Genomic DNA, 55,327 nt, shown 5'->3' with positions numbered 1-55,327 from the left:
GTCGCTGCCGAAGACGTGGCCCCATTGGGAAAACGCGAGGTTGGTGGTGATGATGAGGCTGCGTTGTTCGTAGGCATCGGCGATGGCTTGGAATAAAAGCCTCGCCCCGTCGGTGTCGATTGGGATGTAGCCGAGTTCATCGATGACGAGCAGTTCGTTTTTGCCGAGGGCTGCTAGTTCTTTGTCGAGTTTGCCGGCGAGTTTTGCGTTGCGCAGATGGTCGACCAGGCTGGCGGCGGTGAAAAACCTTGCAGGAGTGCCTCTGAGACATGCTGCGGTGACCAGGGCGATGGCGAGGTGTGTTTTGCCGGTGCCGACATCACCGTAGAAGACGAGGTCTTCACATCCGTTGAGGAAGTCGAGGGTGGTGAGGTGTTCGCGGGTGATGTCGGCGGGCAGAGTTACCGGGGACCAGTCGTAGCTGTCGAGAGTTTTTCGTACCGGGATTCGTGCTCGGTGTATCAGGCGGCGCGCTCTAGATGCGGATCTGGATTCAAGTTCAGCTTCGAAAAGCTCAATGAGTATGTCGCACTGGCGTGGGGTGGCATGGTCTGCGCATTCGCGTAGCACTGCGGTGGTGAGGTAGAGCTGGCGACCGAGTGCTACCACGCGGTCTTTGTTGTTGGTGGTGTCGGTGCTCATTTTAGGTCGCCTCCACATGATCAGGTGTGGTGGTGCTGGTGGCGAGCAGCTGATCGTAGGTGGTGAGATTCGCTCGCGCGTGCTGTGTTGGTGGTGGGGCGCTGTAGCGTGCGGCGATGCCGAGGTGTGGCCCGGTCGGTGTCGCGTTGGTTTCCAGCAGTGCCGCGGCAGCGGTGACGGTGGTGTCGAATCCGCATTCTGTGGCGGTGGTTTCGGCGTGGGTGAAAAACTCTCTGCGGGTTGTCGCATCTGCTGCGTCGAGATAGCCCACGACAGCGTCCGGCATGTGGCGGCGAAGTGGTGAGTTCGCCCACGCCCCGGGCTTTTTCGCCAGCGAAGGCAAAACACTCAGCGGGTTGATCACCGTTTCTTCTGTGGTGCCGAAGACTCGTGGCAGTGCGACGATGCGTCGGGTGTTGTCGTCTAAGACGGTGATGGTGTCATGCGATAGCTCCACCGTGACTTGCCGTCCCGCCCAGGCAGGGCCCACAAGGTAGCGATTGCCGCCGACTGTGACGACCCCGGTCTTATCGGTGCGGCGCACTTCGAAGCGCACCGGGTTAAACCTCACCGACGGGCACGCCTTGAGCGCTTGCTGATCCTGTTGTAATAGCTCCGCGATCGTGGCCGACTTTTTGTAGTGGATCTGGTCGGCAAACGCGGCGCACCCGGAGCTGAGATAGTCGTTTAGCTCCGCCAGGCTGGCTACTTCAGGCACAGGCACACACAGGTTGCGCCGGATGAAACCGACCGCGTTTTCCACGTTGCCTTTCTCATGGCCCGAGTACGGGTTGCAGTAGCGAGCCTTCGTCCGATAGTGCGCCTTAAACGCGGCGAAGAGTTCGGATTCCACCACGGTGGGACCCAAGCGGCGCCCAATGGCGGTGGCGTTGTCGAAGACCATCTCAGTCGGCACCCCGCCGGCGGTGTCGATGACGTCCAAAAGGCCGGTGATAACGCACTCAGCGGTCTCTCCGGCGAACGCCCTGCAAAACCGCATATTCGAATACGGAAACGTCACCACCAAAAGGTGCACCACCTTAGCAGTTCCCGCCATAACGACCTCGGCTTGGCCGAAATCGACCTGGATGACCCCAGGTGACCATTCCAACTCCATGAACCCATCCCCTGGGGATGTGTGGTCCTGTTTCCACTGCTTGACGTAGCGCTGAACCGGGGAATACGAGCCGGTATATCCGTGCTCGTCGACGAGCCGGTCGCAAATGCGTCGCGCGGTGTGGCGCTGCTTTCGCGGCATGCGCTGATCATTTTCAAGCCAACCATCAATCACGGCGCACAGCGTCTCACCCAGCACGATCGAGCCGGGTTTACGCACCGTCACCGGCGGGGTGGGGCTGAAATCTTCCTGATTGACGTACTTATCGACCGTGGCCCGCGCCACGTTTACCGCTTTGGCAATCGCTCGTCTGGACATTCCCTCGTCATCGAGCTGCCTGATAGTTTCGATCGTGGTCATGCTGATCGTCATCTACTTTCTGGTCCTTTCCTGAAAAATCCACGTCCCGGACCTCGCGAATAAACGAAGGCGGGACATTTCTCAGGAACAGAAACCTACTGGGGGATGGTTATCGGCATGGCCCTTTCTCTATCTAAAAAAGGGGCCACACCAGTCACAGCCACATGGGGAAGTGGCCTAATTTTGCGCGCTGAAACGGACCAAAACAGGCCGCCAACACGGCCTACTTCCCAAACCGAACCGGACCAACTACATCAGATCAGACACAGAGTTGGTGGGTGGCCACACGCTGCCCGGCGTCGAAGACGGCGAGACTGTCACCGGTGATACGCACATCCACGGTGCGGCCCACCAGCTGGTGCGGCACCGAGTAATGCACGTTGTGCACTCTGATGTGGAAATTGGGCGCGACTTTGGCGCGTTTCCATTCGGTACGCTGCCACGGTGTTTCAGGCAGCGCGGTGAGCACGTCGCATTCGAACTGATCAAACAATGCGCGCCTGCTCGTCGCATTGCCGCGAAACGGTTCGGCAGCGTTGATCCCATCGACCAGAACGATAATTTTTGCGTTGAGCTCGTCTATCCCGACGCACTGATGACCATCAAGTGCGTGGATAACGTTCTGGGTGACAATCTTGACTGCAGCTTCAACGCTGGCCTTATCCTTGGGACGTTTCGCCCGAGCCGACAACGCGGCGGTGTTGTAGTGCTCCAAAAACTCCTCGTAGGTGGAGTTGACCCGGCGATTCCTGTCCGCGACACTAATCGCATTCGAAGCCGTCGAGGCATTATCCGGCACGATGACCTCGGCAACCCCGCCGAAGTACTCGAACGCGCGGATATGGGCTGCAAGCCACGCGTCCTGGCGCTCATCCGCGCACGCGCAGGCGAACACCATGCCCGAATACGGCAGCGAGGCGACAAAGACACTGACCTTCGAGCCTTGTCCGCCGGTGGGGTCAAACAACCGCATCTTCGTGCCTGCCCAGTCCACCTGCATCGTATGGCCCGGGGCATGGGTGATCCTGGCGCTCAGCCCGGCTGCATCAACGTGTTGAGCCACAAGTTGCCGAAACCGCTCGTAGCTGTAGTACCGCTGGCCTGTGCCCCCAGGCTGTGCGGTGTAGCGGCCCCACAGCACCTGCAGGGTCACCTTGTTGCGCCCGGTGCGCGCTTTGGCGACAGCGTCGAAATCGATCGGGACGAAATCCCCCTGAGCATGGCTGCGCCCGTCGACGAACCAGCCCGCCAGCTCATGATCCGCAACCCCACGAAGTTGCTCACGGGTTGTGATGTTGTGTTCCACCAGCGAATCGCGAGCCTTTTGCACGGTGGTGTGCGAGCACCGCGAACTCGAACAGATTTGGCGGACAGACCAGCCTTTCAGCACTTGATCCATTACCGCCCGGTAGTCAGTCACAATCAGACTCCTCTGGTAACGCCGCGTGCCCTGAAGTCACGCGGTCACCAGAATCCTCCCCCGAACTGTTACTGGATACTCACCAATGCGTTACTCGATACTCACCACGGTGTTACTAGATACGACCGCGCAACAGAGTACCGCCCCGACCAGACGCACGACCGCGTCGCGCTTGAACTCCTCAGAATAGGACGTACGAGGCATGGACTGAGACTACCTTCCTCCGGCTATCAACCGGGGCTAGCCTATATCCACCAACAAGGGTCAGGTCCAAATATCTAAAGGCGGAAATGACCTGCTGGGTTACCGGGAAGTTCTTGGCGAACCTCGTACTCGAGCAAATTTCCGGGTGCGTATGAATAAAGGCCAGGTTCGAAGTATCCCGTTTTGAAACCTGAGTAAATAAACTGATCAGCACTGAAAGCGTTATCTCTAACCGGCAAGCTTGATTTCATTTTCGCAGTCGGTCCACGCCGCAATCCGGAGAACTACCCCCAGCTGTCCTTGAACTCCACGAACTGCCAGATTCCGCGGGAAACGCCGTCGAGGCCGTAGAGGACTTCGTCGCGGAATTGGGCGTCGGAAAGCTCGAGCCCGTCGAGGATGCGGTACTCGCAGTGCAGGATCACGCGCATCGCATCCTCGTAGGTTTGTTCCGTGATGAATGCGACCGGGCCGTTGTTGCCGTTGTTGTGCTCGATGACCCAATCGGACGTGGAGTGGTAGACGGGCGCGTAGTTCTCGCCCTCCCCCGCCAGGAAGAACGTCCCGAGCGCCAGGTAATTGTGCGCCTGGGCCATCACGATCTGCAGCCCGTTGATCTCGACTAGATGGTCGCCGGTGGTCATCGGGTCCACCCGCAGACCGGCCTGACGGCAGACCTCGATGGCCCGCTCCAACGTCACGGGGGCAACTGCAGGCGCCGGCTGCTCAGTGCGCTTCTTTCCGAACAATCCCATCGTCACACCTGCTCATTCTGCGCGATCCCGCGCTGCTCGAACTCGTCCAAGACCATGAACGCCGTCTGGAAGTAGGCGTCCAGCAGCACACACAGCTGGTATTCACTGAGGCCGTGCGCCGCGAAGAAGTGCTCGCGCACGTCGATCGTCGGCGTCTCCTCCACCACAATCGGGGTGACCTTCCCGGTCGGGATCTGGCGGTTGAACGTGTTGATCAACTCGAGCACGTCGTCCTGCCGCTCGGGCGCGACCGCCCCCGTCCAGACCGTGTGCACGGTGAGAAAGTTCTCGTCCAGGAAGAACTGGGCCACAGCGTTGGGAAACGCCGCCCCCAGCACCCCGTCCTCGTCGGGCCCCGCCGCAACGCCCAGCCTGGCCAGCGCCTTCAACAAATGCTCTTCGGTGAGCCGCGGAAACTCCATCGATGCCCTTCCCTGAGTTCTCGGCGTTCAGCTTCCTCGCGCACTGTTTTTGCAGCGCGCGCTAACCAGAAAGCGTAGCCGGATCGGCGGCCCCTTGCGGCCCCATCCGGGGAACACGTACGTTTCGGGGTGAAAGCATCTCACCCCGTGACCACCCAAGGAGTTTCCCATGGAAAACCTGCTGAGCCGTTGTGCCGCCGCCGTGGCGGCCGTCGCCGCCCTCGGGGGCGTTGCTGCGGTGCCGCACGCTCACGCCGAGGCCCCCGTCCTGTCCTCCGCCCCCACTGAGCAGTGGCAGCGCGACGCGCTGGCCGCGCTGCTCATTCTCACGATGCCCAGCTCGCTCGCCTCGAGCTTCCTCGCCCCGCAGTGCTCACTGCTGGACACACGGGGCTGCTGACACTTTAGCGGCTAGCTGAGCCCCGGCCCACGGCCGAGCACCAGCGCCACCGGGCCTTGCTGGATCGAACACGCCCCGTTGGAGGAGCAGCTGCCGCAGCCCCCGGCGGCGCAGGAGGAGTTCAGACCCTCGCGGCGCAGCTGGCCCATCGCCTCAAGGCGCTCGATGACAGCGTCGACGGTGGAGCGGGTCAGGCCGGTGCGCTGCGCAATGTCGGCGCGGCCCGTGGCGCCGGCGCGGATCTCAGCCATCACGGCGGACACGGGGCCCATCTACAGCACCACCTTCAGGATCTGGAACGTGGCCACCGCCAACACCCAGGCGGTGCTGAGCTGCACCGCCACGCCGAACAGGGTCCACTTCATGCCGATCTCGCGGCGCTGCGCGCCGAGGGTGGCCACGCACGGGGTGTAGGCGAGCAGGAAAACCATAAACGCCCACACCGCGGCGATGGCGTTGCCGCCGGAGGCCTCGTCGAAGTCCTCGCGGATTCTCTGCGCCAGCGCCGAGGAGCCCTGCTCCTGCGCCGACAGCGCCGACGGGTCCTCCAACGAATAGGTCTGCGCCCAGCTGGCGATCACCGCCTCCTTGGCCACAAACCCGGTCACGAGCGGGCCGGTGAGCGACCACGAGCCGAAGCCGGCGGGCTCGAACACGGGCGCCATCGCGCCGGAGACCGTGCCGTAGACAGAGTCCTCGGGGGCGACCTCCCCGAAGCTCTCGCCCGGATGCGCCGGGGTGGACTGCAGAGCCCACACCACGACCACGGTGGCCACGATGATCTTGCCTGCCGTTTCCAGGAAACCGCGCAGACGCGTCCACATCACCGTCAGCGCGATGCGCGGCACCGGCCACTGATAGCTCGGCAGGTCGATGACGAGCGGGTCCGAGCCCATCGTGCGCCACAGCAACCCGCGCATGAGAAGCCCCGCAGCGACCACCAGGAGGATGGAGATGACGTACATGGCAAAGACCACAGTGCCGGCGTGCTCCGGGAAGAACGTGGCGGCCAGCATGACGTACACCGTCAGGCGCGCTGAGCAGGAGGTAAAGGGCACGAGTAGGGCGGTCAGTCGGCGCTGGCGCGGGTCGCCCAGCACGCGCGTGGCGGAAATCGCCGGGACGTTGCAGCCAAAACCCACGATGAGCGGGATGAACGCCTTGCCCGGCAGGCCGATCGCGCGCATGAGCCTGTCCGCCACCACGGCGGCGCGGGCCATGTAGCCGGAGTCCTCCAGCACCGCCAGGCACAAGAACATCAGGCCCATCAGCGGCACGAAGGTGAGCACCATGCCCACGCCGGCGATGAGTCCGTCGACGACCAGGCCGCGCAGCCAGTCGACGTCGGGAAGCAGCGCCTCCGCGGCGGCGGCCACGGGCCCGGCGAAGAACGTGTCCAGGGCTGACTGCAGCGGCGCGGCGGCGGTGATGGTGACCTGGAAGACGCACCACATGGCAAAGAGGAACAGCGCCGGCCCGGCGACGGGGTGGAGGACGACTCGGTCGACCTTCTCCGTCAGCGTCGCGCGCGGTTCGTTGCGCACCGTCGCCGCGGCGACGGCGTTGTCCACCCAGGTGAAGCGCGCGTCGGCACGCTCGAGCTCGTCGGCGCCGCTGACCGAGCGGACCGTGCGGGCGGGCAGCACCAGCTGCTCCTCCACAACCTCCCGCAGGCCCGCGAGCGTCCGCTTGCGCGGATCTACCGCGACCACCGGCAGGCCGAGCTCGCGTGCCAACGCGGCCGCGTCAATCTCGAGACCCTGGGATGCCGCGACGTCGGTCTTCGTCAGCACCACCACAACCCGGTAGGGGTGCTCGGCCACCTGCGCGGCAAGGTAGAGCCCGCGCGCGATGTTCGCTGCGTCCACCGCCACGAGCACCAGGTCGGGGCGCTCCTCGACGGGACGCTCGAGCAGCAGCTCGCGGGTCAGTTCCTCGTCCGGGCTCACCGGGTCAAGCGAGTAGGCGCCGGGGAAATCGATCACCGCGTACTCGCGGCCGGCGCGCCACAGGCCGCGCGCCACCTCGACGGAGGTGCCGGGCCAGTTACCCATCTTCACGTGCGCGCCTGTCAGCGCGTTGAACAACGTGGACTTACCGGCGTTTGGCGCGCCGATGAGCGCGATGATCGGGGCGCTCGGCGGGGCCTCCACGACGCCCGCGTCCTCGCAGCGGCAGGACGGGGCCGCAGCGAAATCACTCGTGCCCATGATCAGGCGGCGACGGAGATGGAGCGCAGGGCGGAGCCGCCGAGCGCGTAGCGGGTGTTGCCCACACGGACGACGCGCCCGCCGCCAGCAGTCTTCTGCACGACGGTCACCTGCGCGCCGGGGCGCAGACCCAGCTCGCGCAGGCGGCGCGACGCCGACGCGGGTGCGGTGTGCGCGCCGATGACGGCCTGGGCGCCGACGGGGACGTCGATAAGCGATGTGCCTGCGCGAGACGGCGCGCGGAAGGTACTGATCAAGCTCATAGGTGAAGAATAGACCTCGCGACCTGAGGTGAGCAATACCTAACGTGGATTTTCTCCACGCATCTGTTGCGAAATTGGCGACACGTAGGATCGGCCGCATGACCTACAGCACCCAGCAACCCTTCGATCCCGCGCAGGGACCAACGGCGGGCAACATAACGCTACGGGTCCTTTCAGAGATTCCGTCGACGTCAGCACAGTTGAAATAACCCGCGACATCGTGAAGGCCCCCCGCGCACGCGCCGCCGTAACAATTGATTACTGCACGGCATCCTCAGCCCATTTATAGAGACGCCCGCTGCCTGCAACGAATGCGTAGAGAAGAATCGGATAGAGCAAGGAAGTCGCAGAAAGTCCCCCCTGCCAAGACCCGATGACACCGGGGATGTACGCCGCAAACAGTGGAGCAAAGGAACTGGGCAGAAGTCGCCTGGGCTTCGTGCGGGAATACCTGGGAGCAGAATAGAGGAGGGCTCCAAACACAATTACGGCTGCGAAGATGCCCCAACAATATCCAGCTGCAGACCGTGCATTGGCAATGCACGAATAAGCCAAGCCCAACGCGGGCACCGTCAGCGCGGCCAGCCACGAGAGATTGAGGCCCTTTTCCCGCCGAGTGAGCCCGGCAGAGTGAAGATGCGCTCCAGAGATCGGCATCAGCTAAGCACATCCCTCCGTGTAGTGTTCCGGAGTCACTCCCAGCGATGGAGGAGTAACGCTGCCCGTAGCGCCAACTTTGAGCGCGAGACATTTATCCTGCGCCACCGCCGCTGTTGCCCAGACGGTCACGTTAACACTATTGTCTGCCCACCACGCCCCTAACACCTCGCCGAACGGGGGCGGAACCAGAACCCAGAAAGGTGAAATTGCTGCCCCCGCTGCCGATGCGGCAGCCATTCGCCGAGTTTCTTCCTTGCTGAAGTAAATATGACCGCTGACAATCCCCCAATTTACGCGGGGATCGGCTTCAATCGGATAGGCCACATCAGGTTGATTCACCTCGACAACTTGGGTGAACGTATCGCCAGCGACTTCATAGTGGGTGGGGAGCACCTTTCCGGCAGCGTCGCGCGCCCAAGGAGCATCAATGAGCGCCACATCAGATCCGTCAACTCGGACCAATAGAGCTCCACTATTCCGGTCGACATGCAGGTCAACCTGGCCATCCGCCTCTACCCTGAACGACTTTTGATGTTCCTCTGCGGGCGACGCATTACTCCACTCGAGTTGCACCCCCGAAGGAGTATCAGTCTTCTCGCCAATCCCCCCTCCCGAGGCATTCCAAATTGTAATGCTCTTTACGGATGGAGCAACGCTATGCGCAGCGTCACTGTTGTTGTTCACAGTTACAAATTGATCAGAGCCGGTGACGCTTTCAGCATTCGCCTTTTCCGTCACAACTCCGCCGGAAAGGATCACCGAAACACTGAGACTTGCGAGCAATTTCTTCATGGACCACTCCCCTGTCGACGCGAGACCAATAGTCACGCATTGAATGAGGACTGTCCCCAAACTGGGACTGCGGGCTCCCTCACCGAAGAATCGACCACTCGGCTTAGGTTCTCCCGCCAAGAGTCTAGAACCCGCACCTCGCGGGCGAAACCCAAATTTAAAAGTCGGTACTAAAGTAGAAAAGAAATGCGTGAGTTTACGCACGGGTGAGAATGATGGAAGCTATCGCCCGCACCCCCTACACACCGACGGGGACGCCGCTAAGCGAGCCACTGGCCGTGCGGGAGGATCGGAGAAAACTCATGGAACACACGATAATCCCCCCGCGCATGAGGTGAGCAATACCTAACGTGGATTTTCTCCACGCATCTGTTGGGAAATTGGAGGCACGTAGGATCGGCCGCATGACCTACAGCACCGAGCACCCCTTCGACCCCACGCAGTGGGACGAGGTCGACGGCTTCGACTTCACCGACATCACCTACCACCGCCACAACGGCGGCGGCCGCGCCAACGGCATCGCGCGCATTGCCTTCGACCGCCCCGAGGTGCGCAACGCGTTTCGCCCCCACACGGTCGACGAGCTCTACCGCGCGCTTGACGACGCCCGCCGCGACCCCACCGTCGGAACGGTCCTGCTCACCGGCAACGGGCCGAGCCCGAAGGACGGCGGCTGGGCCTTTTGCTCCGGCGGCGACCAGCGCATCCGCGGCCGCTCCGGCTACCAGTACGCCACCGACACCGGCGAGGTCGACGAGGCCCGTGCCACGGCGGAGGGCGGCCGCCTGCACATCCTCGAGGTGCAGCGCCTCATCCGCACCATGCCCAAGGTGGTCATCGCCGTGGTGAACGGCTGGGCCGCCGGCGGCGGGCACTCCCTGCACGTGGTGTGCGACCTGACCATCGCCTCGCGCCAGGAGGCCCGCTTCAAGCAGACCGACGCCGACGTCGGCTCCTTCGACGCCGGCTACGGCTCCGCCTACCTGGCCAAGATGGTGGGCCAGAAGTTCGCCCGCGAGATCTTCTTCCTCGGCCGCACCTACACCGCCGAGGAGATGCAGCGCATGGGCGCGGTGAACATCGTCGCCGACCACGGTTGCCTGGAGGAGGAGGCGATTGCCGCCGCGCGCGAGATCAACGGCAAGTCCCCCACCGCGCAGCGCATGCTCAAGTTCGCATTCAACCTGCTTGACGACGGCCTGATGGGCCAACAGGTCTTCGCCGGCGAGGCCACGCGCCTGGCGTACATGACCGACGAGGCCGTCGAGGGCCGCGATTCCTTCCTGGAAAAGCGCGCCCCGCGCTGGGAGGAATTCCCCTACTACTACTAGGCGTGCGGGGGCGTGCCGGAAGATACACAAGCCCGGCGCCGTGAGGCTGTTTGCCCGCTACACGGTCTGCGGCTTCTTCTCTTCGGCAGGTTCGGTAGTCGCAGCGCGCCCCGTGGCCGCGCCGCGGCGTCGGGCCAGCAGCCTGTCCGCGAGCAGCATGGCGCCGAAGCTCAGGCCCAGAAGCGGCAGAAACGCCCCCACCGGGATGGCCACGGCGGCGATAATCACCCAGTCGGTGCGGCTCAGATCCGCCTGCCCGGGCACGCCGGCGACACCGGTCTTGGTCGGGCGGCGGCGCCACCACATCATGTAGCCCACTACCACCATCGCGCAGATGCCCGGCGCCACCGCGGCAAGCGCGATCTGCAGCGGCAGGCCGAACATGATGCCCATGTGCAGGTAAATCCCCCACGCGGTGAGCTTGGAAAACAGCGGCAGCTCGGAGAAGGGCAGCCGGTCCACCACGGCGCCGGTTTCGCCGTTGACACTCACCGCGTCCGAGGTCAGGCGCCACGGCACCCACCGCTCGCTGGCCTGCCAGGCGTGGCCGGTGTCCTCGGGCACGAACAGGCGCAGCTGCCGGGTCAGCCCCTCGGCGCGGGCGGTATCCAATACCAGCGCGGCCTGGTCGGCGACCTCGTCGGCGGTGAGCGGGTCGGCCCCGCCTGCCGTCAGGGAGGTTTCGATCGGCTCGGCCTTGGCGCCGAGCCACTCGACGGTGCGGTCGACGTTTCCGCCGCCGTAGGTCGACCACGTAATGCCCGTCACCGACAGGCCGAGCATGCCCACCAACAGCCACGTGCCTGCCACGCCGTGGAGGTTGAGAAGCTTGCTTCGCCGCCCGCGGGCATTCGGCAGGCCGGTGAGTACGCGGGAGCGCGACGCCCGCCACCACAGGTAGAGCCCGCCGAGGGCGACGACCCACAGCCAGCTGGCCGCCAGCTCCGAGTACAGCTCGCCCGCGGTGCCCAGGTGCATGCTCTCGTGCAGCGAGGAGATCCAGCGCCGCAGCGGCAGCTCCCCCAGGCCGGAGTAGCTCGGCTCGTCGCCGATCACGCGGCCGGTGTGCGGGTCGACGAAGACGCTGCGTAGCTGGCTGCTGTCGGCGAGGCTGTCGTCGATAAGCAAAATGCGCGTCGGCTCGGTCGGCTCCGCCGAGGGCCACACCTGAGCCACGTCCATCTCCGGGTGCGTGTTCTGCGCCGCCCTGATCTGACTGGCCAGCGGCACGTCCGCGCCCTGGCCGTCGGCGGGCGCCGCGACGGTGAGCACATCCCGGTACACCACGTTTTCCAGCGTGGGCGCGAGGGCGTAGAGCGCGCCGCTGAGCGCGGCGACGAAGATGAACGGGGCGATGAACAACCCGGCGTAGAAGTGGATCCTTCGGGTCAGGGCGCTGAGCCCGCTGCGCCGGGGCGCGGTACGTGCCATGGTGGGGCCTTCGGTCGGGGGATACGGAATGCGTACTAGTCGCGCGGGGCGCGGCCGCGGTTCCCGCGGGGGTGGCTAGTGTTAACCCCCGTGGCCCACGTCCTAGAGATCCTCCCCGTCGACCCCGCCGACCCGCTGGCGATCCTGCCCGACCTCGAGCAGGCGCTCGCCGGGCAGCGCAGCCTCCTGCCCGTGCCCACCAACGACGCGACGCGCGCGAACCTGCTGCGCACCACCCAAAGCGTCGGCACCGAGATCGACCCGGACGTCGCGCTGGTGGTGGCCACGTCCGGCTCGACGGGCACCCCGAAGGGCGCACAGCTGACCACGGCAAACCTCGTGGCCAGCGCCGATGCCACCCACCAGCACCTCGGGGGCGAGGGGCAGTGGCTGCTGTCCATGCCGGCGGCGTTCATCGCGGGCATCCAGGTGCTGGTGCGCAGCATGGTCGCAGGCGTCGAGCCGGAGTTCCTCGACCTGTCCGGCGGCTTCAACGTCGCCGAGTTCGCCGCCAAATCGCGCACGCTGGCGGCAACCGGCGAGCGCTGCTACACCGCGCTGACCCCCCTGCAGCTGGCCAAGGCTACCTCGACGTTGGACGGCATCGAGGCGCTGCGCCGCTTCAGCGCCGTGCTCGTCGGCGGCGCGGCAATCAACCCGCGGCTGCTCGATTCCGCCCGCAAGCTGCGCGTCCGGGTGGTCACCACCTACGGTTCCTCGGAAACCGCGGGCGGCTGCGTCTACGACGGCCGCCCCATCGCCGGGGCGAAGGTGAAAATCCGGGGCGGGCGCATCCACCTCGGCGGGCCGATGGTCGCCCACGGCTACCGCAACCTGCCCGGCCACGAGGCCTTCGCCGAACCGGGCTGGTTCGCCACTTCGGACGCGGGCTCGCTTCACGACGCCACCTTGAGCGTCCACGGCCGACTCGACAACGTCATCGACTCCGGCGGCCTGAAACTGCACCCCGAGGTGCTGGAGAACGTCTTGCTCGGCGTCGCGGGCGTCACCTCCGCCTGCGTAGTGGGCGTTCCCGACGAGCGCTTCGGCCAGCGCATCTGCGCCGCCTACACCGGCTCGGCGTCGGTGGCGCAGGTCATGGAGGCCCTCGACGAGCTGCCCCGCTGGCAGGTGCCGAAGGAGCTCACCCCCGTCCCGGCGCTTCCCCTGCTCGGCCCCGGGAAAGTCGACCGGGCCGCCGTGCGCGAACTATTTCTCTAGCCGCCCACACCCCGGCCGCGCCGTGGACGCCCGCCCCGGGGGCGTTCGCGCCGCTGGCCAGCCACGCGTTGGGCCCGACCCGGCGCGGGTGGCGCAAAACCAGCTGGCGCAGGTTCATCTCGCCCGCGGCGATGTCGGGGATGTAGCCGGTCACGTGGGCGTCAACCACCGCGTCGCCGAAGCCCGGCGCGAAGCGCTCGATCTGACGGGCGATGTGGCCGGTGGCGTCCCCGGACCAGCCGCGGGGCACGTGCGCGTAGGTCCACAGCACCGGCCCGCGCGACGGGTCCGCGGCGTACTGCTGGCACACCATGACGAAGGGCCGGTTCGGCATGTTCCCGCGCGCGACCTGGCGCTCCGCGTGCGCGATCTCCTCGGCGCTGCCGCCGACGTGGACGGTGCCGGCCTGGCCCACGCGCGGGTCGCGCCACGGCACCGGCCCGCGCAGCAGCCAGTCCACCTTGAACACCCCTGGCCCCTGCCGCCACGGGCGCACCTTCGCCCCGAGGCGCGCGGCCTCCCACGGAGCCATGTTGAGCACGACGGCGTCGGCGCGCGGCATCTCGCGCACCTCCACGCCCGTCTCAACGACCGCGCCCGCGGCTATGGCGCGCCGCGCCAGCTTATCGACGACCCCCTGCGCGCCCCCGGCCGAGACCGGCCAGCCCCGCGACATCGCCAGCGCCCCGAAGAGCACCCCGAACGCCGCCGTGAACACCCCGTCCGGCGGGCGCAGCGAGTGCACCGCGTTGCCGACCAGAAGCGCCCGCGCCTCGGGGGTGCGAAACAGGGCCCGGCCGAGCGCCGTCGCGGGCGCGGCGGCGCGCAGCCCGAAGCGGGCCATTGCCACAGGGTGCGGGGGCACGCGCCACAGCGTGGGTCCGAGGATGTTGTCTACATGGTCGTCGATGCGGCGCGCGATCGGCGCGTGGAGGCGGTCCCAGGCGGCCTGGTCGGCCCCGAGGGCGTCGATAAGCCCCGTGCCCTTCTCAAGGGGGTGGGCGACCGGGCGCGCAGCGTGGAGCCATTCCCCCTCGAGGGTCGCCGCGCCGAAGGGGAAGGCGGCGGCGCCGAGGTCGCTGACCGTGCCCGGGAAAAACGACGCCGAGCGGCAGTTCCCGCCGATCGTGGCGTTGCGCTCCAGCACGCGCACCGACCACCCCGCCTCCGCGAGCTCTACCGCGGCGGCGAGCCCGTTGGGCCCCGCCCCGACCACCACCGCCTCAGGCATGGCTCAGCCTGTCCACGTCGGCGGCGGTATAGGTGCGCGCGATCTGCTCGTCGTTGCCCCCGCGCAGGTTGGCGCGCACCAGCGCGACCGATTGTGAGCCGGGCACCAGCGCAAATTCCCGCGGGCGGGGGAAAACCTGACGCACGCGGTGCCCGGAGCGTAGCGCGCACGCATTGAGCCAGACGTCGTCGGCGAGCGGGGCGCAGCGCAGAAAACGGGTGCCCTGGCGCGCCACGTAGTCCACCATCGCCGGCGGGTAGGCCACGCCGGAGACGCCGGTGGAAAAGTGCCGCGCCGCGGGATCGGTTCCCGCCACGGCGCGCCACCTGCGGTAGGGGCCGATCGCTCCGCTTTCCACCACGATCTCGTGCGCACGGTAGGCCACCACGCACTCCGGGTCCGCGGCAGCCGCATCAAGCAGGGTGGCCAGAAACCACCGGGGGTAGATCACGTCGTCGTCGACGGTAACCACCCGCGTCGCCGTGCCCGCGAAGAGGCGGAAGGCCCCGTAGTACTTGGTGTGCGGGCCGTAGGCGCCCTCGGAGCGGTGCACGATCAGCCCGCGTTCGACCAGGGCGTGCAGCTCGCCCGGCCAGGGGGCGGCGAAATCCGCCGCGTCCAGCCACAGGTGCACGGGCGCGCGACGGGTGCCCACGAGCAGAGAGGCGATGGCCACCACCGCCGAGCGCAACCGCCTGCCGTGCGTGCTCAGCGACACCACCGCCGGGCCCTGAAGCGGAAACTCGCGGGTGCTGCGCCGGGCCACTCGCCGCAGGCGGCGGGCGCGGGCGAGCGCGCCCGCGTAACTCGCCGCCTGCCGCGCCGCGTAGTCCAGCCACATGCCCGCCCACTCTAGCTGGGCTCCCGCCCCCCGAGGCGGGAGGGCAGAGCCACGGGCGGCATGATGGGACGCATGACCGACGCTTTGACCGCCTCCCCCCGCGACTGGTGGGAGGCCGCCCGCCCACACACCTGGCCCAACGCCTTCGCCCCCGTCATCGCCGGGACGGGCGCCGCGGCCTTCGCGGGCGGCGCCCACATCGGGCGCGGCGTGCTCGCGCTCGCCGTCGCGTGGGCGCTCATCGTCGGCGTGAACTACGCCAACGACTACTCCGACGGCGTGCGCGGCACGGACGACGAACGCACCGGACCCACCCGGCTCACCGCCTCCCGCCTCGCCCGGCCCGAGCAGGTCAAGGCCGCGGCACTCGGCGCCTTCGGCGTCGCGGCGGTGTTCGGGGTGATTTTAAGCTACGAGGCGGGGGCGCTGTGGCTCGTCGCCGTCGGCGCCGCCTGCATCGCCGCCGCCTGGTTCTACACCGGGGGCACGAAGCCCTACGGCTACTCCGGTTTCGGGGAGGCCGCCGTGTTCGTCTTCTTCGGCCTCGTCGCCGTGCTGGGCACCGAGTACACCCAGTCCGGCAGCGTCAGCGGAGTCGGCGCACTGTGCGCCGTCGCGGTCGGCGCGATTTCCGCCTCGGTGAACCTGGCGAACAACATCCGCGACATCCCCACCGACGCTGCCGCGGGCAAGCGCACCCTCGCCGTCCGGCTCGGCAACGCCCGCGCGCGGCGCCTGTTTACCGTGCTCACGCTCGTTCCCTTCGCCGCATCGGTGCTGCTGGCCTTCGGTTTTTTGCCCGCGCTGTTCGGGTTTGCGGCGCTACCCCTGGCGGTCGCGTCGATCCTGCGGGTGCAGCGCGGCGCCGAGGGCGCGGCTCTCATTCCGGTGCTCGGGCTCAACGGCAGGGCGATGCTCATCTGGGCGCTGATTACCGCGCTCGCCCTGGCGTGGGGCTCGCTGGCGATGGGGGCCGCAATCCAGTTCTAGCTGTACGTCCCCGTGACGTTGTGAACGCGGTTTAGCGGTCGGCGAGCTCCCCCCGGATCCACTCCTTGCGGGCCTTGCGCTGCTGCTGCCAGTGCGCGATGGCGTAGTTCGCCTCGAGGCGCTGCCGGGTGAAAATCAGCATCGACAGCGGGAAGGCCACGATGAGGGCGAGCAGGGCCGACATGATGAGTGGAACGGGAGCGCCAATGAGCAGCGCCACGGCCTGGATGACCACGGTGAGCGCAAGGAAAAGCCCCAGCCTGCACAGGCCGTAGACGGCGGCAGCTTTGTTCGCGCGCGAGCGCGCCGCCGGGTCGGGTTGGGGGGTTGTCTCGGCTGGTCCAGTTGGCTCCTTCACAGTCCCTCACCCTACCCACTACTTACCGGCCGACCTAACCAGTATCTTTGGGGTATGGGAAGAATTCTGCTGGTCCTTTTGGTCATCTTAGCCATCTATCTGTTGTGGCGCGCCTTCGGACCGGGCAGCCGCGAGCGCTACGGCTCGCTGCGGCGCGGGGCCAACCAGGCCCCGCCCGCCATTAAAGGCCCGGACGATGATGAGGAGTTTCTCTGGAACATCGAGAAGAACCGCTTCCAGGAGCGCCGCGCCCGGGAGGAGGCCGAACGCCGCAGGCAGGAGGAGGAAAAGCGCCGCAGGCGGCACGAGGAGGGGCCTGACGACGGGGGACAGCCCGCCGCCTAAGGTTGTTCGAACTTCATCCGCAAGCCCAGCGCCGCGGCCACGGCGGCGACCTTTTCCCAGCGCACCCCGGCCCCGCCGTGCTCGATGGTGTGCAGCGTGGAGCGGGAGATACCGGCAGCGTCGGCCACTTCCTGCTGCAACCTACCGGCCGCGCGCCGCGCGCTGGCGATGTGCTCGCCCAGGGCGATGAGCTCGGGTACTTCGCTGGCGGGTTTGCCGGCCTTATTGCGGGGTCCGGACATCTCGCCTCACCTGCCTTTCTCGGGCGCGTGGGTCGCGCCCGGTGGAGTCGGCTTATCCTAACCCGCGCGCGGGCCGCGCGGAGGCTTTTCAGCTGCCCCGCAACTCTTCTTCTGCCCGTAGCACCTCCGGCAGCCGCCCCGACCACTCGAGCGAGTGGCGCACGCCGTCGGCGACGCTGAGCTCGGGCGCCCAGCCGAGCAGCGCGGCGGCCTTGTCGATGCGCGCCGCAGCCCCCACGGCGTCACCCTCGCGGCGCGGTGCGCGGCCGACCTTAAGCGCGGTGCCGGTGGCCTCCCCCACCGCCGCGGCGAGCTCGAAGACGGTGGTCCCGGTGCCGGTACCCAGGTTGATCACCTCGTAGGCGCCCAGGTCGGCCTGCAGCGCCAGAACGTGGGCGCGCGCGAGGTCCCAGACGTGGATGTAGTCGCGCAGGCCCGAGCCGTCGCGGGTGGGCCAGTCGGTGCCCGTGACGTAGAACGTCTCCCCGGCGGCGTGGGCAGACAGCATCTTGCCCAGCGCGTGGCTGGGGGCGGGGTTCTGCAGGCCCGTGCGCATCCGCGGGTCGGCGCCGATCGGGTTGAAGTAGCGCAGCGTGGTGGCCGTAATGCGCCCGGTGGCGGCGGTGTCCGCCAAGACGCGCTCGAGCATCCACTTCGACACCGCGTAGGGGCTGCCCGGGTTCAGCGCGCTGCTCTCGCTGACCATGAAGTCCGGGTCCGGCTCGTACATGGCGGCCGTGGAGCTGAACAGCACCTTGGTCACGCCGCGGGCGGACAGCGCCTCGACGAGGGCGATGGCTTTGCCCACGTTGGTGCCGTAGTAGGTGAGCGGCTGCGCGACGGATTCCGGCACCACGATCTTGGCGGCGCAGTGGATCAGCGCGTCGATGTCCGGGTGCTCGGCAACGATGCGGTCAAGGAGGGCCTCGTCGGCGATGTCGCCCTCGTAGTGGGCGTAGCGGGAGGCGAAAACACGCAGGCCCGTGGAGTAGTCATCCAGGATGACGGGGGTGATGCCCGCGCCCTCGCAGCAGGAGGCGATGGTGGACCCGATGTAGCCGGCGCCGCCGGCGATGAGGACCTTCATCTAGTTCAGCCCCGCGTAGGAGTGCAGGCCGGCGATGACGGTGTTGACGTACGTCATGTTGAAAATCGTCACGGCGAGGGCGAACACGTTGATCCAGGCGGCCTTGGTGTTCTTCCAGCCCGCCGTGGCGCGCGCGTGGAGGTAGGCGGCGTAGAGCACCCAGGTGATCAGCGAGACCGTCTCCTTCGCGTCCCAGCCCCACGGGCGGCTCCACGCCACCTCGGCCCAGATCGCGCCGAAGAGGATGCCGATGCCGAACAGCGGCAGCGTGATAATCGCCGTCTTGTAGGCCAGCTGATCCAGCGTCTTCGCCGCGGGCAGCGGCTTGGCCAGCGTGCCGAAGAAGCCCTTCTCCTCGCCGCGGGGCTGCCACATGCGGAACAGGTACAGCGCGGAGAAGATGCCGGAGACAATGCCGATGGAGGCTCCGATGGACACCGAGGAGACGTGCACCGGCAGCCAGTAGGACTGCAACGCCGGCACCACGGGGGCAGCCTGGATGTGGAAGACGGTGGAGTTGAGGTACATCGCCACCACCATCGGGGCGAGCAGCCACGGGTACACCGAGTGCCACTTCTTGCGCTGGACCACGATCGCCGCGGCGAGCATGATCACCGCCGTCATCACCAGGATGTACTCGTAGAGGTTGCCCAGCGGGAAGCGGCGCGCGCCGAGGCCGCGGGTGATCACGGCGACGATGTGCAGCAGGACGCCGAGCCAGATCAGCGCCTGCGTCATGCCCGCCCACTTGCGCGCGCCGCGCACGCGCTTGTCGTACTCCTCTCGGTCGAAGTCTGCGCCGTCGACTGGGGCGTCGACAAGCGTGGAACCCCCACCGGCGCCGACGGCGACCTTCTTCTCGGCGCGCTTCTTCGCTGCCTCGTGGGCGCGGCGCATGTCGATGACCCCGAACATGCGCCCGTAGTAGATGCACGACATGAGCAACGCGATGATGTAGATGACGAACGCCGTCCGGAACGTCAGGTCGGACATGTCAGCCATGGTGGAGTTGACGAGCATGGGCCTAAACCTACCGCACCTGGCGGCATTATCCAAGGTCACCGGCCGGTTTAGGTGCTAGCCGAGGTCGTCTACCTCCCATTCGGGGTCAATCTCTTCCTCCTCGCGCGGGGCCCTGCCGAGCAGGCGGTCGGCGAACTCCTCGAACTCGGCGCCCCACCCCGCGCGGTCGGTGCGGGCCAGCCCGGCGACCTCCACCGCGGTGCCCTCGCCCGCGGGGCTCAGGCGCACCCAGATGCGGCGGCGCTTGATGGTCAGGGAGCCGATCAGCGCGCCCAGCATGAGCACCGTGGTGGCCAGCAGCCAGATCTGGGTGGTGTCGCGCGCGACCTGGTAGTTCGCGAACTCCGCGGCGCCGTCGAAGCGCACCGTCACGCCGCCGTCGAGGGTGGCCTCCTCCCCGTAGCTGAGGTTCAGCCGGTCCACCTTGCTCAGCTGCCCGGAGGCGACGAGGGACTGATCGAGCACGAAGATGTTCTGCGGGCGGCCCGTGTCCAGCCCGGCGTCGCCGACGTAGACGTCCACGGCCATCGCCGGGTCCGTCATCGCGGGGAAGCTCGATTGCAGCATGTCGCCGTTGGGGCCGGTCCACTGCGCCGTCGGGGAGAACACGCCCTCGATGGCGATCTGGTTCTGGCGGCGCTCGACAAGGTCGGGGAACATGCCGGCGGGCGGGTCGAAGCGCATCACGCCGGAGGAGAGGAAGTTCTGCATGTCGGTCGGGCGGAACTGCAGTAGCTGCGTGCGCGTCTCGCCGTTCGGCCAGGTCACGGTGATCTGCGGGGCGAAGCCATGGCCTTGCAGGTAGAGGCGGTCGCCCTTGATGCGCAGCGGGTGGTTGACCTGGAGGGTCGTCTCCTCCCACGCGGCGCGGTCGGCGGTGACGTCGCCCGTGTAGGCGATGTCGGAGGAGAAGCCGACGGCCTGGCCGGTGTTGAGGTAGTCGGCGTTGAAGTTGAGCGCCTCGAAGCAGAAGGGGGTGAGCCCTGTGCCGTCGAAAAGCGGCCCGGCGCGGAAGGAGTCGAAGTTGGACGGGGAGGTGTTGCAGAACTCGCGGGACTGCTCGACGGGCACGGCGTACGGCGACTCGGAGTTGGTAACCACGATGACCTGGCCCTCGTAGTAGCTCAGCCGGCCCGCCGCGAACGTGATGATCATGCCCACCAGCCCCACGTGGAACAGCAGGTTCATCAGCTCCCGCGTGTAGCCCTTCTCCGCGGCCAGGGAGAAGCGGCCCGCGCGGTCGCGTTCCGGGGAGTAGGAGGCCACGTGCCAGCCCTTCAGCGCCTCGCGCGCCTGCTTCTCGACGTCCTCGAGGCGCGCCTCGACCTCCCCCTGCGCGTGCAGCGGCATGCGGTGCAGGAACTTCGGCGCGCGCGTTGGCGCCGCCCGGTAGGCGCGCCAGTGGTCGATCGAGCGCGGGATGATGCAGCCGACGAGGGAGATCATGAGCAGCACGACGATGGCGACGAACCACGTGGAGCCGAAGACGTCGAAAAGCTGGAGCCTGTCGTAGATCGGGCCCGTGGTGGGGTTGGCCTCGAGGAAGTCCTCGACCAGCGCGGGGCTCACGCGGCGCTGCGGCAGAAGAGCGCCCGGGATGCACGCGATGGCGAGGAGGAACAGCAGCACCAACGCCGTGCGCATGCTGGTCAGCCAGTGCCACGCGCTGCGCAGCCACGTCGTTAGCGTCCTCATGACGAGCTCCTTAGGTGTTCTAGATCAGCGTCGCGCCGAAGCCGACGGTGAGCTGGCGCGCCCACCCGATGAAGACGTTCCAGATGCCGGTGACCAGAAGCAGCCCCACGACAATCATGGCGACACCGCCGATGAGCTGGATCGTCCGCGAGTGGCGGCGCAAAAAGTCGATTCCCGCCGCCGCCCGCGCCGAGCCGAGGGCGACAAGCACGAACGGCAGACCGAGGCCGAGGCAGTAGGCGATGACCAGGAGCACCCCCCGCGCGGCGGTGGAGCCCTCCGAGCCGACAGCGACCGAGATGATCGCCGCGAGAGTGGGGCCCAAGCACGGCGTCCACCCCAGGGCGAAGACCCCGCCGAGCAGCGGCGCGCCCGCCCACGTGGTCCACTGCTTCGGCTGCATGCGCGTGTCCTTCTGCAGGGCGGGCACCCAGCCGAGGAAGACCACCCCCATGAGGATGGTCACCACCCCGCCGGCCCGCATGAGAGTGTCCGCGCCCAGGGTGATCAGGCTGATCGCCCCGAACACCGAGACCGTAGCCAGCAGGAACACCACGGTGAAGCCGAGGACGAACAGCCCGGACACGGCGACGACGGCCCACTGCCGCTTCCGGCCCACCCGCGGGCCGCTTTCGCCCAACTCGAGCTCGCCGCCGACGATGCCGGTCAAGTACGACATGTAGCCGGGCACCAGCGGGATCACACACGGGGAGGCGAAGGAGACCAGGCCGGCCAGGGCGGCGGCGAGCACGCCGAGGACGAGCGGGCCGGAGAGCACCGCGGCGGAAAAGGCCTCCCCCATCTACGCGGCCCCCTCCTCGTCGAGGCGCCGCGCGACCTCCAGGATGTCCTCGGCGGTGACCTCGCGGAGGAACACCGCCGCCGGGCGGTGCTGCGCGTCGAGCACGATCGTCGTCGGGATGACGGAGCTGGGCACCCCGCCGAGGCTGGCGGCCGTCTTGAAAGGCGGGTCGTAGATTGAGGGGTAGGTCACCGCGTTGTCGGCGACGAAGTCGCGGGCGATCTCGGGGTTGTAGTCGCGCACGTTGATGCCCAGCACGGTGCCGATCCCCTCCTGCTGCATCGTTTCGTGCGCCCTCTCGAGGTCGTCGACCTCCGCGCGGCACGGCGCGCACCACTGGCCCCAGGCGTTGAGCACCACGACCTGGTCGTCGAAGTCCGACAGGGCGATCTCGCTGCCCGGCTCGGTCAGGGATTCGCCGCTGACGTCGCCCACCGGCCTGCGCTCGGCCTCGTCGTAGAAAATCTCCACCTGCCCACCGGGCGAGTGGAAGGCGAACGTCTCGCCCCCGCCGTCCGAGCTGCAGCCGGTGAGCAGGACAACGCACGCCACGGGGGCGGCGAATTTCTTCAGCATTTAGATGTCCTTCGCGGGTCGGTTGTACGACCAGTCAACAACATCGTCGCCCACGAACTCAAGCGAGGTGACGCTGGCCAGCTCGCACTCGCGGCTCACGTGGGCCAGGCGCTTGCCCTGCACGAAGCGCTGCACCATGACGATGGGCAGCTGGTGGCTCACCAGCACCGCCTCGTGGCCGACGGCCCGCGCCCGGGCGTCGCGCACCGCGCCCATCATGCGCTCCAGGATGTCCTCGTAGGCCTCGCCCCAGCTCGGGCGCGTCGGGTTGGTCATGAGCCGCCAGCGCACCGGGTTCCACAGCTGCGAGCGCCACCCCTTCGTGCGCAACCCCTCGAAGCGGTTGCCGGCCTCGAGGATGTCCTCGCGCGTATCGACGTCCACCCCGGTCACCCGGGCAATCGGCTGCGCCGTCTCCTGCGCCCGCTCGAGCGGGCTGGCGGCGAGGTAGGTCACGTCGCGGCCCGCGAAGAAACGGGCCGTGACCTCCGCCATCGACTGTCCCCGGGAGGACAGGTGGTAGCCGGGCATGCGCCCGTAGAGGATCTTGGTGGGGTTGAACACCTCGCCGTGGCGCACGAGGTGGACCGTCGTCCGTGTCACGGTCACGCGCTGGCCTCCTGCGCTCCGGCCGCGGCGAGCGCCGCGGGCGCGAGCGCCTTCTCGATGCGCTCGAAGTCGTCGTCGGAAAGCGCCGTGGAGACGAACCACGTTTCGAAGGCGCTCGGCGGGGCGAAGACGCCGTTATCCAAAAGCGCGTGGAAGAAGGGGGCGTAGCGGAAGGTGTCGGCGGCCTTCATGTCGGCGAAGTTGCGGCCCTCGCCCTCCGCGAAGCGCACGGAGAGCATCGTCGCGGCGCGCTGGATGTGGTGCGCCACGCCCCGCGCGCTCAAAGCCTGGCTGATCAGGCCCGCGAGCCGGTCGGCGTTGGCCGCGAGCACCGGGTAGATGTCCTCGCTGGCCAGGCTCAACGAGGCCTTGCCCGCCGCCATGGCCACCGGGTTGCCGGAGAGCGTTCCGGCCTGGTAGACGGGGCCCGTCGGGGCGAGCTTCTCCATGATCTCGCGGCGCCCGCCGAACGCCGCCGCCGGGAGCCCGCCCGAGATGACCTTCCCGAAGGTGGTCAGATCGCCCGCGACGTGGTCCACCCCGAACCAGCCCGCGTAGGAGGTGCGGAAGCCCGTCATCACCTCGTCGAGGATGAGCAGCGCACCGTTGGCGTGAGCGACGTCCTTGAGCTTCCGGTTGAAATCGTCCTGTGGGGCGACGGTGCCCATGTTTCCGGCGGCGGCCTCGGCGATGACGCAGGCGATCTGGCCTTCGTTGTCCGCGAAGGCCTTTTCGACGGCCTCGATGTCGTTGTAGGGCACCACGATCGTGTCCGCCGCCTGCGCGCCGGTCACCCCCGGCGAGTCCGGCAGCGCGAAGGTGGCCACCCCCGAGCCCGCCGCGGCGAGCAGCGCATCGACATGGCCGTGGTAGCAGCCCTCGAACTTGATCACCTTCGGCCGGCCCGTGTAGCCGCGCGCCAGGCGCACCGCGCTCATCGTCGCCTCGGTGCCCGAGTTGACCATGCGCACCTGCTCGACGGAGGTGCGCTCCACGATCAGCTCCGCGAGCTCCACCTCCGCCTCGGTGGGGGCGCCGAACGACAACCCGTTGACCAGGGCTTTCTGAACAGCCTCCGCGATTTCGGGGCGCGCGTTGCCGTGGATCATCGGCCCCCAGGAGTTCACGAGGTCGACGTAGGCGTTGCCGTCGACGTCGTACAGCGTGCTGCCCGCGGCCCTGTCGATGAAGCGGGTCTGGCCCCCGACCGAGCCGAAGGCGCGCACCGGAGAGTTCACCCCGCCCGGGATCAGCTGCTGTGCGCGGGCGAAGAGCTCGGCGGAACGTGCTGTGCGAGAGGACGTTTCAATCATGGGGCAAGTCTATCCGTCGCCCGCGCCCGGCCCAACGCGCCCAGCACGGGCGATACCCTTAAGGGTGGGCACCGCCACCTTGACCCACACCACTGGAAGCAGCTGACTGACGTGAACGACCTCAAGATCACCCGCACCACACTGTCCGACGGGCGCGAGCTGATGTACTTCGACGAACCCGGCACCGCCGACCGCACCGCCACCGACGAGCGCGGCCTGCCCCGGGTTCACACCGAGTCCTCCATGCGCCGGGACCCCCTCACCGGCGAATGGGCCGTCTACGCGGCGCACCGCCAAAACCGCACCTTCCTCCCGCCGGCCAACGAGGACCCCCTCGCCCCCACCCGGCCCGGCCAGAAACCGAGCGAAATCCCGGAGGGGGACTACCAGGTGGTGGTGTTTGAGAACCGTTTTCCGTCGTTAAGCATGGCCTCGCGCGGCGCCTCCCTTGACGGGCTCGTCGAGGCCGCGCCCGCGACCGCCCGCTGCGAAGTCGTCTGCTTCACGCCCGACGCCAGCGGCTCCTTCGCGGACCTCACGCTCGCCCGCAAGCGCATGCTTATCGACGTCTGGGCCCACCGCACCGCCGAGCTGTCCGCCCTCGACACGGTCAAGGCCGTCTTCCCCTTCGAAAACCGCGGCGAAGAGATCGGTGTGACCCTGCACCACCCGCACGGACAGATCTACTCCTACCCCTTCGTCCCGCCGCGCATGGCGACCATCGCCGCGCGGGCGCGGGCCCACGCCGCAACGGGGACCAGCCTGTTCGACGCCATCCTCGCCGAGGAGCTGCGCTGCGGCGAACGCGTCATCGAGGCCACGGACCACTTCGTCGTCTTCACCCCGGCCGCCGCGAAGTGGCCGCTCGAGGCGATGGTGATGCCGCGGCGCCACGTCCCCTCCTTCGTCGAGCTCACCGGCGCGGAGCGCGACGACCTGGCCGGGGTCCTCGACCGGTTGTACCGGGCCGTCGACCGGTTCTTCGAGGGCATTACGCGCACCCCCTACATCGCCGCCTGGAACCAGGCACCCGTCGGTAACCCCGAGGACGGCCGTCTCCACCTCCAGCTGTTCTCCCTCATGCGCTCGCCCGGGCGCATGAAGTACCTCGCCGGCAGCGAATCCGGCATGGGCGTGTGGATCAGCGACACCACGCCCGAAACCATCGCCGCCACGCTCAAGGGGGCCTACACGTGATCGCCCGCACAACGCGCAGCCCGGAGCAGCTGGCCACCGACGCCCGCGCGCTTTTCGCCGTCCACTTCGGCTCCCACGCCGCCGAGGGAGTGTGGCTGGCCCCCGGCCGCGTCAACCTCATCGGCGACCACGTCGACTACGCCCACGGCCTCTGCCTGCCCTTCGCCACCTCGATGGCCACCGCCGTCGCCGCGCGCCGCCGAAGCGACGGCCTGGTGCGCATGGCTTCCCTCGCCCCGGGCGGGGACCTCCTCGCCGCTTCCCTCTCCCTCTCCGATCTCGTCCCCGCACCCGCCCGCGGCTGCCTGCCGGACTGGCGCGGCTACATCGCGGGCACGCTCCGCGCACTTCTCGACGGCACGGGCACGGGCGCTGCGGCGAAGGGCATGGACCTCGCCGTCGTCTCCGACGTGCCCCTCGGGTCCGGGCTGTCCAGCTCGGCGGCGCTCGAGTGCGCGGTGGGGGTGGCCGGGCGGGAGCTATGGGGCCTTAACGCCAGCGCCGACGACCTCATCGCTGCCGCGATGCGCGCGGAGAACCACTACGTGGGCGCGAACACCGGCGGTCTGGACCAGAACGCGGTCGTGCGCGGGCGCGCCGGCCACGCTCTGGCGCTCGACTTTTTGACCAGCACCCACGAGCAGGTGCCCTGCGATTTCCGCGGCCACACACTCCTTGTCGCCGACAGCCACGTCGAGCACTCCCACGCCACCGGGGGTTACGGCTCCCGCCGCGGGCTCATCGACGAGCTTGCGTCCTCCCTCGCCTGCACCTTCCGCGAAGCCGACGTCGTCCAGCGCACGGTCGCGTGGGCCGCCGGGCGCGCGGGCGCCGACCCAGAGGTGGTGCGCCGCCGCGTCCGGCACGTGCACTCCGAGACCGCTCGCACCGCGGCCGCCATCGCGGCACTCAAGGCCGGCGACATCGCCCGCCTCGGCGAGCTCATGAACGCCAGCCACGCCTCGCTGCGCGACGACTACGAGGTCGTCCCGGACGAGCTCGACACCGCCTGCCGGGCCGCCCGCGCGGCGGGCGCTGTCGGCGCCCGGATCACGGGCGGCGGCTTCGGCGGTTCCACCATCGCGCTGTGCCCGGACGCGGACGCCGACTCTGTGGCCACCGCCATCGAGGCCGCCACCGCCGCCAAGGGCTACCCCGTGCCAACGATCTACGCCACGGCACCGCAGGACGGGGCCCGGCGCGTCTGGTAACCGCGGGCGGCGGAGCCTACGGGCGCGGGACCGGAGCGGGTGGGTCCGGGGGATCCCCAAACAGCATCTGCATGGCAGAATGCGCGGTGGTGTTCGCCACCGCGTAACCGCGCGGCGAGATCCACGTTGGCCGCCCGGCCACGTTTTCGATGCGCCCCCACCGGCGTCGGGCGGGGTCGTCGTCGTTGACGCTGTTGTGGAACGAGCACAGCGGCGCAAGGTTTTCCACGTTCGTTGTACCGCCCTTGCTCCACGCGGTGATGTGGTGCATGTCGCAGGACTCCGCGGGCCTATGGCACGCGACCCAGGAGCACTCGGGCTGCGCCATTTTCAGAAGATCGCGCTGGTGGGCGTTCGCGTGGCGGTGCGCCCGGAACAACGCCAGTGGCCCCTCCGCCGGGTGGAACGCCGCGACTTCGAGCTCCTCACCGAAATCGTGCTTCAGGAGCTCAGCGAGGCTCACGCTGGTGCCGTCGGTGGCGATGAGGCGGATGTCGCTGCCGGTGACGCCGCGCCGGACTGAGTAAAGGGCGCTGACCGGCACCGCGACGATGGGCCGGTAGGCACCTTCGGGGGCGCCGCCTCCGCCGCGCACGAGCGTGGTGAACGCGTCGAGCATCTGTTTCGCTGCGGGCCGGGCACGGTCGATGCGGCTGCGCAGCGCGTAATCGAGGCCCGCGACGAAGCGTTCCGGTGCGGTGATGCGGATTTCGCGCATGCCCTCGCGCGAGGTGGGCGCGCACCACAACCCCGCGGGGCGCGGGGGGCGCTGCCTCGCGGGCACGATACTTTTTGCGTGACGCCGCAGCGTTTCGCACCTGCCGCTCAGGTTGAGAAGGCGGCGGCGTAGTTTCCACCGCTGATCCGCCGCGTCGATGTGGCGGATAAGGCGCTCGATGAGAACGAGTTTGGCCAGGGAGGCGCGCCGTTTCCGCGCCTGCTCCCGCGCGCTGCGCTGCTGCTTGCGGTAGCGCGTCGGACCGAAGTAGGCCGCGTGGACGGTTTTCCACGCCCGCACCGTGGCCGCGTCTACGCCCGCATCAAGCGCAACGTGGGCGTCGAAGTGCTCTAGTACGTCGACGCCGCCCCTGGCGCGGCCGAGGAATTCGGTGAAGGAGTCCATGCCCGCGACGCTAGGACAGGCGGTTGCCCTGCACAACGCACCCCTTCCGAATCTGTGGATAACGCTGGCGGTATCCACAGATTGAGGCGCAGCGGGCCCGTCCCCGCGCCGGTTCAGGTACCCTAGTTGTCCGCCGGCAGCGTCCGCGCCGTGCGGGACTTGCCGCGAAACACCCCCACGAGCACGAGTACGAGCAGGCCGATAGCGACCCAGTTGGCCACCTTGGCGTACTGCTCGAGGACGAACACGACGGGCTCGCCGATGACCCAGCCGAGTCCGAAGTAGAGGAACGACCACACCGTTTTCGCGACGAAGTTCAGCAGCATAAATTTCTTCACGCTCATCCCGGTGGCGCCGCACATGACGAAGACGACGAATGCGATCGGCAGCGGAATCGGCACGTACGCCAGGAAGATGCCGACCCAGCCGACGCGGTGGAACCAGCCCTCCACCCGCTCGATGTTGCGCGCCATCCGCGTGGAGTTCTGGGCCTGCACGTCAAGCAGGCCGCGGCCCCACAGCTTGCCCGCCCACCAGTAGACCCAGTCGAACTTGATGGCCACGAGCGAGCCAATGAGCAGGAAGGCGAGCCAGTACGGCGCCTCGCCCACGGATGCAAGGGCGCCTGTCGACGCCGCGCCGATGCGCGAGCCGGTCAGCGCCAGCATGACCGGCGGGTCGAGCCCGAGCAGCCACGCCCGCAGGGGGATCATCGCCAGGCCGAACAGCCCGAGGAAGCCGAACCAGCCGAGGCACCAGTAGTCCGCCTTGGTCGGTTTGGTGTTCCACGGCAGCCCGGGCTCTTCCCACCACTCGGGTGCCTCGGACTCGGGGCGCTCCTGGCTGGCGACGGCCTCGCGGGGGTGGTTGCTCTCTTCTTCCGGCATGCTCACTTAACCTACCCCACCGTATGCGGCGCGGCGCGCGTGCGCGATGACCGCGGGCACGCCGACGCCGCCGACCCACGCCCCGGTCACGGCTATGCCCGGCACCTTATCGAGCTCCTTCTCGACGGCGGCGACGGTGGCCAGGTGGTGCTCGTCGTAGCGTGGTAGGCCCCCGAGCCAGCGCTGGACATAGATCTCCTCCGGGCCGGCGGCGCGGCCGTCGAAGCCGGTGATCTCCTCTAGGTCGTCGAGCGCCCAGTCCACGAGGTCGTCCTCGCTGGCGCGCACGGCGAGGGTGTCGCCGAAGCGGCCGAAGCTGGCGCGCACCAGCGCGCCGCCGCGCTCGGCGAGGTGCGGCCACTTGCGCGAGGAGAACGTGAACGCCTTGGCGCGCACGTCGTCCGCACCGGTGGCGACGAGCACGCCCGAGTTGTCGGGCAGGCCCTCGTCGGTGGCGAAGCGCATGCCCACCACCACGGAATCGGCGAGCTTCACCGGTTTCAGCGCCTCGGCCGCCGCGGGGGCCACCTTCTTCAGCAGCAGCGCGGCCGTGGGCGCGGGCACGGCGAGGATGACGCGCTCGTAGACGGTGTCGTTGCCCCCCGCCAACCGGAAGCCCCCGGAGGCGCGTTCCACCCCGGAGATGAAGGCGTCGACGTAGATGTTCGCCCCGGATTTTTCCGCCAGCGCTTCGTAGGCTTCCTGGTAGCCCTCGCGGAAGGCGGCGAACACCGGCCCCTGGCCCGTGGGCAGCTCCGCGCGGGCGTGCTCGAGGTTGCGCACCGCAGTGGACAGGTGCACCGGCCCGGCGGCGGCAAGGCGGTCGAGCTCCGCGGCGAGTTGCGGCACGGTGGCGCGCAGCCCGAGGTCGTCGGCGGTGCAGGAGTAGACGCCGCCGAGCAGTGCGGAGACGACATTATCCACCAGGTCGCCGCCGTAGCGCTCGCGCACGAGGGCGCCGACGTTCGTGTCGCCGCCGGGCTGCCAGGTGAAGCCGGGACGCTGGCTTTCGGCGTCGATACGCGCTGCGGTCTCGGAAGAAACGAGGTGGGCGACCCCCTCCGAGGAGGAGGGGATGCCCATGACCCCGCCACGCGGCAAGGCGCGGGTGGTGCCGTCGACGTAGACGAGCGAGCCGAGGCCCGAGGGCTCGACGAGCGAGCCGGACAGGCCGAGCTCGGTGAAGAACTCGACGGCGTCGCGGCGGCGCGCGAGGAAGGCCTCGGCGCCCATGTCGGTCGGCCCCGCCTCGAAGGCGACGGTATGGAGCTTGCCGCCGATGCGCTCGGTGGCCTCGTAGACGTCGACGGTGTGGCCGGCGCCGCGCAGCTCGTAGGCCGCGGTCAGCCCCGCCAGGCCGGCGCCGATGATTGCGATGTGCACGCTACCCCTCCTCGTGGATGATGCGAACGGCCTCGGTGATGGCGTCGGGGTCCGTCTCCGGCATGACGCCGTGCCCGAGGTTGAAGATGTGGCCGGTGGCGGTTCCCGCGGCGATCGCGGCGGCCGCCTCGGCCTTGATCCGCGCTACCTCCGAGCGCACGACGCCGGTGCCGGCGAACAGCAGCGCCGGGTCGAGGTTGCCCTGCAGCACGCGCGGGCCGACGAAACGGGCGGCGGCGGCGTCGAGGGGCACGCGCCAGTCCACGCCCATGACCTCGGAGCCGGCCTCGCTCATCGCGCCCAGCAGCTCGCCGGTGGCCACGCCGAAGTGGATGCGCGGGATCTCGCCCGCCACCGACTCGAGGATCTCGGTGGAATACGGCAGGACGTGCTCGCGGTAGTCGGCCTCGGTGAGAAAGCCCGCCCACGAGTCGAACAGCTGCATCGCGTCGATACCGGCCTCGACCTGCGTGCGCAGAAAGGCGACGATGGTGGGCACGAGCCGGCGCATGAGCCGGTGCCACGTGTCCGGGTCGGCGTGCATCATCGCCTTCGTCTTCTCGTGGTTCTTGCTCGGCCCGCCCTCGACGAGGTAGCTGGCCAGCGTGAACGGCGCGCCGACGAAGCCGATGAGTGCCTGGGTGCCGGTCAGCTCGCCGAGGATCATCCCGATGCCCCGCGCGACCTCGTCGACCTCGTGCTCGAGCACGGGCAGCTTATCGACGTCCCCAGCGCCGCGAATCGGCTGCGCCACCACGGGGCCCCGGCCGGGCACGATCTCGACCTCCACCCCGGCCGCCTTGAGCGGCACCACGATGTCGGAGAACAGGATCGCGGCGTCGACGTCGTGGCGGCGCACCGGCTGCAGCGTGATCTCCGCCAAGAGCTCCGGCATGAAGCAGGAGTCGAGCATGGCTATGCCCTCGCGCACCCGCCGGTACTCCGGCAGGGAGCGCCCGGCCTGGCGCATGAACCACACGGGGGTGCGCGAGGGGGTGCGGCCGCGGGCTGCCTCGATAAGGGGGGCGTTCGTCAACGCTCTTCTTGTCATAGTGTCCCAGCCTACCGACGCCTCCCCGAAAGCAGAATCCGCCTCCTAAGTGGGGAAACGCCGGGCGCGCGCGGAGCGGACCTCGATGAAGGTGGAGCTGCCCAGCATGAGTAGCGTCGCCCCCACCGGGGGCAGAAGGCCCACGACGGCGAGCACGATGGCCACGGCGTTGTAGGACCACGCGAAGAACATGTTCGAGTCGATGATCCGGCTCACCCGCCGCGCCAGGTCGACAAGCTGCGGCACCGCCATAACGTCCTGGCGCAGCATGACCACGTGCGCGGAGTCCTCCGCGCGGTTGAGCCGCGCGGCCACCGATTCCTCGGTGGCGTAGAGGATGCCCACGTCGGCGCCCTTAAGCGCGTCCACGATCGTGTGGTCGCCCACCATGGTTACGGTCGCCCCCTGGTTGCGCAGCGCGCGCACCGCCAGCGCCTTGCTCGGAGAGGGAATGCCGGCCAGGACATTGGACACCCCGAGGAAATCGGCGAAGCGGCGGGCGACGGGGTAGGTATCGCGGGTAAGCATGACGGTCTCTATTCCCATGTCCTCGAGCCGCTCCACGGCGTCGATCGCGTCGGGCTTCGCCGGGTCGTAGAGGGTGATCACGCCCCGGTCGCGGCCCTTCCAGCGCACCACCACGGGTGCGCCGCCGGTGGTGGCGGCGATGGCGAGGCGCCCGTGCAGGCTCGACAGGTTCGTCGGGCGCCACAGCGTGGCGTCGAGGTGCTCCACGCGCTCCTCCCCGTCGTCGTCCTCGAAGGTCAGGGCCAGCCGGCCCTTGAAGTCGCCCTCGGAGGTGATCTCGCCGTTGGTCAGCTCGATCCACACCGGCAGCGTGCTGTCCTTGGAGCGCGTGTCGCGCGATTCGCGCGCGGCCTTGACCAGCGCCCGCGCCATCGGGTGCGGCGACTCCGTCGCCAGGGCCGCCGCGATGCGCAGCACCAGGTCGGAATCCTCGCCGCGCTCGGCCGTGACCGTCTCCACGTACATCTGTGGGGTCACCAGCGTACCCACCCGGTTGAACACGACGGTGTCCGTGTTTTCCAGGCCGCGGAAGGTCTCGCCGTCGCGCAGCAGGATGCCGTTTCTCGCCGCGGCCTCGATGCCCAGGCGGATCGCCACCGCCGGAGAGATCGCCAGCGCCACCGGCGCCACCACCGCCAAAATCGCCACCGCCGTGGAGAAGGCCACGTTGGGGTTGCCGGTGACGAGGAACCACAGGCAAAAGTCCGCGAAGGCGATGAAGTAGGCCGCGGGGATGAGCATGCCCGCCGTGCGCGTGGATAGAAGCGCCGCCGCGTTCTCCCGGCGCGAGGCGTCCTCGACCCAGGAGTGGACCACGGACCAGCGCGTCGAATGGCCCGTGCGCACTGCACGCACCTTGACGCTGCCGCTGGCCACCACGGACCCGGCGTAGACGCGCGTGCCCACTTTCGCCTGGAGCGGCTCTCGGGCGTCGATAAGCGGGCGGCGAAGCTCGCACGAACCGCCGACGACGTCGCCGTCGACCGGGATGACCTCGCCCTGGTTGACCCTCACGTCGTGCCCCCGGTTGATCTCGGAGACGGGCAGTCGCTCCTCCACCACCTTGTCCGTCGCACGGCTGCGGCGAAAGACGGTGTACTCGCTGTCCGGGTCGGGGCTGCAAAGCTCCATGTCCCGCAGCAGGTAGGAGCGCACGCGCACGGAGTAGGCGCGCCCGACCAGGAGCATCGCGGTGACGCCGCAGGTGACGTCCAAGAAGATCTCCATCCCCTCCGAGGGGCGCGCGGAGAGCCAGCCGCTCGGCGAGCTCCACCCGAGCTCCCCGGCGGGGGTGAATACGAGCGCGCACAGCGACCACACGTAGGAGGCCAAAATGGCGATGGAGCTCGCGCCGTCCAGCGCCGGCATGCCGCGCCGCACGCCGCCGGCCATCGCCCGGTGGAAGGGGAAGGCGGACCACAGCGCCACCGGCGTGGCCAGCGCCAAGCACAGCCACTGCCAGCCGGAAAACTGCAGCTCCGGAACGTAGCTCAGTGCGCAGACCGGGATGGTGATCAGGATGGCCACCCACATCCGCAGCGGGGTGACCAGGTCCCGGGAGGTAAACAGCACGTCGGTGTGGCTCGCGCCCACCCGGCGCGATCCGCCGCGCATGAAACCCGCCGCGCGCTCGCGCGCGAGGTTGGCCTCCTCGTCGCGGCGCTGGCGGCGCATCTTGCCCGTCATCCCGCGGGTGCCCCGGCGCGGCAGGGGGTGCTCCGCGGCACGGCGGCCGATAGCGCGGCGCCGCAGCGTGGAATCCGACATGTCCGCGCGCACCCCGAAGGACTCGATGACCTCCACGATGCGGGCCGGGTCCATCTCACCCGAGGCGGTCACCCACGCCGTCGCGGACGGGTAGACCAGCCGGGCCGTCACGCCCTCGAGCCTGTCCAGCGCCTTTTCGATCTCACGCAGCTGCGGGGCGTCTTCCACGCCCGAAAGCTCGAAGGCGTAGGAGGCGTTGGGGCGCAGCAGGACGCCGCTGCGCTCGTGCGGGGTGTCGGGGTCGAATCCGGCGCTGCGCGCCGCGGACCGGGCGGCGTCGATCGATTCGTCGAGCTCATCGCCCGCGGGGTTGGCGGCCACGGGGCCCTACCCCTTTCCGCCCGAGCGCGCGGCGCGCACCCACTCGTTGGCCGCAGGGCGGAACATCAGCCACACGGCGACAGCGAGCAGCACGACGATAAAGAAGGAAGCCCAGCCGCTGACCCGCAGCGCGAAGGCGGCGATGTTCAGGAAGATGGCCAGCGCCGAAAAGCCCGCGGCGAAGCGCCGCGCCGGGGCGGAGCCACGCTGGAAGTACGCCGCCGCGGAGCCCAGCGCCAGAGCGAGGGCGATATTGCCCCAGGCCGTAAAGCGCATGTTCCTCATGAAGGGCTCGCGGAAAGCCTCGTCAGCGCCGTCGGGGAAGCCCCCGGAAAGCAGCATCATCCCGGTCAGCAGCATGAGCACGCACGCCGCGATGAACAGCCAGAAGGAGATGCGCAGGGGCTTCGGCCACTCGGCGCCCGCGGTTTCTCTCTGCTCTCTGTGGCGGCGGTTCGGGTCGTTGGGGTCGCTCACCATCGTGGGAAACATGCCGGCCATGGGTGCCCTACTTCTTCTCGTTGCTCGGTCCTGCGCCGCCTGTGCGCGGCTGCTTGCGCACGTGCTCGTGCACCTTGTCCTGCATAGCGTAAGCCACCGCGCACGCCCCGGCTGCCCCCACGATGATCTGCACCACGCCGTCAACGGCGAACAGTGCCACGGGTACCGTCGTGGAGCTGGGGCTGAGGAAGAACAGCACGAGGGCGCGGATGGCAAAGAACACGCCGAAAAACTGCAGCAGGCGCAGCGCGGCCTGGGCCCACGAGGCCTGCTTGACCACCGCGTGCGCCGCGAAGCCGAGCAGCACGATGACGAGCAGCTGGAACAGCGCCGCCGTCGCCACCGAGCCGTACATGGTGAGGGTGATCGTGGCGTCGCTGAGCTCCTCGCCTGTCGCCTCCGCGGCCTGGCGGGCGCTTTCGCGCAGCTGGCTCGGGTCCACCACGACCGCGGCCACCGAGAGGATCAGGTGCACGACCTCGCCGCCGAGCATGACGCAGAGGCAGCCGAGGAGGTAGCGCACGGGCTCGGGGAGCGTGTTCGTGTTTTTCCCGCCGCCGGGCACCGCGTCAGCGCTGACGTGGCTGGGCGATTCCGGGGCGCTAGCCATGAAGCTTCCTCGCGGCGTCGATGGCGAAGTAGGTGAGGATCTGGTCGGCCCCGGCGCGCTTGATGGAAACCAGCGATTCCATCATCACCGCGTCCAGGTCGAGCCAGCCGTTGCGGGCCGCCGCCTGCAGCATGGCGTACTCGCCCGAGACCTGGTAGGCGGCGACGGGCACCGGCGAAAGCTCCGCCACCTGGGACAGCACGTCCAGGTAGGGCAGGGCGGGCTTGACCATGACAAAGTCGGCGCCCTCCTCGATGTCGAGCTGCGCCTCCAGAAGCGACTCGCGCGCGTTTGCCGGGTCCTGCTGGTAGGTGCGCCGGTCCCCCGTCAACGATGAGCCGACGGCCTCGCGGAAGGGGCCGAAGAACGCGGAGGCGTACTTGGCGGAGTAGGCCATGATGGCCACGTCCTGCCAGCCGGCGGAGTCCAGGGCGGCACGGATCGCGGCGATTTGCCCGTCCATCATGCCCGAGGGGCTGACGATGTGGGCCCCGGCCTCGGCCTGCGCCACCGCCATCTGCGCGTAGCAGTCGAGCGTGTCGTCGTTGAGCACGACCTCGTTGCCGAAGCGGTCGCTGCCCACGACGCCGCAGTGGCCGTGGTCGGTGAACTCGTCGAGGCAGGTGTCCGCCATGATGAGCAGGTCGCTGCCGAACTCCTCGCGCATGGCGCGCAGGGCGCGGTTGAGAATGCCGTCTTCGGCCCACGCCTGAGAGCCGGTGGCGTCCTTGTCCTCCGCGCGCGGCACCCCGAACAGGTCGACGCAGCGCACGCCGGCCTCGAGCGCCTCGTGGCCGATCGCTTTGAGCGAGTCGATCGTGTGCTGGCACTGGCCCGGCATGGAGCTAATCTCGCGCTTCGCGTCGATCCCGTCCGCCACGAACAGCGGCAGGATCAGGTCGGAGGGGTGAAGGCGCGTCTCCGCCACCAGCTCGCGCATGGCGGGGTGGGAGCGGAGGCGCCGGGGGCGGCGGGTGATTTCGTAGGAAGACACGCCCCCATCCTAAGACCTCGCCCGGACACGGCGAAACGCGCGGGCGCGGGCCTTACTCGCCCTCGGCGGGCTTGCGCCGGGCCCGGCGCTTCTTGCGCGGCGGCGGCAGCTGCCCGGCGTTGCGCAGGGAGGCGACGTGGGCCGCGAGGGCGTCGACAAGCGAGGGCACGTCGGCGACCTCGGGCACGACGTCGACGCGCAGCCCCTGCTCGCGGGCCTCGGCGGCGGTCATCGGCCCGATGCAGGCGATGATCGTGCGCGCGTGCGGCTTGCCCGCGATGCCCACCAGGTTCTTCACCGTGGAGGCCGAGGTGAAGCAGACCGCGTCGAAGCCGCCGGTCTTGATCATCTCGCGCACCTCGGGCGGCGGCGGGGCCGCGCGGACGGTGCGGTAGGCCACGACGTCGTCGACCTCCCAGCTCTTCTCCCGCAGCCCGTCCACGAGCACGTCGGTGCCCAAATCGGCGCGCGGCAGCAGCACGCGCGAGACCGGGTCGATGTCCTCGACGTACTCGGGGAAGACCTCGACGAGGCCAGCGGCGTTCTGCTTGGTGCGGTGCGGCAAAAGCTCCGGCACCATGCCGCGGGAGCGCAGCGCCTCGGCGGTCTTGCCGCCCACCGCGGCGAGGTGCACCCCGGCGAACGAGCGGGCGTCGAGCCCCAGCTCCGCGAACTTGTCCCACACGGTGCGCACCGCGTTGACGGAGGTGAACACGATCCACTGGAAGCGGCCCTCGACGATGCCCTTGATGGCGCGGTCGAGCTGCGCCGGGTTACGCGGCGGCTCCAGGGAAATGGTGGGCACGGACTGCGGGATCGCCCCGCACGAGCTCAGCCGCGCGTTCATCACACCGGCCTGCTCCTTCGCGCGCGGCACGAGGACGCGCCAGCCGTAGAGCGGGCGGTTTTCCCACCAGGAGTATTTGCTGCGGTCGTCGACGGCGGCGCCGATGGTGACCACCAGGTTGCCGGACAGGTCGGCGTCGATCCGGCTCACCGTCTCCAGCGTCGCCTCGAAGGTGCGCTGCAGGCGGGTGGTGCCGTTGGTGGTCACGGTCAGCGGGGTCGTTCCCGCGAAGCCGCGCTCGCCGAGCTCGGCGGCGATAGTCTCCAGCTGCTCGGCCACGGCCTGGAAGACCAGCGGCTGCGGTGCCGCCGCCAGCTGGTCCCAGTCCACGCCGTCCGACAGGTTCGACAGGTCCGTCTCGGTGTAGGTCGAGCCCAGGGCGATGCCGGCGAAGGAGGGCACCGTCGAGGGCAAGGACATCCCCGGCACCACCTGGAACTCCAGGCCGGCGTTCGCCACCGCCGAGATCTCCTCCATCACGGCGTCGCGGGTCAGAGGGTTGCCTGCCACGAGGCGCACCACATCGCCTTCGCCGTCCTCGCCGCGCTCAATGGCGGCCGCGGCCTCGTCGAGGGCGGCACGCAGCTTCTCGACGATCCCCTCGCCGCCCAGGTCGCTCTCGGCGAGCTCCGCCGCCGTCGGCGGAGCCGGGCGCGGGGGCCGCCGCCGCGCCCCGGCCGCTTTGGCCTCCTCGCACATGCGCTCGTAGCGCTCCTCCGCCTCCTTCAGCTTCTGCGCGGGGACGGCGAGCTTGGCGCCAACGACGTTTCGCACCCCCTGAAGAACCGCGGGTTCAACGAGGGCGATAGAGTTGGTTTCCATCACCTCGCGTGCGCGAACGGTGAGCAGCTCCGGGTTGCCCGGGCCTGCGCCGACGAAGATGACCTTCCCCGGCTGGGGGGTAATCGAGGGCATTGTCATTCAGGGTTCTTTTCTAAGGCGTAAAGAGAGGTGACCCGCCCCGGCCCGCCGGCACGCCCGCGAAGGGGGCCACGTGCGCCGCGGCAGATCACTGTGTGCTAAGTGCTAGATACACCTTAAAGTGAACAGCCCCCGAAACAAAAACCGCCGAACGCGCGCCTGGGGCCTTAGCCCATGAGCTCAGCGGCGCCGCGCTCGATGAGTCGTGCGGCGAGCCGGCGACCCAGGGCTGCGCCGTCGGCGCCCGCACCCTCCTCCACGAGCTGGGCGGAGCCGTCCAGCGCGAACACCCCGGCGCGCAGGGTGATCTGCTCGCCTTCAACGCGCGCGTAGGCGGCGACGGGGGCGGTGCAGCCCGCCTCGAGGGTGGCCAGCACCTGGCGCTCGGCGGCGGCGCAGCGCGTGGCGGCCGGGTCCACCAGCGAGTCGATCGCGGCGCGCGCTGCCGCGTCGTCGACCCGGCATTCCACCGCCAGCGCCCCCTGCGCCGGGGCGGGCATGACAACCTCCGGCGCGAAGACCTCGGTGGCGCGCTCGGCGTGGCCGCCGCGCGCCAGCCCCGCGTAGGCGAGGATGACCGCGTCGAGCTCGCCGCTGGTGACGTAGCCCATGCGCGTTTCGATGTTGCCGCGCAGCGGGCGGATGTCCAGGTCCGGCCGCAGCGCCTTGAGCTGCGAAACGCGCCGCGGCGCCGACGTTCCCACGCGCGCGCCTTCAGGCAGGTCGCTTAAGCCCATCCCGTCGCGGGCGATGAGCGCTTCCCGGTTGTCCTCGCGCTGCGGCACGACGAGGTGGGCGCGGGGTTCGGCGGCGGTGGGCAGGTCCTTGAAGGAGTGCACGGCGACGTCGACCGAGGCACCGAAGAGCGCGTCGCGCAGCGCCGAGGTGAACACGCCCACGCCGATGCGTTCGACCGGGTCGGTGGACAGGTCGCCGGCGGTGGTGACCACTTTCAGTTCCGCGTCGTAGCCCGCGGCCTTCAGCGCGTCGCGCACGTGCCCGGCCTGCGTGGTGGCCAGTGCCGAGCCGCGCGTTCCAATTCTGAGCATCAGTTCTCCTTCTTTCGCATCTCCTCGAGCCGCGGCAGCCGCGCCGCGTCCACCGCGACGGCGGCGGTGCCGATGCCGAATAGCTCCTCGAGGGCCGTTTCCACGCTGACGGTCTCGGCGTTCGCCGCGAGCTCCTTAATCTTCACCGTCGGGTTGTGCAAAAGCTTGTCGACGACCCGCCGGACCGTCCGCGACACCTGCTCGAAGTCCTCCTCGCCGAGCGTGGGCACCCGTGCGCGCAGCCGGTCGAGCTCGGCCTCGGTGACCTCGTTGGCCGCCCGCCGCAGCTGCGCCACCGCCGGGCCGACCTCGCGCACCCGCTGCTGGGTGCTGAAGGCCTCGACCTCCTCGGCGAGGATCGCCTCGGCGGCGCGGTGCGCCTGGCTGTCTTTCGTATCGCCCTCGAGCATCGTCTTGTGTAGGTACTCGATGTTGACCAGGTGGACGCCCTCGTGGGCGGCGACGGCGTCGTCAATATCGCGCGGCAGGGACAGGTCAGCGAGCATGACGGGCCCGGAGATGTCCTCGGGCGTGATGGTGAACTCGCCGCTCGCGGTGGCGGAGACGGCGATGTCCACGCGGGCCAGCGCCCCGGCTCGCGCGTTGAAGTCGACGACCTCGGCGGCCACGCCGGCCTCCCTGGAGTGCTCGGCGAGCCGCTCGGCGCGCGAGCGCGTCCTGTTCGCGATGATCAGCTTGTCCACCCCCAGCCTGCCCAGGTGCGTGGCGGACAGCGAGGCCATTGCCCCCGCGCCGAGGATAAGCGCGGTGGTGCCGCGGAAATCCTCGACGCCCATGATCCGCCTGGCCTGGTCGAAGGCGAGCGTGACCATCGAGGCGCCGGCGTCGTCAATGTCGGTCTCGGCGTGGACGCGCTTGCCCGCGTGCAGCGCGGACTGCGCCAGCGCGTGCAGCCCCGGCCCGGCCGTGCCACGCCGCGCCGCGTCCTGGTAGCTGGCGCGCACCTGACCGATGATCTGCTGCTCGCCCACCACCATCGAGTCGAGGCCCGCGGCCACCGTCATCATGTGTTCGGCGGCGGCGTCGGCGTAGCGCACGTAAAGGTAGCTGCGCAGCTCCGCCTCCGACACCCGGGAAGTGGCGGCGAGGACGCGCAGGACGTCGTCGACACCCGTGTGGAAGGAGTTGGTCACCGCGTACACCTCGAGGCGGTTGCACGTGGAGATGATCATGGCCTCCGACAGCGAAGGCTGGCCCAGCAGCGCCGTCGAGGTTTCTTCCTGCACGGAGGCGTCCATGCTGAGCCGCTCCAGGAGCGCCACGGGTGCCGAGCGGTGCGACATCCCAACGACGAGAACACTCACGTAATCCCTCCGAAACGTCTCAAAATCAAACTAAAGTATAGCCGGGGCGTCAGGAGAGCTCGGCGGCCAGGTCCTCGTTGTCAACTTCCCAGCAGGCGAACTCCTCGCCGTCGATCACCACGACGGGCACCCTGTCCCCGTACTCCAGGGCCAACTCGGGGTCAGCGGCCTTGTCGACGTCGACAAGCGAAAGGCTCGCCCCATGCTTGGCGACGACCGGCGCGATCTGCTCCGCGACACGAGCGCACGAGCCGCAGCTCTCCCGCACCATGAGCTCCACTTTTCTCATCACAACTCCCTGCCAAGCGTTCGACGCCCCGACGGCTTACCATAGTCACGGTACTCCCCCATCCATCGAAAGGCTGATAACCTCCATGAGCGCGGACTTTGGCCCTCTGCCCGGCAGCGATTTCCTCGCCCAATGGTCCGTCTCCCACGGCAACCTCCGGCGCTTCCTCGAGGACACGGCGATGCCGCCGCTCGACGACGACGCCCAGCGCACCGCCGGCGAGGCCGCCGCCGCGGCGGCCGTGGACGAGACCTTCGGCCTCGACCTGAAGGAGTTCGCCCTCGGCGTCGACTCCGTCAGCGGCGCCTTCGCCTCCGCCGGCGCCTCCACCATCACCGCCCCCGACCCCGACATCCCGCAGGACGCCGAGGCCGCCGCCTTCTTCGACATCGACAACACCCTGATCCAGGGCTCCTCGCTCGTGCAGCTCGCCGCGGGGCTGGCGCGCCACCGCTACATCACCCCGCGCGAGCTGTTACCGGCGCTGGTCAAGCAGCTGCGCTTTCGCCTCAGCGGCAGCGAAAACCACGAGGACATCGCCTCCGGGCGCGAGCACGCCCTCGACCTCGTCCGGGGCAAAAGCGTAGAAGAGCTGCGCCAACTGTGCGGGGAGATCGTGGACCAGCAGGTGGTGAGCAAGGCCTACCAGCCGACCATCGAGCTGGCCGCAATGCACATCGCCGCCGGCCAGCAGGTGTGGCTCGTCTCCGCCACGCCCGTGCAGATCGGCCAGGCGCTCGCCCAGCGGCTCGGCTTCACCGGCGCCCTCGGCACGGTCGCGGAGGAGCAGGACGGCTACTTCACCGGCCGCCTCGTCGGCGACATCCTGCACGGGCCCGGCAAAAAGCACGCGGTGGCGGCGCTCGCGGCGATCCAGCGGCTCGACCTCAAGCAGTGCACGGCCTACTCCGACAGCATCAACGACATACCCATGTTGTCCATGGTGGGCACACCGGTGGCCATCAACCCCGACCGCGCGCTGCGCGCTCACGCGCACTCCGCGGGGTGGGCGGTGCGCGAGTACCGCCGCGTCCGGCGCGTCACGCGGGGCAGGCCGGCGCCCGTCGCGGCGGCAGCAGTCGGCGCCGCCCTCGTCCTCGGCGCGTGGGCGTGGTGGCGCCGCACCCAGAGCGCGTGAAAAGGCCCACACCGCGGCGGGGCGGTGTGGGCCTCATGCTCGGGCTTACTTGCCGAGCTTACGACGCTGCACGCGGGTGCGGCGCAGCATCTTGCGGTGCTTCTTCTTCGACATGCGCTTGCGGCGCTTCTTGATCACTGAACCCATAAGGCTTCCTCGTTTCTTGTGGTTGTACGTACAGACCTGCCGACGGGCGCGATATGCAAGGTGGGCGGTGGAGGTGCACTCTCCGGGTCGCCCGCGCCGCTACCGGCCTGAATGTTCCCAGCATAGCGCCCGCGCCGCGGCAGACCAAAAAACCCGTAGCGTGGAAAACTCCAGCCCGCCCCCGTTTTGCGCAGGGCGGGCTGGAACGCGGCGGTGCCGGGGACTAGCCGACGTCGTACACAGAGGAGTCGAGGTAGTCACTGACCGCCTTCTCGCTCACCCGGAAGGAACGGCCCACCCGCACGGCAGGCAGCTCACCGGAGTGAACGAGCCTGTAGACCGTCATCTTGGAAACGCGCATGATCTCCGCGACCTCGGCGACGGTGAGGAACTTGCCCTTTTCTTCATTAGCCATAAATAGTTAACCCTTCAAGCACGGTCGCGCTGCAGGCTTCCCCTCCCGCAGGACGAACGCGCACGTGCTGCAACCAGCCTAGCGTGAACGGTGGGCTGGGTGCGACTCAAGTGCCGAAAAATTTGCAGAGTTTTCCCAGTCAACACCCCGGCACTGGTGTGACGCAACGCGCTTCGCGCAAGAATGCGGCCTCTACCCCCAGTTATGCGCCCAGCTCGCGCGCGCGCCGCGCGCAGGCCTCGGCCGCGCGATAGACGCTGCCGCGCAGCCCGGACTCCTCGAACTCGCGGATCGCCGCCACCGTGGTTCCCGCCGGCGAGCTCACGGCGTGGCGCAACTCGGCCGGGGAGCGGCCCGCCGCCAACATCTCCCCGGCGCCGGCGGCGGTGGCGCGCGCCAGCTTCTCCGCCGTCTCCCGGGGCAGGCCGAGGCTCACCCCGGCGTCGACGAGCGCCTCGGTAAACAGGAAGTAGTACGCGGGGCCCGACCCGGAGACGGCAGTGGCGACGTCGATAAGCGCCTCATCGAGCCCCACCACCTCGCCCGTCGCGGCGAGGATCCGGGTGATCGCCTCGCGCTGGCTGTCCTCAACGTAGCGCCCAAAGGCCGCGAGGTGGACGCCGCGGCCCACGAGCATCGGCGTGTTGGGCATGACGCGGGCAACCGGCGCCCCCGCGGACGAGGCCGCGCTTTCCATCGCGGGGATGGTCACCCCGGCGGCCATGGACACCAGCGCCGTGGCGACGTCGTTTTGCGCCACCGTGTCGCTGATCTCCTCGATCACCCCGAGGATCTGGTGCGGCTTGACGCACAGGAAGCACACGTCGGCGTCGACCGCCGCCTCGTTGTTGTCGGCGGTGGTGACCACGCCGTAGCGCTCCGCAAGGTCCTCGCTGCGCGCCGTTGTGCGGTTCGTGGCGGTGATGCGGGCCGGGTCGAAACCGGCCTCGACCAGCCCGGCGATCAACGCCTCGCCGATGTTGCCGGCCCCGATGACGGCGACCTTGTCTACCGCGATGTCAGGTGTGGAGTTCATGCCCCCCAGGGTGCCACAGCCTGGCTACACAATCAGCGCCGGGCCGAAGGCCATGACCGCGCCGGCGACCCCCGCCAGAAGCATCGTCACCGCGTCGCGGCCGGTGCGCAGCGCACGCACGCCGAAGACGATGGCCACCACCACGACCAGGGCGATGAGCGCCGCGACGACCGTCTGCGTGTTCGCCCAGATCCACTGGAACCCGAGGAAGCCGCCGACGCCGGCGGCGAGCCCGAGCAGGACCAGCAGCACGAGCATGAACGGGTTGATCGACCCGTTTTCCTCGTCCGCCTCAGGCGCCTCGGCCGCGACCGCGGTCGAGCCCTCCTCGCGCTCCTTCACGGCGGGCATGACGCCGGTGTCCTCCGGGCCTGGGACCACGCCGATCACGGACGTATCGTCATCAGCCACGGCAGCACGCTTCACGACGCCCTGCCGGTCGCCCTCCCCGAGCTCCGGCTGCTTCTCCTCAGCCGGCTGTTCCTCCCCGGTGGGCTGTTCTTCCTCGGTGGGCTGCTCCGGTTCCGTCTGCTCCGGTTCGGGCTTCTCGGCGGGCTTTTCGGGTTCCGCGGGCGCGTCGAGGGGGACGCTGGAGTGCTTCGACTCGGCCGGCTGCGCCTCGACCTTCTTCAGCGACCCGGTCAGCTCGGCGACGGACACTCCGCCGTCGTCAATGCTGCGGCGACGCCGCGGGCGCGAAGCGGCGCCGTCGCGGTTCTCGCTTCCCGCCCGGGCAAGAAGCTCGGCAACGGTGAGCTGCTTGTCCTCCGACATTAGACGTCAACTCCTTGGTCGTGTCCTTGATCCATCCGCCTGAGAATCACGCCTTCGCGCAACGCCCACGGGCAGATATCCAACTTATCAAGATTAAGCGCACGCATGGCAGCTTCCGCAACCAGGGCACCCGCGACAATCTGGTGGGAGCGGTCCGCGTTGATGCCCTCGAGCTCCGCGCGGTCGGCGGCGGTCATGCGGGAGATAAACGCGATGAGCTGGCGCAGGCCCGGCGCCGTGAGCGTGCGGCGCACGAAGGGCCCGGCCGAGGAGGGAGCGGCGCCGGTCAGGCGCGCGAGCGAGCGGAACGTCTTGGAGGTGCCCACCGCCAGCCCCGGCTCGCCGAGAGCCCGGAACTTCTCGGCGGGCCCGGCCAGCTCGGCGTCGATGTAATCGCGCAGCATGTTGATCTTCTTGCGTTCCGGCGGGTCCGTGTCGAACCACTGGTGGGTGAGGCGGCCGGCGCCCAGCTCGAGGGAGACCGCGAGGTCCGGGGTCTCCTCCATCCCGCTCGAAATCTCCAGGGAGCCGCCGCCGATGTCGAGGTTGGTGATCCGCCCGGCTGACCAGCCGTGCCAGCGCCGCGCGGCGAGGAAGGTCAGCCGCGCCTCCTCCTCGCCCGACAGGATGCGCAGCTCCACGCCGGTGTGCTTCTCCACCTTCTTCAGCACGTCGCCGGCGTTTGTGGCGGAGCGCACGGCGGACGTCGCAAAGGCGAGTAACTGCTCGCACTTCAGCTTCTCGGCGAGGTCCTTTGCTTCTTGGACGGTGTCGATGAGCTTGGCCACGCCCTTGTCCTCGATGTTGCCGTGCTTGTCCAACATCTCCACGAGCCTGAGTGGCTGCTTCCAATCGCTCATCGGGGTCGGGCGCCCACCGGCGTGGGCGTCCACCGCCACGAGGTGAACGGTGTTGCTGCCAACGTCTAATACACCTAGTCGCACACCCACAGAGTAGTGGGTCTACCGTACTCAAGTGTGAATCAACCATCCTCCGCCCCCGTGCTGCTCGGATTTCCCGCCTCCTCCCCCGCCGGAAAATCGATCCTCGCGGGCCGGGAAATCACCCCCGACTTCCCGCGCGACTGGTTTGAGTTCGTCCACCCCGACGACCCCACCCACTACTTCTCCATCGACCTGACCTGGGCCGAATCGACCTGGTCGTGCCGCTTCGGCACCCCGGAGTGCCGGGGCATCGACGAGTCCTTCCCCGTCGTCGGCTGCTGCATCCATGGCGCCTACCTGGCGGACGAATCCGACCGCGACGACCTCTACAACGCCGTCGCCGAGATGCCCGCGAAATACTGGCAACTGCGCCCCGCCGACGTCGACTCCTACCTCGCCGCCGCGGACCCGGTAGTGCTGGAGCCGTGGCTCGTCTTCGACGACGAGGAGAGTGCTGGGGACAGCGCCGACGCCGACCCCGACGAGGACGGCCCGCACCTGAAGACGAAGGTCGTCGACGGCGCCTGCATCTTCGCCAACCGCGCCGACGCCGAGACCGGACCGGGCTGCGCCCTGCACCAGTGGGCCCTAGCCGAGGGGCGCAACATCGTCGGGTCCAAACCCGAGGTCTGCTGGCAGGTCCCCTTTTCGCGCGAGGACGCCTGGGAGGAGCGTTCCGACGGCGCCGAGATCCTGCGCACCACCATCGGCGAGTACGACCGCCGCCAGTGGGGAGGAGGCGGCGAGGACTTCGACTGGTGGTGCACCTCCGCCCCCGCCTGCCACACCCCCGGCGCCGGGGCGGGTACCCCGGTGTGGAAGTCAATGAAGGACGAACTCATCGCCCTGATCGGGGAGAAACCCTACGAGGTGCTCGCGGCGCACTGCGAGGCCCGCGCGACAGGCCCGGCGGCGGCCCGCTCGGTGCACCCCGCCACGCGGGCCGCGGGCGATTAGGCCTCGAACTTGTAGCCCAGGCCGCGCACGGTGACAAGCTGCGTCGGCCGCGAGGGCTCGACCTCGATCTTCGTGCGCAGGCGCTTGACGTGCACGTCGAGGGTCTTGGTGTCGCCGACGTAGTTGGCGCCCCAGATCCTGTCGATGAGCTGGCCGCGGGTGAGCACGCGCCCGGCGTTGCGCATGAGGTATTCGAGCAGGTCGAACTCTTTCAGGGGCATGGGCACCGGTTGGCCGTCGACAAGCACTGTGTGCCTTTCGACGTCCATCTTGACGCGGCCCACCTCGACGATCTGCGCGTCTTCGTAGTCCTCGCCCTCGCTGTCCGCGCCGCGGCGCAGCACCGCGCGGATGCGCGCGACGAGCTCGCGGGTGGAATAGGGTTTGGTGACGTAGTCGTCGGCGCCGAGCTCGAGGCCGACGACCTTGTCAATCTCGGTGTCGCGCGCGGTGACCATGATGATCGGGACGGAGGAGGTCGCGCGCAGGCGGCGACACACCTCGGTGCCGCTCATGCCCGGCAGCATGAGGTCGAGAAGGACGAGGTCGACGCTCGTCTTCTCGAACTCCTCGAGGGCCGTCGGGCCGTCGCCCACCACTGTCGTCTCAAAGCCCTCCTTGCGCAGCAAGTAGGCCAGCGGGTCGGCCAGGGATTCTTCGTCTTCGACGATAAGGATGTTCGTCACTGCTCTTCCTTTTCCTTTCGACGGCTCGCAACCCGGGTCACGGTCCTGCGGATGGCGGAGCTGGGCTCCTCGTCCTCCCGTTCGGCCTCCGCCACGAGCTCCTCCGGCGTGTACAAAGGCAGCTCTATCGTGAACGTCGAGCCCGTCCGGGGCCTAGACCACAACTTGATATTACCCCCGTGGTTGATCACCACATGCTTCACGATGGCCAGCCCGAGCCCCGTGCCCCCGGTGGAGCGCGAGCGGGCCTTGTCCACGCGGTAGAAGCGCTCGAACACGCGCTTCTGGTCCTCCGGCGCGATGCCGATGCCCCGGTCGGTGACGCGGATGAGCACGACGTTGTCGCGCACCACCTTCTGCGTGATGCTCACCGGCTGCCCGTTTGGCGAGTAGTTGATCGCGTTGGACACCAGGTTCGATACCGCGGCGGTGAGCAGCGCCTTATCCCCGGCGACAAACAGCCCGGTGGGCGCGCCGCGGGTCAGCTCGATCTCACGGTTTTCGGCCGTGATCTTGTTGCGCTGGATCGCGGCGTCGATGATCTCGTCGACGCGCACGAGCGTCATATCCGGCAGTGCCTCGGCGCCCTGCAGCTTCGACAGGGCGATCAGGTCCGTGATCATCTCGCCCATGCGCTGGGATTCCTTGAGCAGCTTCGTACCGAAGTAGTCGACCATCTCGGGGTCCGTGGGGTCCTGCAGCAGGGCCTCGGCGAGCAGCGAGATCCCCCCGACCGGGGTTTTCAGCTCGTGCGAGACGTTGGCCACGAAGTCGCGCCGCGCCGACTCCATGCGCACGTTTTCGGACTCGTCGGAGCCGTAGGCCACGACGAAGGTGTTCTCGCTGAGGGTCAGCGGCTTTACCAGGGCGCGCACGTTGCGGATCCGGTTGGCCGTGGGGCGCTGCGGCAGCACCAACTCCAGCTCGCGGTCCTCCTGGTCCCCGAAGACCTTCTCCGCTTCCTTCCACACCACCGGGTTGACGGTGCGGTCGTGGACGAGCGTCATGTCGTGTGCACGCGAGTTCGACAGGATCACGCGCCCGGCTCGGTTGATCACCGCCACGCCAGTGGGCGAGCCCTGCATGCTCAGGTGCAGCACCTCGCTGAGGGTGGACACCTTTGCCTCGCCGGCATCCGCGGCCGAGGCGCCTTCCCCGCCCCAGCGGCGCGCGCCGACAACGGTGAGCACCACCACGGCGCTCACCATCACGCCGAGAACGAACGCAAGGACGGGTGACACTGCCTGCCTTTCCGGTTACTTTTCCGGCTACTTTTCCAGGCCTACAACCATACAGCTCGTTAGTGCTGCTGGTTGCCCTGGTTCGCCACCGCCGCGGCGCCGGCCGCCGCGGCCTCCGGGTCGAGGTAGGTCCCGCCGGGGTTGAGGACGGTACCGGCGGAGTCGATCTCGTAGACCAGCGGCATGCCGGTGGGGATGTTCAGCCCGGCGATGTCCTCGTCCGAAATGCCGTCGAGGTACTTGACCAGGGCGCGCAGGGAGTTTCCGTGCGCAGCCACCATGACGTTCTTACCCTCGAGGACCTCGGGGAGGATGACGTCGACGTAGTAGGGCAAAAAGCGCTCCACCACATCTTTCAGGCACTCGGTGCGCGGCACGCGCGGCAGGAAGGCGTAGCGGGCGTCGCCCGTCTGCGCGTACTCGTTGTCCGCGTCGATCTCCGGCGGCGGCGTGTCGTAGGAGCGCCGCCACGTCATGAACTGCTCCTCGCCGAACTCCTCGCGGATCTCGGCCTTGTTCAGCCCCTGCAGCTTGCCGTAGTGGCGCTCGTTGAGGCGCCAGCTGCGCTGCACCGGAATCCAGTGCCGGTCCGCCGCGTCGAGCGCGATGTTCGCGGTGCGGATCGCGCGGCGCAGAAGGGAGGTGAAAAGGACGTCGGGCAAGACGCCCTCCTGCACCAGCAGCCGCCCGGCGTTGACGGCCTCCTGCTCACCCTGCTCGGTCAGGTCGACGTCAACCCAGCCGGTGAATTGGTTGGACTTGTTCCACTCGCTCTGCCCGTGTCGGACCAGGATTAGCTTTCCGTGTTGTGGTTGTGCCATGGCGTCTAGCATGCCACGAACGGCGCCTGCCTGCGCCGTTAACTGCCGAAGGCGGCGCGCTCGTGGGTATCCGGCGCGAAGGAGCTAAGGGTGTCGCGGTAGACCTCCTCCAGCTTCTGGGCCGCCGCCGCCCAGCTGAACCCCGCCGCGTGCGCGACGGCGTTGCGGCCCATCGCGACCCGGCGCGGGTCGTCGCGCAGGATGTCGCCCAGCGCCGTGGCCCATTCCCCCGGGTCGTGGCTGCCCACGAGGACACCCGTGCGGCCGTCGGCGACGGCGAGCGGCAGTCCCCCGACGCGCGCGGCAACGACCGGGGTGCCGGTCGCCTGGGCCTCGACGGCCACGAGGCCGAAGGACTCGTTGTAGCTGGGCACGGCCACGACGTCGGCCGCCTGGTACACGCTGACCAGCTCCTCGGGCGGGCGGGGGCCGAGGAAGCGCACCCGCGCCCCCAGCCCCTCCTCGCGGGCCAGGTCGCGGTACTGCGCCACGCTCGCCTCGCTTCCCGACGCCCCACCGCACAGCACCACCCGCACCTCAAGCTCGGGCTCGCGCCGCACGAGCTCGCCGACGGCGCGGATGAGCACCTGCGGGCCCTTGAATTTCTGCAGCCGGCCAACAAAAGCGATGACCTTGGCGTGCAGCGGCAGGCCCAGGTGGCGCCGCGCCAGTTCGGTGTTGCGGTTCGTGCCCGGCGTGAACAGGGCGGTGTCCGCCCCGGGCGTGACCACCCGGATGCACGAGGTTGCGACGTCGTAGTGGCTGGCCAGCTCGCGGCTTTCGTTGTCGGTGTTGACCACGAGCGTGTCGGCGTTGTCCACCAGCTGCTGCTCGCAGATCCGGCGCGCCTCCCCCTCTGCGGCGGCATCGGGCGTGCCGGCGGCGTTTTTCACCGCCGCCCACGTGTGCCCGGTATGCACCAGGGGCACGCGCGCCAGGTCGGCGAGCAGCCAGCCGACCTGGCCGGAGAGCCAGTAGTGGGAGTGGATCAGGTCGTAGCTCAGACCGTGGTGCCGCGTGAACTGCACGATTCCCCCCGCGAAGGCGGCGAGCTGGGTGGGCAGCTCCTCCTTGCTCAGGCCCTCGTAGGGCCCGGCAACGATGTTGATCACCCGCAGGTTCTCGGTCACCTCCACGACCTCGCCCAGGCTGGGCCGCGAGGCGCGGGTGAACACGTCGACGGCGACGCCGCGGCGCGCCAGCTCGCGCGCCACGTTGAGGACGTAGACGTTCATGCCGCCGGCGTCACCCGCGCCCGGCTGCTCGAGCGGGGAGGTGTGCATGGAGATCATGGCGACGCGCATGCGCACCACTTTACGGCTCGCCTACCAGGCCGCGTGACGGTGCCAGGAAGAGAAGTCCGCCGCGACGGTGGCCGCCAGCTCGCGGTAGGCGCGCCGCGTCGCGGCCCCCAGCCTGCCCAGGTCCACCACGGCGCCTTCGGCCAGGTGCCTGTCGTAGGGAATGGTGTGCACCGCCCTCGTCCGCGCCGCGAAGTGCCCGGTCAGCCGCTCCATGTCGATGCTCGGCTTGCCCGGGGCAGAAGCCGAGACCACCACGACGGCATTGGCGGCCAGCTGGTCGTAGCCGTGCAGGTTGAGCCAGTCGAGGGTCGCGGAGGCCGACTGCGCGCCGTCGAGGGCCGGCGAGGTCACCAGCACCAGGGTGTTCGCTAGGTCGAGCACGCCCGCCATCGCCGAGTGCATGAGCCCGGTGCCGCAGTCCGTGAGGATGATGTTGTAGTGGTGCTGCAGGATGTCCACCGCGCGCCGGTAGTCCGCTTCGCTGAACGCCACGCTCACGGCGGGGTCGCGCTCCGAGCCGACCACCTCCAGCCGGGAGGTGGCCTGGTGGGTGAAGGCACGCACCTGCGGGTAGCGGGAGGTGTCCGGCGCGCTCAGCAGGTCCCGGATCGTCGCCGGGGCGGCGACCGCGGCGCGCTGCGCCAGGGTCCCCAGGTCCGGGTTGGCGTCGATAGCGATGACGCGGTCCCCGCGCTCCGCAGCGAAGACGCCGCCGAGGGCGACCGTGGTCGTCGTCTTGCCCACCCCGCCTTTCAGCGACATCACCGCGATGCGGTAGTCGCCCCGCAGCGGCGCGCGAATCGCCTCCGCCAGCTGCCCTTCGCGCACTTCGCTTATCGACGCCCCCGGGTTCAGCCTTCCCCCCGACACGGAATGGACCACGCGCCGCCATCCCCGCGCCGGGGCCGCCTTGACCGGGTTGACCACGATGGTGTTATCGAGGTCGAGGCCCGTCCCCTCCTCCTGCGCGCCGTGCGCAGGCATGTGAATGCTCACAGCTTATCCCCCTCGTTTTCTCGCGCCGCTGCGGCGCGGATAACCACTGTTCTTACACGATCCGGCGGCGCGCGCAAGCGGAGCAATCAGGGTTTTGTATCTCCGCTCACGACTTCCACCGATATGTGACACACGGCACGATTGATTTATCTATACTAAGCACCAATCGGACGTCGATAAGCAATAAGGAGATACCCTCAATGGGCGCTTTCGAAGAAAAGGCCTGGCTGCAGCACTACGCGCGCTGGACACCCCACGACATCGAGCTCGACTCGGACACGCTCGTGGACATCTACGAGCGCAACCTCGCGAAGCACTCGAACCGCGTCGCAACCTGGTTCTTCGGGCAGACGATGACGTACGCGGACCTCAACGAGCAGGTGCTCAAGCTCGCCGCCGGCCTGCAGGAAATGGGCGTGAAGAAGGGCGACCGCGTGGCCATCCTGCTGCCCAACTGCCCGCAGCACGTCATCGCGTTCATCGCTGTCATGCGCCTCGGCGCCACCATCGTCGAGCACAACCCGCTCTACACCGCCGCCGAGCTGCTGCCACAGTTCCAGGACCACGGCGCGAAGGTCGCGATCGTCTGGGACAAGGCGGCGGAGATGGTCTCCACGATCCGCGCGCAGGCGCCGCTGTCGACCATCATCTCGGTCAACATGATCGAGGCGATGCCCCTGCCCTACCGCCTCGCCCTGAAAATCCCGGTAGGACCGCTCAAGGACATGCGGGACAAGCTCTCCGCGCCCGCGCCCGCCACTATGCCGTGGCAGACCGCCCTCATTGACAAGCAGTTCCAGCCCGCGGAGGACATCAAGCAGGACGACACCGTCCTTATCCTCTACACCTCGGGCACCACCGGCCCGCCCAAGGGCGCGCAGCTGACGCACGGCAACCTCAACGCCGTGCTCAAGGGCGGGCTGCACTGGGTCAAGGACCTGGGCAAAGACCGCGAGAAGATCATGACGGTCCTGCCGCTCTTCCACGTCTACGGCCTGGCGCTCAACCTGGGCCTCGCGCTCGGCATCGGCGCGGAACTGATCCTCGTGCCCGCGCCGGAGCCTCGGCTCATCGCCATGGCGCTGAAGAATAACCCGCCGACCTTCTTCCCCGGCGTGCCCACCCTCTACGAGAAGATCGCCGAGGGCGCCATCGCCAAGGACAAGCGCTACCCCTCCATCCGCAACTCCTTCTCCGGCGCGTCCACCCTGCCGGCCTCGACCATCGAGAAGTGGGAGTCCATCACCGGCGGCGTGCTCGTCGAGGGCTACGGCCTCACCGAGACCTCCCCGATCGTCACCGCCAACCCGATGGACGGCAACCACCGCCCCGGCTACATCGGCATCCCCTTCCCCAACACCGAGGTCCGCATCGGCAACCCGGACAACCTGGACGAGACCATGCCCGACGGCGAGCCCGGCGAGCTGCTCGTCCGCGGCCCGCAGGTGTTCAAGGGCTACCTGAACAAGCCCGAGGCCACCGAGAACGCCTTCCACGACGGCTGGTTCCGCACCGGTGATATGGGGATCATGGAGGAAGACGGCTACATCCGCCTCGTCTCCCGCATCAAGGAGATGATCATCACCGGCGGCTTCAACGTCTACCCCGACGAGGTCGAGCAGGTGATGAAGCAGCACGAGGACATCGAGGACATCGCAGTCGTGGGCCGGCCGCGTTCCGACGGCTCCGAGGACGTCGTCGCCTGCGTCACCCTCCGCGAGGGCGCGGTCATCCAGTCCGACACCCTGCGCGAGTACGCCCGCGAGCGCCTCACCGCGTACAAGGTGCCGCGCACCTTCTACCACTTCGAGGACCTCGCCCGGGACATGACGGGCAAGATCCGCCGCCGCGAGGTGCAGCAGACCCTCGTGGGCATGCTCGACAGCGGGGACGACACCACCGTCGGCGAGAAGTCCTAGGCGGCTGCGCTCACCCGGCGGCGAACCCAACCTGCGGTTTCTTCGCGGGAATCTGCCCCCGCCCTATTCCCCGAGCGCCCCTTCCAGCGCCTCGCGCGCGGCGTCGCCGAAGGCCACGAACCGGACCTCCGCGATGGCTGTGGTGGGGTGCTCCTCGCCGTAGGCGCGCACCGTCTCCACCGCGATGCGCGCGGCGTCCGGCACCGGCCAGCCGTACACACCAGCGGAGATGAGGGGAAAGGCGACCGAGGCCGCGCCGAGGTCCTCGGCAACCTCCATGCTGCGCCGGTAGCAGGAGGCGAGCTGCCCGGACTTGTCCTTGGTCTTGGCCCAAACCGGACCCACCGTGTGGATAACCCACCGCGCCGGCAGCTGCCCAGCCCCGGTGGCAACGGCTTCGCCGGTGGGCAGCCCGCCCGGCCACTGCTCGTCGCGCACCCGGCGGCACTCCTGCACGATGTCCGGGCCTCCCGCGCGGTGTATTGCCCCGTCGACCCCGCCGCCTCCGAGCAGCGTGTGGTTGGCCGCGTTCACCACGGCGTCGACCTCTTGGGTGGTGATGTCCCCTTCGATAACTAAAAGCTTCACCCCGCCCAGATTACGCGCAAAAACACCTCCTGCGCGCCGGCGCCAGCCGTATACTCTCTACCTACTTAGCTTGTACTTGCTAATCATCGGAGGCGCTACAGCGTCGGAAGAGAAAGGGTCGATCGACATGGGAGCGTACGAAGACAAAGCCTGGCTGCACCACTACGCCGAATGGACCAACCCCACACCCGAGCTGGGAAACCACACCCTCGTCTCGCGCTACAACGAAGCGGTAGCCACCCACCCCAACAACAAGGCAACCTGGTTCATGGGCGCGGAACTGACCTACATCCAACTCGACCAGCAGGTCCGCAGCATCGCCAGCGCGCTCGCCGAGCTCGGCGTCAGCAAAGGCCACCGCGTCGTCGTTGCCCTGCCCAACTGCCCCCAGCACGTCGTCTCCATCCTCGCCATCCACTCGCTCGGCGCCGCTGTCGTCGAACACAACCCCCTCTACACCGCCTACGAACTGAAGAGCCAGATCCTCGACCACGGCGCCGAGATAGCCATCGTCTGGGACAAAGCAGCCCCCGTCTACCGCGAGCTCGCCGAAGCCACCCAGCTCAGCACCATCATCTCCGTCAACATGACCGACGCGATGCCCTGGCACCTGCGCACCCTGCTGAAACTGCCCCTCGGCACCGCCCGCGCAAAACGCAAAGAGCTCACCTCCCCCGCTCCCGGCACCACCGCCTTCAGCGACCTCCTCGCCACGCACCCCGCGCCACCGCCTGCCACCGTCACCCAAGACGACACAGCCTTCATCCTCTACACCTCCGGCACCACCGGAGAACCCAAAGGCGCACCTCTCACCCACGGCAACCTCAACGCAAGCCTGGTCACCGGACTCGAATGGCTCAAAGACTGGGGCGAGCACGACGAAAAGGTCCTCGCCGTCCTCCCCCTCTTCCACGTCTACGGCCTCATGCTCAACTTCTCTCTGGCCATCTCCAGCGCCGCCCAAATCGTGTTGGTGGCGGCGCCGAAACCGGAGCTGATGTACCCCGCCATCGAGAAGACGAAGCCCACGATGTTGCCCGGCGTGCCCACCCTCTACGAGCGCATCGCCGCCTGGGCCACCGACAACAACAAGGACCTGTCCTCCATCCGCAACGCCTTCTCCGGCGCGGCCACGCTTCCCACCACCACCCTCGAGCTGTGGGAGAGCGTCACCGGCGGGCGCCTGGTGGAGGGCTACGGCCTCACGGAGACCGCACCGATCCTGACCGCCAATCCGATGAACGGCAAGCACCGCCCCGGCTACGTCGGCGTGCCCTACCCGCACACCGACATCCGCATCGCCAACCCCGACACCCCGGCAGAAACCATGCCCGACGGCGAACCCGGCGAACTCCTCGCCCGCGGCCCCCAGGTGTTCTCCGGCTACCTCAACAAACCCGAGGCCAACGAAAAAGCCTTCCACGACGGGTGGTTCCGCACCGGCGACATGGCCATCATGGAACCAGACGGGTTCATCCGCCTCGTCGCCCGCATTAAAGAAATGATCATCACGGGCGGCTTCAACGTTTACCCCGACGAAGTCGAGCAAGTCCTCAAACAGCACCCCGACATCGACGACGTCGCCATCGTCGGGCGGCCCCGGCCCGACGGCTCCGAGGACGTCGTTGCCTGCGTCACCCTCCACGAGGGCGCTCCGCTTGACCCCGACGCGCTCGCGGACTACGCCCGTACACACCTGACCCCCTACAAAGTCCCCCGCACCTTCTACTACTTCGACACCCTGGAGCGCGACCAGACCGGCAAGATCCGCCGCAAGGCCGTTCAAAAAACCCTCCTCACCATGATCGAGGAAGGGACCGCCCAGAGCTGAAAACAATAGCGCACCAAAACCAAGGCTTACCTATACTGGGGACACATGTCTGCTTTAGAAAAAAAGCCCTGGTTAAAGTACTACCCCGAGTGGACGGCGCACACCCTCGAATACGGCACCACGACGCTGCCGCAGATGTACGAGGAAAACCTCGCCATGAACGCGCACAGGCCGGCGACCTGGTTC

At 68.6% G+C, this 55,327-nt stretch carries 56 protein-coding genes (2 of these 56 only partly in view); 12 read left to right on the top strand and 44 right to left on the bottom strand.

What is annotated here, in order from left to right:
* The 5 genes from istB to CAURIS_RS01655 form a co-directional block, all read right to left on the bottom strand.
* Positions 1 to 642, bottom strand: partial view of an IS21-like element helper ATPase IstB gene (istB, locus tag CAURIS_RS01675; protein WP_290342501.1) — the 5' portion only. The gene continues 99 nt to the left of window position 1, outside the view; the window shows 642 of its 741 coding nt (coding positions 1–642); its start codon is at positions 640 to 642; its stop codon lies beyond the left edge, outside the window.
* Between the two features lies 1 nt (position 643).
* Entirely contained in the window at positions 644 to 2,131 is a 1,488-nt protein-coding gene (istA, locus tag CAURIS_RS01670) for an IS21 family transposase (protein WP_290342500.1), read from the bottom strand.
* Between the two features lie 247 nt (positions 2,132 to 2,378).
* The gene (gene istA, locus CAURIS_RS01665) at positions 2,379 to 3,539 is read right to left on the bottom strand and encodes an IS21 family transposase (RefSeq protein WP_290342499.1); all 1,161 of its coding nucleotides are present in this window, start codon (positions 3,537 to 3,539) and stop codon (positions 2,379 to 2,381) included.
* A gap of 488 nt (positions 3,540 to 4,027) precedes the next feature.
* On the bottom strand, positions 4,028 to 4,498 hold the full coding sequence (locus tag CAURIS_RS01660) for a hypothetical protein (RefSeq protein WP_290342498.1): 471 nt from the start codon (positions 4,496 to 4,498) through the stop codon (positions 4,028 to 4,030).
* A gap of 2 nt (positions 4,499 to 4,500) precedes the next feature.
* Positions 4,501 to 4,920, bottom strand: a complete 420-nt coding sequence (locus tag CAURIS_RS01655; RefSeq protein ID WP_290342497.1) for a YbjN domain-containing protein — start codon at positions 4,918 to 4,920, stop codon at positions 4,501 to 4,503.
* A 169-nt stretch (positions 4,921 to 5,089) separates the two neighbouring features.
* Between CAURIS_RS01655 and CAURIS_RS01650 the strand changes: the two genes are divergently transcribed.
* Entirely contained in the window at positions 5,090 to 5,320 is a 231-nt protein-coding gene (locus CAURIS_RS01650) for a hypothetical protein (RefSeq protein WP_290342496.1), read from the top strand.
* Between the two features lie 11 nt (positions 5,321 to 5,331).
* On the opposite strand, the gene CAURIS_RS01645 is transcribed toward CAURIS_RS01650, so the two are convergent.
* From CAURIS_RS01645 to CAURIS_RS01630, 4 genes are all read right to left on the bottom strand, one after another.
* On the bottom strand, positions 5,332 to 5,592 hold the full coding sequence (locus CAURIS_RS01645; protein ID WP_290342495.1) for a MarR family winged helix-turn-helix transcriptional regulator: 261 nt from the start codon (positions 5,590 to 5,592) through the stop codon (positions 5,332 to 5,334).
* Complete coding sequence (feoB, locus tag CAURIS_RS01640) at positions 5,593 to 7,530, bottom strand: ferrous iron transport protein B (protein ID WP_290342494.1); 1,938 nt, start codon at positions 7,528 to 7,530, stop codon at positions 5,593 to 5,595.
* A 2-nt stretch (positions 7,531 to 7,532) separates the two neighbouring features.
* On the bottom strand, positions 7,533 to 7,793 hold the full coding sequence (locus tag CAURIS_RS01635) for a FeoA family protein (RefSeq protein ID WP_290342493.1): 261 nt from the start codon (positions 7,791 to 7,793) through the stop codon (positions 7,533 to 7,535).
* A 660-nt stretch (positions 7,794 to 8,453) separates the two neighbouring features.
* Entirely contained in the window at positions 8,454 to 9,245 is a 792-nt protein-coding gene (locus CAURIS_RS01630) for a hypothetical protein (protein WP_290342492.1), read from the bottom strand.
* A 404-nt stretch (positions 9,246 to 9,649) separates the two neighbouring features.
* Between CAURIS_RS01630 and CAURIS_RS01625 the strand changes: the two genes are divergently transcribed.
* On the top strand, positions 9,650 to 10,576 hold the full coding sequence (locus CAURIS_RS01625; protein WP_290342491.1) for a 1,4-dihydroxy-2-naphthoyl-CoA synthase: 927 nt from the start codon (positions 9,650 to 9,652) through the stop codon (positions 10,574 to 10,576).
* Positions 10,577 to 10,633: 57 nt separating this feature from the next.
* Here CAURIS_RS01625 and CAURIS_RS01620 read toward each other — a convergent pair whose 3' ends face one another.
* Entirely contained in the window at positions 10,634 to 12,007 is a 1,374-nt protein-coding gene (locus CAURIS_RS01620) for a PepSY-associated TM helix domain-containing protein (RefSeq protein WP_290342490.1), read from the bottom strand.
* A gap of 90 nt (positions 12,008 to 12,097) precedes the next feature.
* Here CAURIS_RS01620 and menE point away from each other — a divergent pair, with 90 nt between their 5' ends.
* Positions 12,098 to 13,228: an o-succinylbenzoate--CoA ligase gene (gene menE / locus CAURIS_RS01615; protein ID WP_290342489.1), complete on the top strand. Its 1,131-nt coding sequence runs from the start codon at positions 12,098 to 12,100 to the stop codon at positions 13,226 to 13,228.
* Here menE and CAURIS_RS01610 read toward each other — a convergent pair.
* Positions 13,152 to 14,459: a phytoene desaturase family protein gene (locus CAURIS_RS01610; protein WP_290342488.1), complete on the bottom strand. Its 1,308-nt coding sequence runs from the start codon at positions 14,457 to 14,459 to the stop codon at positions 13,152 to 13,154. The two genes, menE and CAURIS_RS01610, sit on opposite strands and share 77 nt — an antisense overlap.
* Positions 14,452 to 15,300 carry a glycosyltransferase gene (locus CAURIS_RS01605; protein WP_290342487.1) on the bottom strand — a complete coding sequence of 283 codons (849 nt, stop codon included), beginning with the start codon at positions 15,298 to 15,300 and terminating at the stop codon, positions 14,452 to 14,454. Before CAURIS_RS01605 ends, CAURIS_RS01610 begins: the two co-directional genes overlap by 8 nt.
* A gap of 72 nt (positions 15,301 to 15,372) precedes the next feature.
* On the opposite strand from CAURIS_RS01605, the gene CAURIS_RS01600 reads away from it, so the two are divergent.
* Positions 15,373 to 16,290: a 1,4-dihydroxy-2-naphthoate polyprenyltransferase gene (locus CAURIS_RS01600; protein WP_290342486.1), complete on the top strand. Its 918-nt coding sequence runs from the start codon at positions 15,373 to 15,375 to the stop codon at positions 16,288 to 16,290.
* Positions 16,291 to 16,321: 31 nt separating this feature from the next.
* Here CAURIS_RS01600 and CAURIS_RS01595 read toward each other — a convergent pair whose 3' ends face one another.
* Complete coding sequence (locus CAURIS_RS01595; RefSeq protein WP_290342485.1) at positions 16,322 to 16,648, bottom strand: DUF4229 domain-containing protein; 327 nt, start codon at positions 16,646 to 16,648, stop codon at positions 16,322 to 16,324.
* A gap of 54 nt (positions 16,649 to 16,702) precedes the next feature.
* Here CAURIS_RS01595 and CAURIS_RS01590 point away from each other — a divergent pair, with 54 nt between their 5' ends.
* A complete protein-coding gene (locus tag CAURIS_RS01590) occupies positions 16,703 to 16,993 on the top strand; it encodes a hypothetical protein (RefSeq protein WP_290342484.1) in 291 nt (96 codons plus the stop codon).
* Here CAURIS_RS01590 and CAURIS_RS01585 read toward each other — a convergent pair.
* The 8 genes from CAURIS_RS01585 to hemL form a co-directional block, all read right to left on the bottom strand.
* Entirely contained in the window at positions 16,990 to 17,235 is a 246-nt protein-coding gene (locus tag CAURIS_RS01585) for a helix-turn-helix domain-containing protein (RefSeq protein WP_290342483.1), read from the bottom strand. The genes CAURIS_RS01590 and CAURIS_RS01585 overlap by 4 nt on opposite strands.
* Positions 17,236 to 17,323: 88 nt before the next feature.
* The gene (galE, locus tag CAURIS_RS01580) at positions 17,324 to 18,322 is read right to left on the bottom strand and encodes a UDP-glucose 4-epimerase GalE (protein ID WP_290342482.1); all 999 of its coding nucleotides are present in this window, start codon (positions 18,320 to 18,322) and stop codon (positions 17,324 to 17,326) included.
* Entirely contained in the window at positions 18,323 to 19,342 is a 1,020-nt protein-coding gene (gene ccsB, locus CAURIS_RS01575) for a c-type cytochrome biogenesis protein CcsB (RefSeq protein ID WP_290342481.1), read from the bottom strand. It lies immediately after the preceding gene.
* A 57-nt stretch (positions 19,343 to 19,399) separates the two neighbouring features.
* Entirely contained in the window at positions 19,400 to 21,040 is a 1,641-nt protein-coding gene (locus CAURIS_RS01570; protein WP_290342480.1) for a cytochrome c biogenesis protein ResB, read from the bottom strand.
* 19 nt (positions 21,041 to 21,059) lie between these two features.
* On the bottom strand, positions 21,060 to 21,842 hold the full coding sequence (locus CAURIS_RS01565) for a cytochrome c biogenesis CcdA family protein (protein ID WP_290342479.1): 783 nt from the start codon (positions 21,840 to 21,842) through the stop codon (positions 21,060 to 21,062).
* On the bottom strand, positions 21,843 to 22,418 hold the full coding sequence (locus CAURIS_RS01560; protein WP_290342478.1) for a TlpA disulfide reductase family protein: 576 nt from the start codon (positions 22,416 to 22,418) through the stop codon (positions 21,843 to 21,845).
* Positions 22,419 to 23,021 carry a histidine phosphatase family protein gene (locus CAURIS_RS01555; protein ID WP_290343278.1) on the bottom strand — a complete coding sequence of 201 codons (603 nt, stop codon included), beginning with the start codon at positions 23,019 to 23,021 and terminating at the stop codon, positions 22,419 to 22,421.
* A gap of 2 nt (positions 23,022 to 23,023) precedes the next feature.
* Positions 23,024 to 24,340 (bottom strand): glutamate-1-semialdehyde 2,1-aminomutase, encoded by a 1,317-nt coding sequence (gene hemL, locus CAURIS_RS01550; RefSeq protein ID WP_290342477.1) that lies wholly within the window; start codon positions 24,338 to 24,340, stop codon positions 23,024 to 23,026.
* A 162-nt stretch (positions 24,341 to 24,502) separates the two neighbouring features.
* Between hemL and galT the strand changes: the two genes are divergently transcribed.
* On the top strand, positions 24,503 to 25,537 hold the full coding sequence (galT, locus tag CAURIS_RS01545; RefSeq protein WP_290343277.1) for a galactose-1-phosphate uridylyltransferase: 1,035 nt from the start codon (positions 24,503 to 24,505) through the stop codon (positions 25,535 to 25,537).
* Positions 25,534 to 26,748, top strand: coding sequence for a galactokinase (gene galK / locus CAURIS_RS01540; RefSeq protein ID WP_290342476.1), 1,215 nt, complete (start codon positions 25,534 to 25,536; stop codon positions 26,746 to 26,748). The genes galT and galK overlap by 4 nt, the downstream gene beginning before the upstream one ends.
* Positions 26,749 to 26,764: 16 nt before the next feature.
* Here the strand turns inward: galK and CAURIS_RS01535 are convergent, their stop codons facing one another.
* From CAURIS_RS01535 to CAURIS_RS01480, 12 genes are all read right to left on the bottom strand, one after another.
* Entirely contained in the window at positions 26,765 to 27,871 is a 1,107-nt protein-coding gene (locus tag CAURIS_RS01535; RefSeq protein ID WP_290342475.1) for an HNH endonuclease signature motif containing protein, read from the bottom strand.
* 122 nt (positions 27,872 to 27,993) lie between these two features.
* The gene (locus CAURIS_RS01530; protein ID WP_290342474.1) at positions 27,994 to 28,758 is read right to left on the bottom strand and encodes a DedA family protein; all 765 of its coding nucleotides are present in this window, start codon (positions 28,756 to 28,758) and stop codon (positions 27,994 to 27,996) included.
* A 6-nt stretch (positions 28,759 to 28,764) separates the two neighbouring features.
* Positions 28,765 to 30,141, bottom strand: coding sequence for a protoporphyrinogen oxidase (locus tag CAURIS_RS01525; RefSeq protein ID WP_290342473.1), 1,377 nt, complete (start codon positions 30,139 to 30,141; stop codon positions 28,765 to 28,767).
* A gap of 1 nt (position 30,142) precedes the next feature.
* A complete protein-coding gene (hemE, locus tag CAURIS_RS01520; RefSeq protein WP_290342472.1) occupies positions 30,143 to 31,192 on the bottom strand; it encodes a uroporphyrinogen decarboxylase in 1,050 nt (349 codons plus the stop codon).
* Positions 31,193 to 31,237: 45 nt separating this feature from the next.
* Positions 31,238 to 33,808 (bottom strand): heavy metal translocating P-type ATPase, encoded by a 2,571-nt coding sequence (locus CAURIS_RS01515; protein ID WP_290342471.1) that lies wholly within the window; start codon positions 33,806 to 33,808, stop codon positions 31,238 to 31,240.
* Between the two features lie 6 nt (positions 33,809 to 33,814).
* Positions 33,815 to 34,309 (bottom strand): hypothetical protein, encoded by a 495-nt coding sequence (locus tag CAURIS_RS01510; RefSeq protein ID WP_290342470.1) that lies wholly within the window; start codon positions 34,307 to 34,309, stop codon positions 33,815 to 33,817.
* 7 nt (positions 34,310 to 34,316) lie between these two features.
* Positions 34,317 to 34,919 (bottom strand): hypothetical protein, encoded by a 603-nt coding sequence (locus CAURIS_RS01505; RefSeq protein WP_290342469.1) that lies wholly within the window; start codon positions 34,917 to 34,919, stop codon positions 34,317 to 34,319.
* On the bottom strand, positions 34,912 to 35,859 hold the full coding sequence (hemB, locus tag CAURIS_RS01500) for a porphobilinogen synthase (RefSeq protein ID WP_290343276.1): 948 nt from the start codon (positions 35,857 to 35,859) through the stop codon (positions 34,912 to 34,914). The genes CAURIS_RS01505 and hemB overlap by 8 nt, the downstream gene beginning before the upstream one ends.
* A 106-nt stretch (positions 35,860 to 35,965) precedes the next feature.
* A complete protein-coding gene (locus tag CAURIS_RS01495) occupies positions 35,966 to 37,681 on the bottom strand; it encodes a bifunctional uroporphyrinogen-III C-methyltransferase/uroporphyrinogen-III synthase (protein ID WP_290342468.1) in 1,716 nt (571 codons plus the stop codon).
* Positions 37,682 to 37,848: 167 nt separating this feature from the next.
* Positions 37,849 to 38,730 carry a hydroxymethylbilane synthase gene (gene hemC, locus CAURIS_RS01490; RefSeq protein WP_290342467.1) on the bottom strand — a complete coding sequence of 294 codons (882 nt, stop codon included), beginning with the start codon at positions 38,728 to 38,730 and terminating at the stop codon, positions 37,849 to 37,851.
* Positions 38,730 to 40,055, bottom strand: a complete 1,326-nt coding sequence (locus CAURIS_RS01485; protein ID WP_290342466.1) for a glutamyl-tRNA reductase — start codon at positions 40,053 to 40,055, stop codon at positions 38,730 to 38,732. Before CAURIS_RS01485 ends, hemC begins: the two co-directional genes overlap by 1 nt.
* Positions 40,056 to 40,104: 49 nt before the next feature.
* Positions 40,105 to 40,344 carry a glutaredoxin family protein gene (locus CAURIS_RS01480; RefSeq protein WP_290342465.1) on the bottom strand — a complete coding sequence of 80 codons (240 nt, stop codon included), beginning with the start codon at positions 40,342 to 40,344 and terminating at the stop codon, positions 40,105 to 40,107.
* An 85-nt stretch (positions 40,345 to 40,429) separates the two neighbouring features.
* Between CAURIS_RS01480 and CAURIS_RS01475 the strand changes: the two genes are divergently transcribed.
* Positions 40,430 to 41,482: an HAD-IB family hydrolase gene (locus tag CAURIS_RS01475; RefSeq protein WP_290342464.1), complete on the top strand. Its 1,053-nt coding sequence runs from the start codon at positions 40,430 to 40,432 to the stop codon at positions 41,480 to 41,482.
* A gap of 45 nt (positions 41,483 to 41,527) precedes the next feature.
* Here CAURIS_RS01475 and CAURIS_RS01470 read toward each other — a convergent pair whose 3' ends face one another.
* The 5 genes from CAURIS_RS01470 to CAURIS_RS01450 all read right to left on the bottom strand — a co-directional run bounded on the left by CAURIS_RS01470 (position 41,528) and on the right by CAURIS_RS01450 (position 44,798).
* A complete protein-coding gene (locus CAURIS_RS01470) occupies positions 41,528 to 41,629 on the bottom strand; it encodes a 30S ribosomal protein bS22 (RefSeq protein ID WP_003855542.1) in 102 nt (33 codons plus the stop codon).
* Between the two features lie 223 nt (positions 41,630 to 41,852).
* Positions 41,853 to 42,044 (bottom strand): helix-turn-helix domain-containing protein, encoded by a 192-nt coding sequence (locus tag CAURIS_RS01465; protein WP_019193846.1) that lies wholly within the window; start codon positions 42,042 to 42,044, stop codon positions 41,853 to 41,855.
* Positions 42,045 to 42,246: 202 nt separating this feature from the next.
* Positions 42,247 to 43,080, bottom strand: a complete 834-nt coding sequence (gene proC / locus CAURIS_RS01460) for a pyrroline-5-carboxylate reductase (protein WP_290342461.1) — start codon at positions 43,078 to 43,080, stop codon at positions 42,247 to 42,249.
* A 24-nt stretch (positions 43,081 to 43,104) separates the two neighbouring features.
* The gene (locus CAURIS_RS01455; RefSeq protein ID WP_290342460.1) at positions 43,105 to 43,854 is read right to left on the bottom strand and encodes an Rv0497 family membrane protein; all 750 of its coding nucleotides are present in this window, start codon (positions 43,852 to 43,854) and stop codon (positions 43,105 to 43,107) included.
* On the bottom strand, positions 43,854 to 44,798 hold the full coding sequence (locus CAURIS_RS01450) for a Ppx/GppA family phosphatase (RefSeq protein ID WP_290342458.1): 945 nt from the start codon (positions 44,796 to 44,798) through the stop codon (positions 43,854 to 43,856). Before CAURIS_RS01450 ends, CAURIS_RS01455 begins: the two co-directional genes overlap by 1 nt.
* Before the next feature lie 33 nt (positions 44,799 to 44,831).
* On the opposite strand from CAURIS_RS01450, the gene CAURIS_RS01445 reads away from it, so the two are divergent.
* Positions 44,832 to 45,755, top strand: a complete 924-nt coding sequence (locus CAURIS_RS01445; protein ID WP_290342457.1) for a DUF3109 family protein — start codon at positions 44,832 to 44,834, stop codon at positions 45,753 to 45,755.
* Here CAURIS_RS01445 and CAURIS_RS01440 read toward each other — a convergent pair.
* The 5 genes from CAURIS_RS01440 to CAURIS_RS01420 are packed head-to-tail and all read right to left on the bottom strand — an operon-like array spanning position 45,752 to position 50,791.
* A complete protein-coding gene (locus CAURIS_RS01440; RefSeq protein WP_290342456.1) occupies positions 45,752 to 46,441 on the bottom strand; it encodes a response regulator in 690 nt (229 codons plus the stop codon). The genes CAURIS_RS01445 and CAURIS_RS01440 overlap by 4 nt on opposite strands.
* Complete coding sequence (locus CAURIS_RS01435) at positions 46,438 to 47,682, bottom strand: sensor histidine kinase (protein WP_290342455.1); 1,245 nt, start codon at positions 47,680 to 47,682, stop codon at positions 46,438 to 46,440. Before CAURIS_RS01435 ends, CAURIS_RS01440 begins: the two co-directional genes overlap by 4 nt.
* A gap of 59 nt (positions 47,683 to 47,741) precedes the next feature.
* Positions 47,742 to 48,503 (bottom strand): phosphoglyceromutase, encoded by a 762-nt coding sequence (locus CAURIS_RS01430; protein ID WP_290342454.1) that lies wholly within the window; start codon positions 48,501 to 48,503, stop codon positions 47,742 to 47,744.
* Positions 48,504 to 48,541: 38 nt separating this feature from the next.
* Positions 48,542 to 49,807, bottom strand: coding sequence for a D-inositol-3-phosphate glycosyltransferase (mshA, locus tag CAURIS_RS01425; protein WP_290342453.1), 1,266 nt, complete (start codon positions 49,805 to 49,807; stop codon positions 48,542 to 48,544).
* Positions 49,808 to 49,828: 21 nt separating this feature from the next.
* On the bottom strand, positions 49,829 to 50,791 hold the full coding sequence (locus CAURIS_RS01420) for a MinD/ParA family ATP-binding protein (protein WP_290343275.1): 963 nt from the start codon (positions 50,789 to 50,791) through the stop codon (positions 49,829 to 49,831).
* A gap of 212 nt (positions 50,792 to 51,003) precedes the next feature.
* Here CAURIS_RS01420 and CAURIS_RS01415 point away from each other — a divergent pair, with 212 nt between their 5' ends.
* Positions 51,004 to 52,722: a long-chain-fatty-acid--CoA ligase gene (locus tag CAURIS_RS01415; protein WP_290342452.1), complete on the top strand. Its 1,719-nt coding sequence runs from the start codon at positions 51,004 to 51,006 to the stop codon at positions 52,720 to 52,722.
* Positions 52,723 to 52,785: 63 nt separating this feature from the next.
* Here the strand turns inward: CAURIS_RS01415 and CAURIS_RS01410 are convergent, their stop codons facing one another.
* The gene (locus CAURIS_RS01410) at positions 52,786 to 53,310 is read right to left on the bottom strand and encodes an O-acetyl-ADP-ribose deacetylase (protein ID WP_290342450.1); all 525 of its coding nucleotides are present in this window, start codon (positions 53,308 to 53,310) and stop codon (positions 52,786 to 52,788) included.
* Between the two features lie 127 nt (positions 53,311 to 53,437).
* Between CAURIS_RS01410 and CAURIS_RS01405 the strand changes: the two genes are divergently transcribed.
* Positions 53,438 to 55,141 (top strand): long-chain-fatty-acid--CoA ligase, encoded by a 1,704-nt coding sequence (locus CAURIS_RS01405; protein ID WP_290342449.1) that lies wholly within the window; start codon positions 53,438 to 53,440, stop codon positions 55,139 to 55,141.
* 45 nt (positions 55,142 to 55,186) lie between these two features.
* A protein-coding gene (locus tag CAURIS_RS01400) for a long-chain-fatty-acid--CoA ligase (RefSeq protein WP_290342448.1) crosses the window boundary here: on the top strand, positions 55,187 to 55,327 show its start. Its footprint extends 1,572 nt past the window's final position; only the first 141 of its 1,713 coding nucleotides appear in the window; the start codon lies at positions 55,187 to 55,189; its stop codon lies beyond the right edge, outside the window.

The organism is Corynebacterium auris, from assembly GCF_030408575.1.
Taxonomy (GTDB): domain Bacteria; phylum Actinomycetota; class Actinomycetes; order Mycobacteriales; family Mycobacteriaceae; genus Corynebacterium; species Corynebacterium auris.
The sequence above is the reverse complement of the archived record's forward strand: the minus strand, read 5'-3'. Positions and strand labels throughout refer to the sequence as shown.

Bases quoted from the DNA above. Each gene is read 5' to 3' on its own strand.
- istA (WP_290342500.1), bottom strand. From the start codon at position 2,131: ATGACGATCAGCATGACCACGATCGAAACTATCAGGCAGCTCGATGAC.
- CAURIS_RS01660 (WP_290342498.1), bottom strand. From the start codon at position 4,498: ATGGGATTGTTCGGAAAGAAGCGCACTGAGCAGCCGGCGCCTGCAGTT.
- CAURIS_RS01655 (WP_290342497.1), bottom strand. From the start codon at position 4,920: ATGGAGTTTCCGCGGCTCACCGAAGAGCATTTGTTGAAGGCGCTGGCC.
- CAURIS_RS01650 (WP_290342496.1), top strand. From the start codon at position 5,090: ATGGAAAACCTGCTGAGCCGTTGTGCCGCCGCCGTGGCGGCCGTCGCC.
- CAURIS_RS01645 (WP_290342495.1), bottom strand. From the start codon at position 5,592: ATGGGCCCCGTGTCCGCCGTGATGGCTGAGATCCGCGCCGGCGCCACG.
- feoB (WP_290342494.1), bottom strand. From the start codon at position 7,530: ATGGGCACGAGTGATTTCGCTGCGGCCCCGTCCTGCCGCTGCGAGGAC.
- CAURIS_RS01635 (WP_290342493.1), bottom strand. From the start codon at position 7,793: ATGAGCTTGATCAGTACCTTCCGCGCGCCGTCTCGCGCAGGCACATCG.
- CAURIS_RS01630 (WP_290342492.1), bottom strand. From the start codon at position 9,245: ATGAAGAAATTGCTCGCAAGTCTCAGTGTTTCGGTGATCCTTTCCGGC.
- CAURIS_RS01625 (WP_290342491.1), top strand. From the start codon at position 9,650: ATGACCTACAGCACCGAGCACCCCTTCGACCCCACGCAGTGGGACGAG.
- CAURIS_RS01620 (WP_290342490.1), bottom strand. From the start codon at position 12,007: ATGGCACGTACCGCGCCCCGGCGCAGCGGGCTCAGCGCCCTGACCCGA.
- CAURIS_RS01610 (WP_290342488.1), bottom strand. From the start codon at position 14,459: ATGCCTGAGGCGGTGGTGGTCGGGGCGGGGCCCAACGGGCTCGCCGCC.
- CAURIS_RS01605 (WP_290342487.1), bottom strand. From the start codon at position 15,300: ATGTGGCTGGACTACGCGGCGCGGCAGGCGGCGAGTTACGCGGGCGCG.
- CAURIS_RS01600 (WP_290342486.1), top strand. From the start codon at position 15,373: ATGACCGACGCTTTGACCGCCTCCCCCCGCGACTGGTGGGAGGCCGCC.
- CAURIS_RS01590 (WP_290342484.1), top strand. From the start codon at position 16,703: ATGGGAAGAATTCTGCTGGTCCTTTTGGTCATCTTAGCCATCTATCTG.
- CAURIS_RS01585 (WP_290342483.1), bottom strand. From the start codon at position 17,235: ATGTCCGGACCCCGCAATAAGGCCGGCAAACCCGCCAGCGAAGTACCC.
- galE (WP_290342482.1), bottom strand. From the start codon at position 18,322: ATGAAGGTCCTCATCGCCGGCGGCGCCGGCTACATCGGGTCCACCATC.
- ccsB (WP_290342481.1), bottom strand. From the start codon at position 19,342: ATGCTCGTCAACTCCACCATGGCTGACATGTCCGACCTGACGTTCCGG.
- CAURIS_RS01570 (WP_290342480.1), bottom strand. From the start codon at position 21,040: ATGAGGACGCTAACGACGTGGCTGCGCAGCGCGTGGCACTGGCTGACC.
- CAURIS_RS01565 (WP_290342479.1), bottom strand. From the start codon at position 21,842: ATGGGGGAGGCCTTTTCCGCCGCGGTGCTCTCCGGCCCGCTCGTCCTC.
- CAURIS_RS01560 (WP_290342478.1), bottom strand. From the start codon at position 22,418: ATGCTGAAGAAATTCGCCGCCCCCGTGGCGTGCGTTGTCCTGCTCACC.
- hemL (WP_290342477.1), bottom strand. From the start codon at position 24,340: ATGATTGAAACGTCCTCTCGCACAGCACGTTCCGCCGAGCTCTTCGCC.
- galT (WP_290343277.1), top strand. From the start codon at position 24,503: ATGTACTTCGACGAACCCGGCACCGCCGACCGCACCGCCACCGACGAG.
- CAURIS_RS01535 (WP_290342475.1), bottom strand. From the start codon at position 27,871: ATGGACTCCTTCACCGAATTCCTCGGCCGCGCCAGGGGCGGCGTCGAC.
- CAURIS_RS01530 (WP_290342474.1), bottom strand. From the start codon at position 28,758: ATGCCGGAAGAAGAGAGCAACCACCCCCGCGAGGCCGTCGCCAGCCAG.
- hemE (WP_290342472.1), bottom strand. From the start codon at position 31,192: ATGACAAGAAGAGCGTTGACGAACGCCCCCCTTATCGAGGCAGCCCGC.
- CAURIS_RS01510 (WP_290342470.1), bottom strand. From the start codon at position 34,309: ATGGCCGGCATGTTTCCCACGATGGTGAGCGACCCCAACGACCCGAAC.
- CAURIS_RS01505 (WP_290342469.1), bottom strand. From the start codon at position 34,919: ATGGCTAGCGCCCCGGAATCGCCCAGCCACGTCAGCGCTGACGCGGTG.
- hemB (WP_290343276.1), bottom strand. From the start codon at position 35,859: ATGCGCGAGCTGGTGGCGGAGACGCGCCTTCACCCCTCCGACCTGATC.
- CAURIS_RS01495 (WP_290342468.1), bottom strand. From the start codon at position 37,681: ATGACAATGCCCTCGATTACCCCCCAGCCGGGGAAGGTCATCTTCGTC.
- hemC (WP_290342467.1), bottom strand. From the start codon at position 38,730: ATGCTCAGAATTGGAACGCGCGGCTCGGCACTGGCCACCACGCAGGCC.
- CAURIS_RS01480 (WP_290342465.1), bottom strand. From the start codon at position 40,344: ATGAGAAAAGTGGAGCTCATGGTGCGGGAGAGCTGCGGCTCGTGCGCT.
- CAURIS_RS01475 (WP_290342464.1), top strand. From the start codon at position 40,430: ATGAGCGCGGACTTTGGCCCTCTGCCCGGCAGCGATTTCCTCGCCCAA.
- CAURIS_RS01470 (WP_003855542.1), bottom strand. From the start codon at position 41,629: ATGGGTTCAGTGATCAAGAAGCGCCGCAAGCGCATGTCGAAGAAGAAG.
- CAURIS_RS01465 (WP_019193846.1), bottom strand. From the start codon at position 42,044: ATGGCTAATGAAGAAAAGGGCAAGTTCCTCACCGTCGCCGAGGTCGCG.
- proC (WP_290342461.1), bottom strand. From the start codon at position 43,080: ATGAACTCCACACCTGACATCGCGGTAGACAAGGTCGCCGTCATCGGG.
- CAURIS_RS01455 (WP_290342460.1), bottom strand. From the start codon at position 43,854: ATGTCGGAGGACAAGCAGCTCACCGTTGCCGAGCTTCTTGCCCGGGCG.
- CAURIS_RS01430 (WP_290342454.1), bottom strand. From the start codon at position 48,503: ATGGCACAACCACAACACGGAAAGCTAATCCTGGTCCGACACGGGCAG.
- mshA (WP_290342453.1), bottom strand. From the start codon at position 49,807: ATGCGCGTCGCCATGATCTCCATGCACACCTCCCCGCTCGAGCAGCCG.
- CAURIS_RS01420 (WP_290343275.1), bottom strand. From the start codon at position 50,791: ATGCCTGCGCACGGCGCGCAGGAGGAGGGGACGGGCCTCGACCTCGAT.
- CAURIS_RS01415 (WP_290342452.1), top strand. From the start codon at position 51,004: ATGGGCGCTTTCGAAGAAAAGGCCTGGCTGCAGCACTACGCGCGCTGG.
- CAURIS_RS01405 (WP_290342449.1), top strand. From the start codon at position 53,438: ATGGGAGCGTACGAAGACAAAGCCTGGCTGCACCACTACGCCGAATGG.